This window comes from Ulvibacterium sp., from assembly GCF_965248315.1.
Lineage (GTDB): Bacteria > Bacteroidota > Bacteroidia > Flavobacteriales > Flavobacteriaceae > Ulvibacterium.
The window spans coordinates 636,888-694,558 of sequence record NZ_CBDFIX010000002.1; the positions used below are offsets into that span (position 1 = coordinate 636,888).

Below are 57,671 nucleotides of genomic sequence, written 5' to 3' on the forward strand. Positions count from 1 at the left end.
TGCCAATAACACCGTTGTCCCCACTGTGCGGATTAATCCCTAGGAGCGCAATTTTTGGTCTTCGTATCCCAAAATCCATCTGTAGGGATTTTTCAATCGTACGCACCTTGGTCCTGACCAAGATAGGATTTATGGCCGTAGGGGCATCCTTTACGGCGACGTGATCCGTAAGCAGTCCCACTTTTAATGTATCCGTAACCATAAACATAAGGCTTTCACCCTCCAATTCTTGGGCCAGATAATCTGTGTGCCCAGGAAATTTAAAGTCTTCTGACTGAATGTTATTTTTGTTGATCGGAGCGGTCACCAGGGCATCAATATTTTCCTCTTTTAGGGCTTTTACGGCTGCCTGTAATGATTTTAAGGCATATTTTCCAGCTTCTTGGGTTTCTTTTCCAAACTCGATTTTAGGAATTTCCTTCCAAATGTTCACCACGTTGATCTTGCCCTCAATAATCTTGGAAGCTTCATGGCTACCATGGTATTTAATGGCAATGCCCAAAGCATTTTTCTGAAAGGAAATGGTTTTATTGGAAGCAAAAATTACAGGTGTACAAAAATCCAGCATACGGGAATCTTCAAAAGTCTTAAGAACGACCTCACATCCAATTCCGTTTAGGTCACCTATGGAAATCCCTAGCCGTATTTTTCGATTTTCCTGCATATTTTCTTTGGCTTTATCCCTAAATTTATCGCACAAAATTACTCAATTTAAGCGGAACATGTTTACGGGAATAATCGAAACCTTAGGAGAGATATCACAATTGGAAAAGGATGGGGGCAACCTTCACATTACAATAGCTTCCCGGGTAGCCAAGGAGTTGCAAATAGATCAGAGTATGGCCCATAATGGTGTTTGCCTAACCGTAGTTTCCTTAGGAGAGGACAAATATACAGTTACGGCTATTGACGAAACACTTCAAAAAACCAATCTCGGTGATTTGAAAATCGGTGATTCCGTGAACCTGGAACGTGCTATGATCCTGGGTTCCCGATTGGACGGCCATATTGTTCAGGGGCATGTGGATCAAACTGGGACCTGTACCTCAATCGAGGAAAAGGATGGCAGCTGGCTGTTTTCATTCGAGTATGATGTTTCGCTCAACAATCCAACTATTGAAAAGGGGTCTATAACTATTGATGGGGTAAGTTTAACAGTGGTCGATTCCGGAACAAATACGTTTAGTGTGGCCATTATACCGTACACCTATGAAAACACTCGATTTCATGCCTATAAGGTTGGATCTAAAGTAAACCTAGAATTTGACGTTATCGGAAAGTACGTGACCAAGTTATTGAGTCTGCATTCTAAACCTTAATGAAAATCTTCCTTTGGTATAAAACATAGGCCAAAAGGCAATAAAATGCAACGACCGAAAGACCATAAAGTAAGGAGGACATTTGCATGGACATAAAATCATGGACATAAATGGTTTCAAAGAGCCATCCATGAAATGAAGTATCCCCCACCTTGATCATACCAAAAACCTTGGAGATGAAGCTCGACAAAAAATATACGATAATGGCATTGGCACCGGCATAGCGAAAAACACTTCCGAATTCAATCCCCTTTACATCTGTCAGGTAGTAAATCAATGCCAGCAACATATTGGCCCAGCCAGCCGTAACCAAAACAAAACTACTGGTCCAAAGTGCTTTATTTATAGGGAAGACCAAATCCCATAAATGTCCAAGTATCAGCAACGAACCTCCAATACCGACCATAAGGGTTACTTTTTTGGGCAGTTTTGATGTTAAAAGCAATCCGGTAAAAATACCTAACAATGAGCTGCAAATTGCCGGTATTGTACTTAATAGACCCTCGGGGTCATAATCTTCCTTCCACATATGGCTCCCTAAAACGTTTAAATCCACGTAATTCGCCAAATTATTGGGAGCCCTTTCAAAAGTGGATTCCATCCCACCTACGGGTACAAAACCCATTAACAGCCAATAGCCGATCAAAAGAAAGGCACATATGCCTATAAGGGTTTTCCAGTTAACGTTCAGAAATAAAATCGCAGCAAAAAAGAATACAACACCTATACGCTGTAAAACTCCAGGAAACCGGATTTCGGCAAAATCCTTTATGAAGGGAAAGGTGATGGTAAACGCTCCAAGAAAAAGGCCGAGGCCAATCAACTTTAAGGCACGAATCGTAATCTTTTTGTAACTCTTAGCATTAACGGGCTTGTTTTTATAGGCAAATACAATGGAAGTCCCAACGATAAAAAGGAAAAAGGGAAATACCAGATCCGTAGGTGTATAACCATGCCAATCGGCATGCAGAAAGGGCGCATATACGGCAGACCACGTTCCAGGGGTGTTTACTAAAATCATTAGGACTATGGTAAGTCCCCTAAAAATGTCTACTGAAATAATCCTATCCTTCATGGTAAAAACTATAGTATATTATCTTTCATACGGTTCCATGCTCTTATTAGCAGAATACCGGAAAGTGCCGCTACACCCGTTAAAATCAATGCTAAAGTGGTCTTCCCATAAATCCAATAGCCTGTAGCGAACATGGTAGAGTAGACCAGTACAACTCCCAAAAGCATGGCCGTTATGCCCGAGGGCACACTCCATTTTTCATTTTCCAAGACGACCTCATCGTTATCTTCACGAGCTTCTTTGACAACTTTTGACCATCCAGGGCCTCCTGGCTGTATTTTCTTATAAAAATCCCGCAACACTTGTTTCGATTCTGGTTGGGTCATAAAAGTGGCCGATAACCAAATTACCGAGGTTACCAACATTATAAAAGGTAGTTCCCCCCAATCCGGCAATAGTCCCGATTCAGAGTCAAACAAAATAGGTCTCAATGCAGTTGTTTCCAACAAAATAGCGAGAATCCCGGAAGAGAACATGGCGGAAATTTCACTCCACGAATTAATCCGCCACCAAAACCATCTAAGAATAAAAATTAGCCCGGTACCGGCACCAAACGACAACAAAAGATTAAAAATGCCCATGGCATTTTGCATAGCCAAGGCTAAAAAGGCGCTCAAAATCATCAAAACTACCGTTGACAAACGTCCTACGGCCACCATTTGTTTTTCGGTGGCATTTGGATTTATCTGCTGCTTGTAAAAATCAAAGACCATATAGGATGACCCCCAGTTCAATTGGGTAGAGATGGTACTCATATATGCTGCTATCAGGGAAGCCAATACAACGCCCAGCAATCCGCTGGGTAATTTGGTCAACATGGCCGAATAGGCCAAATCGTGCCCCAATTTATCCGCAGGCACGTTCGGAAAAGCTTCCGAAATACTTGCAACGTCAGGATAAACGACCAATGAGGCTAGAGCTACCAAAATCCAAGGCCATGGACGTAGGGCATAGTGCATAATATTAAAGAAGAAAGTTGCGCCAATGGCATGGTTCTCATTCTTTGCGGCCAACATACGCTGTGCAATATAGCCCCCTCCTCCGGGTTCCCCACCGGGATACCAGGAACTCCACCACTGAACTGCCAATGGAATTACCAAAATGGTAACCACGGCCTTTGTATCGCTTAAATCTGGAAGAATATTAAGCTTATCCTTTACATTTTCACTTTCAATAATTGCCTGTATTCCTCCAACTTCCGGAATGTTTACCAAATAATAGGCAGCTCCTATGGCCCCGGCCATCGCTACAAAAAATAGTAAAAAGTCGGTATAGACTACGCCTTTAAATCCTCCCAAGGCACTGAAAATTACCGTTATCAAACCAGCCCCGATTACAGTTTGCCAAGGTTCAAGTCCCAACATAATTCCCCCAATCTTAATCGCGGCCAATGTTACGGCGGACATCGTAATAACATTAAACAAAATACCCAAATACACGGCACGGAATTTTCTTAAAAAACTTGCTGGTGCACCCCCGTAACGCAACTCGTAAAACTCAAGATCGGTCTTAACATTTGATTTTCTCCATAATTTGGCATAAACGAAAACCGTGAGCATCCCTGTAAGCAAAAAACACCACCAGCCCCAGTTGCCCGATACTCCACTGGTGCGCACCAAATCGGTTACCAGGTTGGGCGTGTCCGTGGAAAAGGTAGTGGCCACCATGGAAAGACCTAACAGCCACCAGGGCATTGTTCTTCCCGACAAAAAGAACTCCGAGGAATTTTTTCCCGACTTTTTGGAAACATAAATCCCAATCCCTAAAACGATTGAGAAGAAAACGACGATAAAACTATAATCCAGGGTGCTGAGTTCCATAGTTTGGTTATTGGTTAATGGCTAAAGATATTATTTTTTAGGATACTTTTGTGGTTTCACTGTTAAACTACCTTAGTGCTACCAACCCTAGTATCAGAAATTCCGATTACATCCTGGACCTTGGCATATATTGCGGCATTTGTTATCGGTGTCTCTAAAAGTGGCATAAAGGGAATCGCCATTATCATCGTAACATTCATGGCCTTGGCTTTTGGTGCCAAGAACTCTACCGGTCTAATTGTCCCCCTCCTAATTGTCGGCGATATTTTTGCCGTAATCTATTATAATAGACATACCCAGTGGAAATACATTGTACGTTTTCTACCTTGGATGATGGCTGGTGTTCTTATAGGTGTCCTAATAGGAAAGGATTTGGATGAAGATACTTTCAAAATCGGGATGGCCTTCATTATTTTAGGAAGTGTCATAATGATGTACTGGTGGGATCGTAGAAAATCCAAAACGGTTCCTGACCATTGGGCATTTGCTGGATTCATGGGTGTTATGGCCGGAATTACCACCATGATCGGAAATTTGGCGGGAGCCTTTGCCAATATCTTTTTCTTGGCCATGCGTTTGCCCAAAAACGAGTTTATAGGGACTGCCGCCTGGCTTTTCCTTATTATCAACGTGTTTAAGCTTCCTTTTCATATTTGGTCTTGGGGAACCATTACCTGGGAATCCGTAGGTATAGATTTAAGATTGGTCCCAGGGATTTTTGTAGGCTTATATGTCGGGGTACGTTTGGTAAAAATTATAAAGGAAAGTTTTTATCGAAAAATGATATTGATCCTGACCGCCCTTGGGGCCGTATTGATTCTATTCCGTTAATCCATATCCATTTTCGGAAAATATAAGTAGCTTTATATCAAATGGATAAAGTGTATGCCTAACCTGATTTCCAAAAGTTCCGTACCTATAACATTAGCATTGTTCTTGTATGTACTAGTGTTCGTTTCCTGCAAAACGGAGAGGACAGAACCCTTAAAAGATGAGGGACTACTTTCTGAAATCGAGGCCTCCTTGGATACTCTTGTTCAGGTCTGGTACCCAAAAACCGTGGACACCGTTAATGGTGGTTTTTGGTCCGATTTCAATTACAAATGGGAAAGGGAAGGTAAGCAAAACAAAATGTTGGTAAGTCAGGCGCGTCATGTCTGGACAGCTTCTACCCTTGCCCTTTTTTATAAAGATAAGAAGTACGAACAAATCGCGGCGCATGGATATCGCTTTCTTAGGGATGCCATGTGGGACGAAACCAATGGTGGGTTCCATACCTTATTACATGTAAAAAATGATTCATTGGAAGTACTTTCCAATACCAAAAGCACCTATGGCAACTCCTTTGCCATCTACGGACTCGCCACGTATTACAAAGCTTCCCGGGACTCAGCTGCGCTAAATCTGGCAAAGAAAACTTTTCTGTGGTTAGAGGAACATGCCCATGACTCTATATACAAAGGCTATTTTGATGTCCTTCAACCCAATGGCTCCTGGTTTTTGGATGTCAATACAAATGATGCCGATTATGACAATTTCATTCGAAAGGATTGGAAAGATCAAAACTCCTCCATTCACCTTTTGGAAAGTTTTACCGCCCTGTACGAGGTATGGCAAAATCCCTTATTAAAAAAACGCCTTGAGGAAATGTTGGGACTGATAAGGGATACCATTACTACCCCAAAGGGTCACCTCAGCCTATACCTGGAACGGGATTGGAAACCAATATCATTACGGGATTCCACGGATAGCTATAGAAAGCAAAATCTGTGGGTGGATCATGTTTCCTTTGGCCATGATGTGGAAACGGCCTTTCTTATGTTGGAGGCTTCCCATATACTCGGTAGAACAAAGGATTCCGCTACCTTAATAAAAGCTAAAAAAATGGTGGATCATGCCCTGGAATGGGGTTGGGACATACAGACTGGAGGATTCTATTACGAGGGTGTTTATTGGGATAAAAAGGGCAGGCATACCATTGAAAAAGAGGCAAAAGTATGGTGGACGCAAGCGGAAGGGCTTAATTCCCTTTTGCTGTTTTCCAAGTTGTTTCCGGATGAGTCGCGGTATCTGGATTTATTTGAAAAACAATGGGACCACATAGTTACTCACATGATTGACCACGAATACGGTGGTTGGTTTCACGAGGGATTGGATACGGATCCGGAAGCCAAATACGATGCAAAGGCCCATAATTGGAAAGTCAACTATCACAACATTCGGGCTTTGGTGAATACCATTCAAATGCTAAAGGATGAATTCCCTTTAACGGATCCCAAGCATTTGTAAAGCATGTTGGTCGGTTTTCTATTTGGTATATTTCTCCATAGTGTACAACTCGGGTTCTCCACCTCGATTTCCACAACCGGAGGCAACATACAAGTTCCCGTCATGTTCCAGCACCCCAGTACCATGTCTTCCTTCTAGCATTGAGGGTAGCGAACGCCAGCTATTATTGCCAATATCAAGTGCCTCCACATGGGCGTGCGCTTTTTCTTGGGTACCGGATTCTCCTCCCAGTACCAAAACCTCATCTCCCTTTAAAATAGCCATATTACCGGCACGCTGAGTAGGTATTTCATGGGGCAAGGTCGTCCAACTATTATCGGCAATGTCATATACATCAACCTTTCCCAAGGTACTTCCAAAAGGCTCATCGGAAGCTCCGGTGTTTCTCCCGGCCAGTACATAAATTTTTCCGTTAGCCTCAACGGACTGAAAGTGATCCCGTGGTCTCGGGGCATCGGCCAGAACCTGCCATTCCCCTGTATCCAAATCATAGCTGTCCATCCAATTCTTATGATCCCCGATATGGCCATTCTTTATTCCACAGGAAACATATAGCTTTCCGTTGAAAATTACATTCCCTGTGGATCCTCTTAAGCGCTCCGAAGGAATTTCGTCCTCCTTGGACCAGCTATCTATTGCGGGGTCGTATATGTAAATATTCGTTACCGGTGTTTCATTGGGCCATCCCCCGGTCAATGCTCCCACTATGTAAATCTTATTTTTATGGACAACGGGTTGAAAATGATGTATCTCTATAGGAGGTGCCGTACCTTTAGACCATGCCTCGGTTTGCACATCGTAAACACTTACAGGCCGTATACCCCGACCACCAAGCAGATAAAACTTGTCTTCAACCTTTACAAAAGCAGCCTCATGTCGTTGTACCGGTTCACTACCATCCTTGGAAGTTACCGCTTGCCATGAGGGTTCCACGACCTGTTTTTGAACCGCCTCCACGTTGGCGTTTTTTGGGGCTTCCTTGCATGTTATAATGACTAGGAGAAAGCAAACAAGAATGAACACGTTTTTCATCTAATATTGAATTAAATCCTTGATACGCCCAAATGTACTAAATCTAAAAAATCATCTTTGGCGATTTCCTTTCGTTGAATTTCGGGTCATTTAAAGAACATGTTTAGAATTACATAAATTCTTGGTAAGCATTTCTTAACCTTAAAAGATTTACATATGGTAAAAATTTATTGAATATTGTCTATAAAAATTTACCATTTGTAAACTCATCCTGAGCTTTTGAAACTTAGCAGAAAAGATAGTCGCGTTTTGTTTTTGGGGGCGTTCGCCTCTTTTGGGGTGTACTTTTGCATGTATGCATTTCGAAAGCCATTTACGGTAGCCACCTACGAAGACTATTTTTTATGGGGAGTGAATTACAAAATTATGCTAATTATTGTACAGGTGTTGGGGTATATGCTTTCCAAGTTTGTCGGTATAAAAGTGATTTCGGGTCTACGGGCAAAAAGCAGGTTTGGGTACCTCATCGGGATGATAGCCGTGGCAGAGTTAAGTCTTGTTTTATTCGGACTAATACCCAATCCCCATAACTCTATTTTTATGTTCATAAACGGCTTATCGCTCGGTATGATATGGGGTGTGGTATTTTCATATCTGGAAGGGAGGAGGTTTACGGAAATTCTTGGAGTAGCACTATGTTCCAGTTTTATAGTTTCCAGCGGTGCGGTAAAGTCGGCCGGGCTTTTGGTTATGCGGTATTTTGGTGTTTCGGAGTTTTGGATGCCCGCAATGACCGGGCTTATATTTATGCTTCCCTTCCTTGGTTTTGCCATACTTCTGGAAAAAGTACCCCAACCCAATGCAGAAGACAGATTGCTGCGAAAGGAAAGAAAGCCTATGAATAGGGAAGACCGTATAAAAACGGTTCGGAATTTTTTTCTCCCTTTGGTCATTTTGGTCTTTTTCTATATCTGCCTCACGGCCTTACGCGATTTTCGCGATAATTTTTCCCGTGAGATTTGGGACTCCGTAGGTCTCCGGGACAATGCTTCGATTTATACCTTGTCCGAAGTTCCGGTAGCCTTATTGGTATTGCTCTTGATAGGCCTTTTTGTTTTCATTAAAAAGAATTACCGCGCCTTTGTTTCCTATCATTACCTACTTATTGGTGGAAGCTTGTTCATTGGCCTTTCTACCTTGCTTTATCAGAACAATATGGTTGGTCCCGTCTTTTGGATGATAAGTGTAGGGTTGGGATTATACGCGTGTTATGTGCCTTTCAACTGCCTTTTTTTTGATAGAATGATCGCTACCTTTCGCATAAACGGAAATGCCGGTTTTCTCATTTACATTGCCGACGCTTTTGGTTATTTGGGAAGTGTGGCGGTCTTGCTCTATAAGAATTTTGGAAGTACCGACGTATCTTGGCTACAATTCTTTGTTCAAGGAACCTATATTGTCGCCGTCATAGGTGTTGTAGTATCGATTTTATCCTTGACCTACTTTAAGAGAAAATACAATAACGGGGTCCATGACCCCCTCCTAAAATCTCCATTGTTGAACTATGAGAAACGTTTATGATTTAATTGTAATAGGCGGAGGTGTGTTGGGTACCTTTCATGCTTACCATGCCATAAAAAAAGGATTGGCAGTGGCCCTCATTGAAAAAGATGCGACTCCCTTAGGGGCTACGGTACGTAATTTTGGCCAGGTAGTCCCTTCCGGAATGAACGGTAAATGGCAAGTTTATGGAAGGGAAAGTCTTAAAATATACAAAGACATTCAATCAAAATTTGATGTTTCGGTCCGGCAAGAGGGCACGGTCTATTTGGCTTCCAACGAGGAAGAGATACAGTTGCTCGAGGAGCTTTCTGAAATAAATAATCATAACGACTATCCCTCCCGGTTATTGACCCAGAAAGAGTGTTTGCGGGACTATCCCGGTCTAAGGGAAAATTATGTAAAAGCAGGACTCTTCTTTCCCGAAGAAGTAATTGTTGAACCACGATTAATGATTAATCGCCTACACGCCTATTTAGTGGGCATCGGTTTGGAACTATACAAGAATACCGAGGCAATCGAATGCCATAGCCTAGTCGATTATGTCAGTGTACATACCGCCAAAGGGGATACTTTTTCGGCCGGTGAGGTAATCATTTGTAATGGCAGCGATTTCAAGACCTTATATCCGTTGCTGTTCAATGAGAGTAATCTGGAGGTCTCAAAATTGCAAATGATGCAGACCAAGTCCCAGGGAATCTATCGTCTAAAAGGTTCCGTTTTGACCGGGCTTTCCATTAGGCGTTATGAGGCATTTGCCGAATGTCCTTCATTCGATGCAATCAAGGCCAAGGAGGATCCCGATTCATTGGAGAAAAAGTGGGGTGTTCATATTCTTTTTAAACAGGCTGTCGATGGCTCTATCATTTTAGGGGATTCCCATGAATATGCCCCTGCAGAACATATGGACGAACTTGGATTCGATATCAAGATGGACATAGACCGTTTTATTTTAACCGAGGCCCAAAAAATAATGGATCTTCCCACCTATGAAATTCAGAATCGTTGGACAGGTCGGTATTCCCAATGCAAAAATTCCGATATTTATCAAAAGACAATAGACAAAAATATCCACATCGTAACCGGAATAGGCGGTAAGGGAATGACCGGCAGTGCAGGGTTCGCTAAGGAAAACATAAATTCAATATTTCATTTTAAGCATGCATAAGATAGAATTGGCCGTTTTTGATATGGCAGGAACAGTAGTAAACGAGGACAATGTAGTATATAAGACACTTCAAAAGGCCATCAACAAAAAGGGATACCTTTTGACTTTGGACTTTGTGCTGGAACATGGAGCGGGGAAAGAAAAACATCAAGCAATAAAGGACATCCTTCGGATGGAGGAGGGTTATGATCAAGATGAGATTGCAAAGGAAATTTTCAAGAATTTCAAAAAAATGTTGGGAAATGCCTATCAGGATTTGAGCGTAACCACATATGAGGGGGTTGAAGATTTAATTGACACCCTTAAAAAGCTAAATATTAAAGTGGCCTTAAATACAGGTTACGATAAGAACACCGCACAGTTACTACTGGACAAAATGAATTGGGCCATGGGGATTCACTATGATATATTGATTACTGCGGACGATGTAAAAAGAGGTAGGCCAGATCCCGATATGATTTTTGAGGCCATGGATATTCTACAAATAAACGACCCTTCCAAAGTCTTAAAAGCAGGGGACTCGATTATTGATATCCAAGAAGGAAAAAATGCCAGATGCGGTATGACCATAGGAGTGACCACAGGCGCACATACTAGGGAACAGTTAAATTCCGCAAAGCCCACCTATGTTCTGGATTCGTTGGTAGAATTGGAAGAGATTCTTACTTCGGAATAAGACCGGATACATACGAATTCATATAAAAAAATAAAGGACCAGCATGGTGGTGGAAATATTTCCGCGATTCACGGGAACATGGGGAATTCGTCCATCAAAGAAAATGGAGTCCCCTTCCCTAAGGCAAATCTCGTCCTCTCCAATAACGTAGTGACATTCCCCGGACAAAACGTATTTAAATTCAAAAGCATCCGTGGTGACCTTTCCTCTTTTGGAATTAGGCTCTATTTGCAACAGGACTGTTTCAAAACCTAAGGAAGACAGTTGTTTTCCAAAAATATAGGTATAGGTAAATCCCAGGGCATCATCTTCTTTTTCAATTATGCTGTTCTCCTCTTTTCTGGAAACGATATACCCGGCACCGTTTGTTTGCGGCATCCCTTTAAAAAATTCGGTCACTTCAGTTTCCAGCGAACTAATGATTTTTAAAAGCACGGGCAAGGAAGGTATGGTGCGTCCGTTTTCAATACGGGAAATCAACCCACTGGTAACACCAGCTTTTTGGGCTATATCACTTATGGTGCTATTACTGTTTTTTCGTATTTCCTTAATTCGTTTCCCAATCCCAATAAGATAGTCCTCCATAGCAAGAAATAATGTTGCAAACATAGTACTTATATCGCTTTTTAACATTGCAAATGTTAAAACAACCCTGTATTCCTACATACATTGGCAATTTAAACCCTTAGATCGATTAACTAACAATTTGAATATTTGTAAATAATATATAAGTAACCATTTCATAATGTTTTTAATCTAATCCTTGCGATTATTTAACTTTAAAAGGAAGTTAGCCTAACTTCACCTCTTGATATTTGTTTCGTAATAATTAACCAAAGTTTACAAATACGAAAAAAATGAAGAGAACACAATTGTTATTGCTACTTGCTTTTTTAGTAAGTTTTGCAGGCTATTCCCAAGTTGATTTTTCAGGAACGGTCTCGGATGAAAACAACGTTCCCCTACCCGGGGCATCGGTTGTAATAAAAGGAAGTAATACCGGTGTAGCAACTGATTTTGATGGTAATTTCAGTATAGAACTGCCGCAAGGAAACGAAATCCTTATCGTGTCCTATATTGGATACATCCCCGCGGAATTTGACGCTTCCGGAAAGGCAACGGCCAATATCGTACTCCAACCCGATTCACAACAATTGGATGAGGTAGTAGTAACGGCCTTGGGAATAAAACGGGAAGCCAAAAAGTTGGCCTATGCCGTACAAAAAGTTTCCGGAGAGGAGCTTGCCGAGGCAAAGGAAACCAACGTGGTTAACTCCCTAGCCGGTAAAATGGCAGGCGTACAGGTAACCGGGGGAAACTCAGGGGTAGGCTCTTCCTCCCAAATTATTATTCGTGGGGAGAGTTCCTTGAATCCCAACCCAAATGCCAATTCACCCCTTTTTGTAGTAGACGGCATTCCTATCAATAACAATGTCAGCAGTGTGGGATCTGAAGGAAACATGGAGGTCGATTTTGGAAACGGCGCTATGGATATCAATCCGGATGATGTGGAGACCATGACCGTATTAAAAGGGCCAAGTGCTACCGCCTTATACGGATCTCGGGGGGGCAACGGTGTTGTTTTAATTACGACCAAATCCGGAAGGGGTACTCGGGGCATAGGTGTTTCCTATACCAATAATACCACATATGAGAGCATTTTGACCCTCCCCAAGTACCAGGATCGCTATGGGCAAGGTTCCAATGGGCAGTTTGCCTTTGGAGATGGAGGCCAGAACCGGTCCATTACTGGAGGCATCAACGACCATGTAGACGAAAGCTGGGGCCCTGCCTTGGATGGTCAATTGATTGCCCAACATGATAGCCCCACTACCAGTGGTTTCCGGGCCGGGGACGTAAACTTACGCCCAAGAAACGATGATGGTACCTTTGCCGATGAGATAATAGCCACACCTTTTGTGGCACATCCGGATAATATCCGTGATTTTTTCAGGACGGGTTTTACATTAAGCAACAACATTGCCCTTACAGGAGGTAATGAAGATGGAAATTTTAGGGTATCTTTTACAGACCTGCAAAATGAAAGTGTTATCCCCAACTCCAATTTCAAAAGGCGAACCTATGCCGTAAACGGGTCCTATAACCTTACGGATTGGTTAAAGGTGACGGCATCCATGAACTACATCAATAGTAAATCGCGTAACCGTCCCAACAACTCCTATGGCACCGAAAACATCATGTATCTTTGGATTTGGTTCGGGCGCCACATCGATATGAATTCGCTTCGTGATTATTGGCAACCGGGCCTGGAAGGGGTACAACAGTTTAATTACAACTACAATTACCATGACAACCCCTACTTCACGGTTTTCGAAAACACAAACGCTTTCAATAAAGATCGTGTAATTACCAATATGCGGGCAGATTTTAAATTGGCCAAGGGACTCGATTTTATGTTTCGTACGGGATTTGATTATTCCAATGAAATCAATATGCGAAAAAGAGCATATTCCACCCAACGCTTCCCAAGGGGACAATACCGAGAGGACTACATTTATGCCTTTGAGCAGAATACAGATTTCTTGTTGTCCTATAATACGGAATTGGGTAAGGACTTTGATTTGGGGCTTTCATTGGGAGGTAATCACCGTTCGACCAAAAATAGATATCAAAGGATTAGTGCCAATTCCCTTTCCATACCAGAGGTATACAATTTTGATTTTGCCGCGGAACCCTTGACCTCCCTGGATACGGATAGCGAATTTGTGGTAAATAGTTTATACTCATTTGCCAACGTAGCATATAAGGACTATTTGTTCCTAGATATTACAGCCCGTAATGATTGGTCTTCTACCTTGCCGGCATCAAACTGGAGCTACTTTTATCCATCAGCAGGTTTAAGCGTAATCTTGTCGGATATGTTTCAATTTCCAAAATCTATAAGCTTCGCCAAACTTAGGGCAGGATGGGCCAGTGTAGGTAACGATACCGATCCCTACAATTTAATCGCCACCTATGGTTCGTCCGATCCCTTCAATGGCTTTTCCAGGGTAAACTCCCCTTCGGAATTGAAGTTGGCAGACCTAAAACCGGAACGTACCAACTCTTTTGAAATAGGGGCAGATCTGCGTTTCTTGGGCAATCGTTTAGGATTGGATATAGCAGCTTATAAATCGGCCACAGAGAACCAAATCATCTCCTTACCGGTCTCCAATACTTCCGGATTCAGTAGAAGGGTCATCAATGCCGGCGAGGTAGAAAATAAGGGGCTTGAAATTACGTTGACCGCCACCCCGGTCCAAACTGAAAACTTTAGTTGGAACACCAATATCAATTATACCATGAACCGAGGTAAAATTGTGGAATTAACGGATGGTCTGGATTTTTATGAAATCAAAAACAACTATCTCATCGTCGGGGCCGAAGTTGGTGAACGTATGGGAGACGTTTACGGAACCGGTTTTGCAAAGGTGACGGATAGAAATAGTCCTTTCTTTGGCCAGTGGATCATTGATGAAGGTTCGGGGCTTCCCATTCGAAGGGCTAATGAACTTAGAAACTTGGGGAACTACAACCCGGATTTTATGATAGGTTTTCAAAATAATTTCCGCTATAAGAACCTCAACCTTAGTGTTCTTTTTGATTGGAGGCAAGGTGGGGTATTCCATTCCCGGACGGTAGCCATCGGCGGTACTACCGGTATGTTGGACTTTACCGTTCCAGGACGCGAAACCGGCATTGTAGCAGAAGGAGTAATCGATAATGGCGATGGAACCTATACCCCAAATACCCAGAGTGTAACGGCTTCTAACTACTATTCCCATGTATACAGTAGAAGTAACGAAGAAAGCTCTATGTTCGATGCCTCTTATGTAAAGCTCAGGGAGGTGCGATTAGGATATAGTCTACCCAAAAAGTTGCTTGATAAATGGCCTATTAAATCGGCCACCATTGCCCTGGTAGGTCGTAATTTGGCCCTTTGGACAGAAAATGACCACGTAGACCCAGAAACCATTTCCTTTTCCGGAGGCACCATTGTACCCGGCGTAGAGGATATGGCTTTGCCTAGCACACGAAGTTTTGGTCTAAACCTCAATCTAGAATTCTAAATACACTAATTAAGAAAACAAAAAGATGAAAACGTCAAAGATATTATTCTCCTTTTTCCTTACAGGTACCTTCTTAATGGGCTGTACCGACGACTTTGAGGAAATCAATACCAATCCCAATGCACCGGAAGCCGTTAGCGCAAACCTTCTTGCTTCCACAGTAACTTCGGAGATAACCCGTAGACTTACCCAAGAGGGTTATTCGGATGGTAATACTATCACCCAATTAATGGCCAAGAACAATTTCCCTGGTTTTGGCCAATTCGACTGGGACGATGAAGGCGTGTGGGATTTCATGTATGGAATATTGCCCGAAGTGAACGATATCCTGGAAATATCCAGGGCAGAGGGCACAAGAAATAGCACCTATGAAGGCATGGCACTTACTCTTAGGGCACTTTGTTTTGCCAACCTGACCGACCTTTACATTAATGTCCCTTATACCGAAGCCCTAACAGGTAAAAGCGAAGGAATCTTTACCCCGATTTACGATGATCAGGAAACCGTTTATAACGGGGTCCTTCTAGATTTGGCCGATGCGGACTCGGCCTTGGCCAATGGGGAAAGCATTATAGGTTCTACCGGGGACGTCATTTACAATGGGGACGCGACCAAATGGAGAAAATTGGCTAACTCGCTTCGACTGCGATACCTATTGCGTATCTCCAAACAGCGGGATGTTTCCTCCGAGATGCAGGCCATTGTAACGGCGGGAAACTACATTTCCTCCAATGCGGACAATGCCGTTTTACAATACAGCGGTACTTCCAACACCGATTCTTGGCCAGAGAGCACTGGACGTATTGGTGGATTTGACGAAAAAAGTCTTTGTACGACCGGTTTGGAATATTTGACCCGCTTCAACGATCCTCGATTGGACATCTGGTTTGATCGTAATAGCGATGGAGATTGGGTGGGTATCCCCATAGGATTGAACCAGGACAATGCCCGTGCTTTTGATGACGCCAACAGTCCCAGCCGATTGGATGTTAACCTATTCTACTTTTCCAGAACCAGTGCCCAAGCCTTTATCATAAAGAACTCGGAAGTTCAATTCATTCTGGCAGAGGCTGCCGAAAGAGGTTTTATTCCCGGTGATGCGGAAACATATTATAATGACGGGATAAGGGCCAGTATGTCTTACTGGGGAGTTGCCGATACGGATATAGAAGGCTATTTGACACAGGATGAAGTGGCATATGACGGTTCTTTGGAGCTATTGATGACCCAAAAAACGCTGGCTTTGTGGAACGTTGATTATCAGGGATGGTTCAATTACAGAAGAACAGGTGTCCCCGAATTGGTAGCAGGACAGGATAATCTTAACCAAGATAGGTATCCCGTGCGCTTTTTATATCCTTCCTCCGAGCAAAACTTAAACGAAGAAAACTATAATAGGGCAGTTGAAGCCATTGGAGGTGATGACATCAATACCAAGGGCTGGTGGGAGACAGGTACTAGATACTAGTATTTTGTGATTAAAGTTAAAAAGGTTGCCCTAACTTTGGTTGGGGCCAACCCACCTATTAGGAGCTTAAACATATTGTCAAAAAACTGAAAATGCCATGAGATCCATTAAACTACTTTCTGTAATACTACCATTTTTTTTCCTAGCTTGTACTTCCAAGCAGGAAATCCCGCAAGGCATTTCGTATGTAGTGGTCATTGGAATAGATGGCCTAAGTCCTGACGGTGTTGAAAAGGCCAGTACTCCCATGCTAGATACTATGGTACAAAATGGGGCATCAACGTTTCATGCAAGAGCTGTACTACCTTCAAGCTCAAGCCCCAATTGGGCAAGTATGATCATGGGTGCGGATACCGAACAGCATGGGGTTACATCAAACGGATGGGAAAAATTTGACCATAGGCTTCCCCCCGTAGTTGCTACCAAAGAGGGTACCTTCCCCACCATCTTTACATTGTTCAAAGATCAGCAACCTAATGCCCATGTGGGGGCCATCTATGATTGGGATGGTTTTGGCCGCTTGTTCGAAAAGAGCGATGTTGATTTTGATATTGATGGAGATCATGAGGACGGCACTACAGAAGACGCAGTAGCCTATTTAAAAAAGCATACCCCAAAATTTACATTTATCCATTTGGACCATGTAGATCACGCCGGGCATAGTATGGGACATGGAAGCCCGGAATATTATCTATCGGTTCAGAAAGCCGATTCCCTAATTACCCAAATCGTAAACGCGACCAAAGCTGCCGGAATGTTCGAAAAAACAATGTTCATTGTTTCTTCAGATCACGGCGGATTAGGTTTTGGACATGGTGGTGAAAGTCCAGCGGAAATGAACATTCCCTTTATACTATATGGGACTGGAATCAAATCCGGATACAAAATCGAAGAAACGGTGTACCAAATCGACAATGCTCCCACGGTAGCATATGCCATGGGGTTAAAAACACCTCAGGCTTGGATTGGAAGAGCGGTAAAGAGTGCTTTCATTGGTAACAAAAAACCCGAATTGGCCTATAAACGAAAAAACCAAATGACCCAACCAAAAATCCTTCCCGATGCAGGTTATTTTGAACCTGCGGGGGGGATTTTTAGAGCGGATTCCGTCGCAGTTGTAATACAAAATCCCAATGGAAAAGGTGAAATCCATTATACCACGGACGCGAGTTTACCTAGTTTGGAAAACGGTATCTTATATCGTGATACATTTTATGTAAAGGAAACAACGCTCATTAAGGCGGCAATTTTTGAAAAAGACCAAATAGCTACGACCGTTGCCGAAGGTAGTTTTAGAATTGTTCCAAAGGATAAAAAGGCCCCTGTAAAGTTTAAGGTATATCATGGTGAAAAACTAGAGATGCTCCCTGATTTTTCCACCGCGATGCAACCTGCCAAAGAAGGATTCATTACGGAATTCTCCCATAAAGAACTTATCCACGATGAGACCAAGGAAGATCAAATAGCCTTGGTTTTGGAGAGTTCCCTGGAAATCGATACCAAAGGCACGTATAGTTTTTTTACCAATAGCGACGACGGCAGCAAACTTTATGTAAATGATATCTTGGTCGTGGACAATGATGGCAACCATGGGGTTCGTGAACGTAGTGGAAGTGTCACATTGGAAAAAGGCCGTCATTTAGTACGGGTGGAATTCTACAACGGAGGAGGAGGTTATCATTTGGATGTCAAGTACAAGGGGGCCCAAGTACCCAAACAAATCATTCCGGCGAACAGACTATTCCCCATATAATTGTATGAGTATTTCGCATAAAAAATATACGTTTTGCATCATTGCCTTTTTTGGAATCTTGATAGGGTTTTCACAAAAACAAACGCTGCCCAAATGGGAGAAGGGTTTTTTGGACATCCATCATATCAATACCGGTCGTGGCGATGCCGCTTTTCTTATATTTCCCGATGGGACCACCCTGCTGGTAGATGCCGGGGATATGTCCGAAATGCATCCTCGCACACTCTCTCCAAGAAATGCAAAGTTGATGCCCAATAGGTCAAGGTCTGCACCGGAATGGATTGTGGACTATATCCAACAATTCCTTCCCGAAGACAATTCCCAGGCACTGGATTATGCCCTAATTACCCATTACCATGATGACCATTTCGGTGAAATGGATGTGCATCGGAAAATGGACGAAACCGGAAAATATGCTTTAACCGGAATTACCGAGGTAGGCAACCTCTTGCCCATAAGGACTCTACTAGATAGGGGAAGCCAATTTCCTATTAATCTAAAGGATCCAAAAGTCCAGGCGAAGCTGGGAGCCAACGATTCCTATAGTATGATAACCACTTTAAGGAATTATTGGAAATTCATTGCCCGTCAAACCGAATTAAATGGCATGGTACATGAGACTCTAGTGACCGGAGAACTTGACCAGATCCATCTCAGAAAATCTATGGAAAGCTATCCCGACTTCCACATTCGGAACATCGCCGTAAACGGTGAGGTTTGGACTGGTGAAGATTCAGGGAGCTTCCCATTATTTTCGGAAGGCAATTATCCCGGTGAGAATTCGCTCAGTACGTGCATCAAAATTTCCTATGGCAAGTTCGATTATTTTACAGGAGGGGATGTTAGTGGCATGGACGGTTTTGGAGGAGCCGATATAAATTCCGTAGAGTCACATATCGCACCGGTTATTGGGCCCGTTGACGTCGCCACCTTGAACCACCACGGCAATCGCGATTCTCAAAATCCTTTTTACGTACGTACCGTACGACCCCGTATCTGGATACAGCAAAATTGGTCATCGGACCATCCTGGGGAGGAAGTATTGCGCAGGATATCATCTACATCCCTATATCCCGGTGAGCGTGATATTTTTTCAACGGTGATGTTGCAACCGAACAAAGATGTTATAGGAGGCCGGTTGGATACCTACAAAAGTCAAAACGGACATATTGTAGTAAGGGTTTATGACAATGGAAGTTCATATAAAGTCTATATCTTGAACGATGCTACCGAAGAACGGGAGGTTCTTTCAAAACACGGGCCCTATGCATCCAGATAATCCGGAAAACATAAATGTCAACAAACGTACCGAAGGTGATATCAATAGTACACCCGCACGTGACGAATGGTTGGAAAACGAAGTGGACGATACCACCAAAGAATTATTGGCCAAAGATGCCCGTTACTTTCTGCACCAAGCCCTTTCCACGCCTTGTTTGGATGTCCTCCAAACCTGTTCGGGTCCCCATATTGAAACTGTTTCCGGCAAAAAATATCTCGACTTTCACGGCAATAATGTGCACCAAATCGGTTTCTCCCATCCAAAACTGATACAACGGTTAACGGAACAATTAAATTCCCTGACCTTTTCCACACGACGCTATACGAACGAGATTGCCATCAACTTTGCTGAAAAATTGGCTTCTTTATTGCCTTCGGACCTAAATCGTGTGCTATTGACCCCCAACGGTAGTTCGTCCATTGGCATTGCGTTGAAACTGGCGCGTGCGGTAACCGGACGACATAAAGTGGTCTCCTTTTGGGATTCCTTTCATGGTGCCTCCCTGGATGCCATTAGCGTGGGTGGCGAATCCGTGTTTCGGGAGCATATGGGTCCCTTAATGCCTGGTGTGGAACGCATACCACCACCTGTCTCCTACCGCGGTATCTTTGAAGGGAACGAATCCAAATGTTTGGAGCATTTGGAATATGTATTTGCCAAAGAGGGGGACATTGGGGCGTTTTTGGCGGAGACCGTTCGCAACACGGATGTCCAGATACCTTCTAAGAAATTCTGGAAAGAAGCACGCAATCTATGTGACAAATATCATGTGGTATTGATTTTGGATGAAATCCCCATAGCACTGGGAAGAACGGGAAAACGCTTTGCTTTTGAACATTATGGTATTGAACCGGATATTTTATGTTTGGGGAAAGGGCTTGGAGGAGGTATTATTCCACAAGCTGCGATTGTGACCCGGGACGAATACAACCGTTTCGGTGCTATTTCCCTGGGGCATTATACCCACGAGAAGAGTCCTTTGGGCGCTATGGCCGGACTGACTACCTTGGAAATTTTGGAGGAAGAAAAGATACTGGAAAAAGTAAGGGAAGATGAGGTTTTTATGTGTAAGGCCATGAACCAATTGCAAAATGAACATCATTGCATAGGTGATGTTCGTGGTTTGGGACTCCTATGGGGCATTGAACTGGTAAAGGATAGAAACACCAAGGAAAAGGCCATTCTTGAAGCAGAAAAAGTAATGTACGAATGTCTTAAAAATGGTTTGAGCTTTAAAGTATCTGCGGGCAACGTACTCCAATTGGCCCCGGCACTCACCATTTCCAAACCCGAATTGGAAAAGGCGATACGAATACTAAATGAAGCGATTTTAAAACTAAACAGCATAACATAATGAGAAAAGTGAATTTAATATGGATTTGCTGCATTTTATGGGGTGGTATCACGGCGCAGGATAAAATCCAATTTTTGGTGCAACCCTATATTCAGGATGCCGAACCGAATTCCATAAAAATCATGTGGGAAACCGATAAAGGCGACGAAAGTATTGTGGAGTGGGGCAGCACACCTAAATTGGGTAAAAAGTCCAAGGGAAAGGCCTTTGATGTCAATTTTGGTCCTTCACGGCTACATGAGGTAGAATTGACCGGGTTAAAGCGTTTTACTACCTATTATTACAGGGTACTGACCCAGAGTTTACGCTCCGATATTTTTCAATTCAAAACCCCTCCCTTTGCCGACGATGACGAATCCTTTAGCATGGTCGCCATGAGCGATATGCAATACGACCATAACTACCCCGATAAGTTCCATGAAATTGTCAATGACGGGCTTTTGGCCTATTTGCAAAATGAACATGGGGGAGCACTTTCGGATAATTTGGCTTTGGTGATGATTCCCGGTGATTTGGTTGAGAACGGAAGCAAATATTACCAGTGGAAGGATCATTTTTTTGATCCCGCACAAAAATTATTTGCCGAGGTGCCCGTGTATCCGGTATTGGGAAATCATGAAAGGAATTCCACTTTCTATTTTAAATATTTTAGCCTGCCCGAAAATGGTACTCCGGCCTATGCAGAACATTGGTGGTACAAGGATTATGGCAACATCCGGATTATAGGCCTTAATTCCAACGACGGGTATGGGGATATTAAAGAGCAGTTCAGTTGGTTGAAGGACCTATTGGAGGACACCGCCAAAAATCCGGATATTGATTTTGTCTTTGCCCAACTGCACCATCCCCACAAATCCGAGCTTTGGATTCCCGGGGAACGGGAGTCCACTGGAAAGGTGGTAAAGCTATTGGAAGAGTTTTCTACCAAGACAGGAAAGCCCAGTCTTCACTTTTTTGGACATACGCACGGATATTCCAGGGGGCAATCCAAAGACCATAAACATCTTTGGATCAATGTAGCCTCAGCTGGCGGAGCTATTGATAATTGGGGTGAATTTGAAGGTAGGGATTATGACGAGTTTAGCGTAACCCAGGACGAATACGGGTTCGTAATGGTAGAGGTCGATGGAAATCCTGAAAATCCGAGGTTTACCATTAAAAGGATAAGCAGGGGGAATGAGGAAAAATTTAGGGCCAACGAGCTTCGTGATAGTATTACCGTATGGAAGAACGAGAAAAAACCAAAACCACCAGAGCCTATCTCGCCCATTGGGAATGAGATAAAAACAATTACCCATGTGGTACTAAAGGCCAATGAATTCACAAGCCAGTTTAAGGGAGCTTTCCATGCCGCATCCCAATGGCAAATGGCCACCACTGAAGATTTTGAAAAACCTATAGTAGACCGCTGGAAACAACATGAGAATTGGTATTATGAGGAGAATAGGCAAAAGGATGATGACCTCACCGATGAAAAAACAGACCGATTGAAACCCAATACCACCTATTATTGGCGGGTACGTTATCGAGATCAAAACTTGAATTGGAGCGACTGGTCCGAAACCGCATCGTTTAAAACCGGACAAAAATGAAAAAACCAAGAGGAAAAATAAAATCCTGGAACAACCATTCAGCTCCCAAACAGCGCCTACCATTCTGAAAATCTTACAGATAAAGGAAAAAACTAAAGCGGGAAATCCTATTCAAATTATGGATAATTAAGAAATGGATTTTTATGATGTTTACTTCATATTATATTAACCCTCAATACAACTTGAACCACGAGTTTTGCAATGTGATTATTTGAGTTAGTCTAGTTTGAGTTAGTTTGTTGAAACCGGTGTGTCTCGCGCGCCGGTTTTTTTGGTAATTACTTGATCATCCTTCCATCCAATAAGTTAATGATCCTTGATCCATAGGCCGCATTCTTTTCGGAATGCGTTACTTGGATAATGGTTACGCCCTCGGAATTCAGTTGCTTAAAAAGCCCCATGATCTCTTCACTTTGTGCGGAATTCAGATTGCCCGTAGGTTCATCGGCCAAGATCAGTTTAGGATTGGCGATCAATGCCCTGGCCACACCTACGAGTTGTTGTTGGCCTCCGCTCAATTGCGTGGGGAAAAGATCCTTTTTTCCAACGATATTAAATCGATCCAACATATCCGCAACCATGGCCTTGCGTTCCGTGCCTTTGAATTTTTTATACAACAAGGGCATTTCCAGATTTTCCTTAACGGTAAGTTCATCCAATAAATGATAGGATTGAAATACAAAACCAATGTATTCCTTATACAGATTGGCCCGATGCTTTTCCTTTAGGGCATGTACCGATTCATGAAGAAATTCGTATTCTCCTTCATCAAAATTATCCAACATCCCAATAACGTTGAGCAGGGTAGATTTTCCAGAACCCGATGGCCCCATGACCGAGATAAATTCCCCTTCCTCCACATTGAGATTAATATCCTTTAGCAAGAAGAGACGTTGACCTCCTGAGTTTACCCATTTAAAGATGTTTCTTAGTTGTAACAGCATAGTATTCGTTTTAATTTATGATTTATTTATTCCTCGCGTAAGGCAAGTATCGGATTGGCCAATGCGGCTTTTATGGATTGAAAACTACAGGTTAATATAGCGATTATTAAGGTTACAAACCCCCCACTTAAAAACATCCAAAATGATAGTTCAATGCGGTACGTAAAACCTTCCAGCCATTGGTTCATAAAATAGTACACCAAAGGTGCGGCAATTAGAAAGGCCAAAGCAACCAATCCTATGTATTCTTTTGTAAAAAGGGAAAGGTTTTCGAATAGGGTTGCACCCAGGACTTTTCGTATACCAATTTCCTTCGCCTTTTTCGATATCATAAAAGACATCAATCCAAAAAGCCCTAAACATCCAATACTTATGGCCAAAATCGAAAAAATCCAAAAACCGGTAAACACCAGATTTTCTACCATGTACTCCTTTTCCATAGAATCCTCCAAAAAATTATAGTCATATACAGAGTTACTAAAAGTCTGTTCCCAGATATTTTTAATCGTTCCCAATGAAAAATGGTTGGCATCCGAGATTTTTATAAAAGCGTTGCTTTGATAGTACGTCCAATTTAATAGGATACATGGCGAAATTTCATATTGCAATGAGTTATTATTAAAGTCTTTCACCACCCCTACAATCGTCGCTTGTCCTTCATTTATTTGGATTCTTTTCCCAATAGCTTCCTCTGCATTCCAGCCAAAGGACTTTAAAAGCGTTTCATTTACAATAAATTCGTCAAATGCCTCTTTATTGCCAAGAAAATTTCGCCCGGCCACCAATTCCATGTCATAAAAATCCAAATAGTGGATATCCGCAATTTTCATTTCAGCAGCCATTACATCCTCCTCAGGTTGTTCGGGAAGTCGATAGTTGGTGCCTAGCTGAAAGCCATCCACGGCCATTGGGGGACCAGAACCGAAAGCTACCTTGTTGACCCCTGTATCCCCTAAAAGCCTTTCCCTATACACTTCCAATTTTTCAAATTCCGGTGTCTCTGTAATGATTACGGCATCGGATGAAAAACCAGGGTCCATCCCCTTAAAATGATTCATTTGCATCGCCAAAACAATGGCGGCGATTATAAAAAGCTGTACTATGGCAAATTGAAAGGTAACCAACGATTTCCTAAGATTAAATCGATTTGTTCCGGAAAACCGTATACTATTCCTCAAAGCTTGTATCGGTTTAAATGCGGAAACTATAAGTGCAGGGTAAACCGCTGCCAATGCCAAGGTGAGGCCACCGATTAAAAGAAGTACGCCCACATGGCTCCAACCCAGTTCAAGTTGCAGGTCGATAACCGATAAATTCCCATTGAGAAAATTCAACAAAATCCGCACTACGAAGACCGAAAGTGCCAGAATGCCAATTATAACGAGACTATTTTCAAAAATAAATTGAAGGATCAGATCAAAACGCCCACCTCCCATTACTTTTCGCATACCTACCTCCTTTGATCGCGAATTGGACTGGGCCGTTAACAGGTTTACAAAGTTGATGATGGCGATAAGAAGAATAAACAATGCCACCATTGAGGCGGTGTTAAGGATATTTGCCGGCATAATATACCCCCCTGGACTATTGCCATATAGAGTTTCATTATGGATTTCCTTTAAAGGTTGAAGCGCATATGAGATTCGCTTATCGTCCTGTGGGTTCAGGTATTTTTTCTTCCAACCCGCAATCTTCTTCTCCAAGGGCCCTTTAATTTTGGCATCCCCTAAAACGACGAAGGTAGTCCCTTGGTAATTACCTGACCAATTGGTAGAAAAGTATTCGTTATTGATCTTAAAGAACTCGTAGGGAATAAGTATGGTATATTGATAGTCGGTATTTCCCAGAGGACTCGCCACAACACCTGTTACCGTTAAGGGGTCCTTACTCTGCAAAAGAATAGTCCGCCCAAGAATCGAACTGTAATTCCCTTTTTCCAGTCCGAAAAACTTTTTGGCGATTTCAGCCGTCAACACTACGGAATTTATCCCCGAAAGCGCGGAATTTGAATCACCGGCCAACCATTTTACATCGAAGGTCTTTGGATAATAGGAATCCACAAATAACACCTGCGATTCTTCAAATCGTTTTACGTTCCCAAAATTATCCTCTACTTGAAACACCCGGCTAACGGGCCCGGAGATTTGGGTAACCTCATCAATTTCAGGAAAATCATTGCGCAACGCTTCCGCTAAGGGATAGGCCGTAGTATTCCAATACGTTTTCTGATCGGGCAGGGTATTGTGTTGGACTACCCGATACGTTTGGTCCGCATTGGCATGATGGCTGTCAAAGGTAGATTCGTATCGTACAAAAATTAGGATTACCATACAGGCACTGATTCCCAGGGTCAATCCCACGATATTGATAAAAGAGCTTAGCTTGTTTTTCACTAAATTTCTCCAGGCAATTTTAAAATAGTTTCTTAGCATAATCTTTTCCTTTTTATTCTTCCCTTAAACCTTTTATGGGATTGTTCATGGCCGCGTTGATCGTTTGGGACAAGACGCTACTTGACCCAAGAATAAACATAATTGCAATTCCGGCAGCTATTATCCACATACTAAAGTTGACGCGGTACGAAAACTCTTCTAGCCATATCGTATTTATAAAATAGGCAATGGGAATTGTAATCAAAATCGCCAGAGAGAACAACCATAGATAACTATTGGATAACCAAAGGGTTATCTGCTTGACCCCAGCGCCGTGTACTTTTCGGATTCCGATTTCCTTTTTCTTTGACTCAGCTGTAAAGGCAGACATTCCCAAAAGGCCCAGTGATGCAATGGTAATGGCCAAAAATGAAATAAATCCTAAAACGTACATCATATCGGCAAAGATGGAATTTGTCGCTTTCAATTGCTCTTCATAGATTTCGTACTTAAAAGAATGCACCTTATTCAACTTCTTCCATTTTTCCTCCATAAATGAAAGCATAGAACCAATATCCGAGGTGGGGCGGTAACGCATGTTCATATAGGCAAATTCGTCGGGAAGGTAGCGCATTAAAAGGGGTTCATCCTGATCTGCCTCCGTCAGCAAATCAAATATGAAGTTTTTGGTAAGGCCAACAACTTGCACTGCACTTTGATCCTCCCCGATTAAAATGGTTTCCCCTACAATACTTTTAGGTTCCTCATGTCCCAATAATTGGGCAAGCGCTTCATTGACGATGACCATAGTTTCATCCTTCTTTGGGACAGAAGCAGGAAAGTTATTGCCCACAATCAATGGCAACTTTAGATTAGGAATGAAATTTTGGTCTATTCCTATGTAACTGGATGATAGATCGGCATCCCGCATTTGTGGAGTTTTAATCTTTGTACTTCCGCTATAGCCTCCCGTTCCTGGAACAAAAGAACTGGCTGATATGGTCTGAACGGCCGGATTTTGCCTAAGCTCATTGGCAAGGGTCTCATATTCGATACCCTGAAGCTTTACATTGACCACATTTTCCTGATCAAAACCATATTCCTTTTCCAGTAGATAATTCAACTGTGCAAAAATCAAAAGTGTGGTGATGATAAAAAATAGGGAGGCACAAAACTGTGCTAGAACCAACCCTTTTCTTAACATAAAACGTTTGCCATTGCCCAGTGATATTCCAGAAAAACTCCGTAATGCCTTAATGGGTGAGAAAGAAGAAAGAAAAGATGCGGGTAGCAATCCGGCCAGAACACCGACCAAAACACTAAATCCAATAAATAGTACAAAGAGCATCAGGTCCGGTGTAAAATCCAGGGTCAAAAACTGATTTATCCAAAGGCCTAAAAAGACAATGCTAAGTGCTTGAAGTATCCCTAAGGCAACCACCAGGGATAAGATTGCAATGATAACAGATTCAGTAATGAACTGCACAAACACCTGATAGCGTGCGGCTCCCATGGTCTTTCGTACACCAACTTCCTTTGAGCGGGTCAGAGACCGCGCAAATGAAAGGTTTACATAATTAAAACATGCCGAAAATAGTACTACCAATCCCAAGAACGACAGGAAATAGATAACCTCGATTGGCATTCGTAGGCTAATGGGGTTTTGTCGAAATGCTCCTGGAGTAATTTGTGAAAGGAGTTCCGACTCAAAGGAAATGTTCACATCATCTAAAGCCACATACTTTTCTTTGGAGATGTCTGCTAAAATAGGGGCTAAATCTTGAGCAGTTCTACCTTCCCTTAATAATACATAGAGGTAGCTGTCAAAATAGTTTCCCCAATCATTAAAAGTAGCTTTGCTCTTACCCAGTTTTACCAAAGAAGGAATGGTAGACATGGAGATTAAAAATTCAAATTGAATATGGGAGGGCAAGGTATTGTCCACAACACCGGTCACCACCAAATCTTCAAGTAAGGTCTCCGTATTCTCCGTGGGAATCAAATCTATGTCCATGGTATTAAGGCCAATATCATTGAGTTTTACCGACTTTCCGATAGGATCTTCCTTTCCAAAAATCTTCTCGGCGGATTCTTTTGTCAACACTATGGAAAAGGGCGCTTCCAATACCGTTGCAGCGTCTCCCTCAATCAAATTAAAACTGAATATCTTGAAAAAGCTATCATCCGCATAACGTCCTGCTAAAGGAATTCTAGTATCGCCATATAGCACATCTCCTCCTACAAAACTGGATTTTACCCGTACGGCATCCTCTACCACATGGGGGTACTCCTCCAATAAAACTGAGGCAAGGGGCAAGGGGGTTGAGGCAAAGGAACCATTGTCTTCCTCACTCAGAACACGAACGATCCGATCACCTTTTTCATGAAAATTGTCAACCCTTTTTTGCCCATATACCAATAGGATTATCAGCAGACAAGTCGCTATACTAACGGAGAGACCAAAAATATTGATCAAGGAAAACATTTTGTGTTTTAAAATGTTCCGTAACGCCACTTTTAAATAGTTTCTTAGCATAGTATTCCTATCTTAATTATTCCGTTCGCAAACTCTTTACGGGGTTTTGCAATGCTGCCTTTACCGTTCTCGTTCCTACGGTTAAAAAGGCAATGACCATGGCCAACATTCCTGCACCTATAAAAAACCATACGTTCAATTCTATTCGAAATGCATACCCTTTGAGCCATTCGTTCATAGACCACCATGCTATGGGGGAAGCTATTAAAAAGGCTATGATTACCAGTTTTAGAAAATCCTTGGTTAACATAAATGTTATGGAGGAAACACTGGCGCCTATCACTTTTCGGATACCGATTTCTTTGGTACGTTGATTGACCACTAGTAACGAAATGGCAAAAAGACCGATACAACTCAACACTATGGCAATGACCGAGCCACTGGTTATTAAGGTCGCCATAACTTTTTCCCTACGGAATGTCCTATCCACATTTTCATCCAAAAAAGAGCCCAGGAATTCAGCATTGGGCTCAATACGCGCCCAAGCTTGCTGTACTGCATCCATAGTTTTTACCATATCTCTAGGAGCGACCTTTACATAGGCATAATAGAGATCCCAATTGCTATTTATGAACATGGTTAGGGGCTCAATCGCCTTGTCCAATCGTTCAAAGTTGTAGTCCTGGACCACCCCTATTACAGGATATTGAATACTATCGTTCATCATCACATAGGCGGTAAGTGGATCGTCCTCGCCCAGTTCCTTCGCCATTGCCTCATTAATGACTACACTCAAACTGTCATTTGCAAAACCTCTTTGAAAATTTCTTCCGGCTACCATTTGAAGGCCCAAAGTCTCTACATAATCGTAATCCACGGTCAAAAAATTGGTCCCTACCATACGGCCTTTGTATTCATATCCATACAAACTTTTTGATGAGCTACCGTCCAGACCATATCCCAAATTATTGTCGGCTGCCGTCACATTCAAGACATCGGGATTACCCCTCAATTCATCACGAAGTAATTGAACGGCTTCGTAACTGTTCTTTTTTCCATCCAAAGGAAAGGAAATCACCTGTTCTTTGTTGAAGCCCAGGTTCTTATTACGCATGAAATCCAATTGACCCCATAGTACCAAAGTACCGCTTATTAATAGAATGGCGATGCTAAACTGAACCACCATCAAAATATCCCGAACCCTATTTTTTCCGGAAGCGTCCAACTTGCCCTTCAAGGATTGTATGGTGCCCAATTTACTCATCAACAAGGCAGGATATCCGCCAACGATGAATGTAATGAGGAGTACAATACCCAAAAAACCTGATATGGCCCATGGCGAGGTAACCATGTCCAATGAAACATCGGTACGGAAAATAGTCTTAAAATCATTGAGCAATACCATACTCGTAACAATCCCTATGCCCGCCGAAGCCATGAATACAAAGAAACTCTCACTACAAAATTGAAAGAAAAGTTGCGGTTTCTGAGCGCCCAGGGTCTTGCGCATTCCAATTTCACGTAAGCGCTGTGCACTCTTGGCAATACTCATATTGATGAAATTGACACAGGCGATGAAGAGAATGAGGAAGGCAATCCCTAAAATGAGGTAGGGTTCCGTTCGACTTACTTTTAAAAATCCATCGGGAAAACTCGCAAAATGGACATCGGTCATGGGAAGCAGCCCAATTTGCCAAAACAATCCATCCGCATTGGCACGTGCGCCATCGCGTTTTGCATTCTCAATCTGTTCCTGGTAGCGAAGTGCAATTAATGGGCGACTACTTTTCTCAAATTGCTCGGGGGAAACGCCATTTTGCAATTGTACATAAATATCGTGATATCTGTTATCCCATGACTCTCGGTTTCCGCTATATTCGTAGTGTTTTTCAAAACGAATGGCCAGGTCAAACTCCAAAGTGCTTTGGGATGGATTATCCGCTACTACACTTGACACCGTAAAAGGTTGTTCCCCGCCACTGATCAGGATGTTTACGGTTTGCCCAATCGCTTCCCCTTCCCCGAATAACTTATCCGCCGTACTTTCTGTAATTACAATTGAAGATTGATTTTCCAATGGATTGTCCATGTTACCCTTCAAGGCAGGGAAAGAGAACATTGCAAAAAAGTCCTTATCGACCCAAACGGCGTCCAAATTCAATTCGGTATCGCCATAAGTGGTCAATGCGTCATCTTGAACATGGCGGGAAATCCTCTCCACGCCCGGTACTTCAGCTTCTAGAGCTTCTGCCAGGGGAGCAGGATGACTTACACTTGCATCTTTTCCCTTGGCGGTTTGTTCCGAAGAATATATTCTGTAAATATTTTCTGCATTCGCATGGAATTTATCATAGGACAAATCAAAAAAGGCGGCCATCGACAACAGAATGGCCACGCCAAAAGCTACGGAAAGCCCCAATACATTTAAAAAAGTGAAGGTCTTATCCTTCATTAAATTCCTCCAACCGATGATTAGATAGTTTTTAAGCATACTGAATAAATTTAATTTTCAATTTTGATTGATACGAGGCCCCTTCTCTTTGGGCTAAAGAACGAGACCTCAAAAAGCTCAGAGAAAAGTACTAGCAATTTCTTATGATATTCATTTTTGATTAGTTCTATTCCTCCCGTAATCCCTCCACGGGGTTTTTATTCGCCGCCCCAATAGCCTGACTACCTACCGTAAGCATCGCAATCCCCAAGGCTACCAATCCGGCTGCCAAAAAATACCAAACATCCAGGGAAATACGATAGGCAAATCCGGATAACCAGTTTTTGACCAATAGGTAAGCCAAAGGCAAGGCAACCAATATGGAGACCAAAACAAGCTTTGCAAATTCACTGGATAACATCACCATAACCTGAGTTGCACTTTGCCCCAATACCTTTCGGATACTGATTTCCTTACGCCGACGCTCCGCGGTAAAAATGGCCAGCCCAAACAGTCCCAAACAGGAAATCAAAATGGCCATCCCAGCAAAGTACTTGGACAGCGTGGCCACGCGTTGTTCGGATTCATAAAGGGCCTTATAGTTGTCATCCAAGAATTCGAACTCAAAGGGAAAGCCGGGATTAAACGTACCATAAAAATTCTGGAGCGCCGCTATCGCCTCCTTTTCCCTGCCGGCCTCTATACGAACCATGGCCTTGTTTACAACATCCGGCATCATAATCAGGAACAAGGGTTCTACCTTATCATGCAAGGATTTAAAGTGAAAATCCTCTATGATACCTATTATCCTTCTTGGTCCGATAACCTTACCTATGGGGTCCTTAATTCCCATAGCCTTTATGGCCGCCTCGTTAAATATGATTCCTGTACTATCCGCACCAAATTCACGACTAAAACCACGGCCCGTTTTCATTTTCATGCCCATGGTCTCGATAAAATCAAAGTCTACGCCTACAATTTGAAACGAGATTTGATCATTGGGATCTTTTCCTTCCCAATTCAGGCCTGTGGACCAGTTATGTCCGATCATACTATGGGTAGTGCCTGCAGCGTTCTTTACTCCTGGCAGTTGTTTGACTTCGGACATAAAGGTTTGCAGTTGATCTTTAACCTTACCTTCCAACTTAAAATACACTACATTGTCCCGTTCATATCCCAAATTTCGGCTTTGGGTAAATTCTATTTGTTGATAGATGACCAATACGGAAACGATCAATATGATGGAGAGCGCAAACTGGACGACCACCAGGCCTTTTCTGGTCCATAACTCTCCCAGAGAACGGTTCAATTTTCCTCTAAGTACTGTAATGGCCTTAAATCCAGAAAGATACAAGGCAGGGTAGCTCCCGGCCAACAGTCCGGCCACTAGGGTTACCCCCACTATTATCAAGCTAAAACCGAGGTCAAAATCAAGGGCCAATTGTTTTCCTATGATCAAATTAAACCGAGGGAGGAAAAGAGCCACCAGTAGTATGGCCAGAGTCAACGCCATAAAGGCCATTAAAACGGATTCCCCCAAAAACTGGGAAACAAATGCGTCCTGCTTTGCACCCACCGCCTTTTTTACGCCAATTTCCTTTAGCCGCTTGGAAGCCCTTGCAGTGGATAGGTTCATGAAATTGATACAGGCAATGACCAGGATAATGCAGGCAATGATCGAGAACAACCGTACGTACTCAATCCTTCCCCCAACTTGTTTTCCATTTTCGTAGGTTCCATGCAGATAGTGTTCCGAATAGGGTACTAGGGTAGCGGTTCTAATGGTATTCTCGTTCCTATTTTTTCGAATCATGCGGACTTTGGCATCAAGGGCCGCCACATCGGCTCCCTCTTTGACCAATACATACACCTGGGGGCCACTGCTGTTCCAGGTATGTAAGGAATTCCATGGAGAAGCTTCCCTTGAGGCCTCGGAAGACAAGGCAAAATCGAACTGTATGGTGGAATTGGAAGGTGTTTCCTCAAAAATACCCGATACCCTAAATTGCCGGTCCTTCTCAAATTCCACCATCTTTCCGACGATATTTTCCGTTGTATTGAACAGGTTCATGGCCAGCTTTTTGGAAAGTACGATCGAATTTGGATCGGACATCGCCTGGGCCCTGTCCCCTTGTAGCCACCCATAGGAAAAAATGGAGAAGTAGTCCTCGCCTACCAGCTGTCCTACCGCCTTAAGGTTTTTTTCGCCTACGGAGAGTGCATGCTTCCCAAACCAATCCGGTTGAATAGTTGCTGTGGCATATGCTACTTCTGGCATTTCCTCTGCCAAAAGCTCGGCCATAGGTCCCGAAGTCTCGACAAAGGTTTGAACGCCATCGCTAAATTCCAAATGTTCAATGACCTGGTAGATGCGGTGGTGATTCTCGTGAAATTTATCCACATTCAATTCGTCCCTCACCCAGAGAGCGATCAACAGTACACAGGCCAACCCCGTGGAAAGTCCGATGATATTAATCAAAAAGGTGCTTTTATGCTTTCCTATATTTCGGAGAAACAGCTTTAGATTGTGTTTTAGCATAATTTGTTATTTTATTGTGAAGCCCAAATAACCACCGGGGTAGTTTCATCATGTACTCAACTTTTGGTTTGCTCCTTCCTACCCCAATGGTCATTGGATCCTTCTTCCCTTCCGTTCAATTTGGACATGCTATGGAACTCGCCCGATGCGCCGTTTGGAAGGAAAGCAAATACTCCTTTAATTCTTGGATACCGATCCCGATCCAGAAATCTGATTAAATACTTTATCGGGATTACCTCGGTATTGGATATTCCCCGAACCGGAAACTCTAGACATCAACGATTCGTTTACCGTCACCTCAACATCGGAGGAACCGGAGAGTTCCAATGTTGCCTCATCCACTTCCAATTCATAGGCCTTTACATTGGAAGAGCCTGAAGACCGTATTGTAAGTTCTTCGCTATTTCCTTTTAAATCAATATTGCTGGAACCTGATGTTGCGATAGTAATATCGGTGGCATCGATAGTTAAATCGATATGCTTTGCACCGGATACTTGAATATCCATATCACGGGTTCTAAGTGTCTTCTTCCCAATAAAATCTCCAGATCCGGATAGGCGGATCTTATCGATTTCATCAACAGAAACTGTTATAAAAACACCTTCGCCACGAGAAGGAATCAGGTGCTTGTTATCTTTTGATCTGATAACCAAAGTACCTCTCTTGACCTCGGTTTCAATATTATCCAGGATATTCTCCTCGCCCTTGAGCGTTAATTGCCCCTCCTTACCATCGATTAATTCAATATCATAAAATCCACTTGCAGAAATACCGTCATAGGTATCTGTGGTTCTTTCAACTGTTACAACATGGCCATTACCCTTAACTTTTTTGCCACGTTGGGCATGGGTAATGGCAATACAAACGATTAATGCGATAAGTGTGGTTCCATTTTTCATTTTCTATGTTTTTCGTTCTTCAATTGATTTAATAGTGTTTAGCACTCATTCTTCACGTAAGGCTTCTACCGGGTTGGTGATAGCTGTTTTAAAACTTTGCCAGCTTACCGTGAGCAATGCAATGGTAAATGTGGTGACCCCTGCCAAGGCGAATATCCACCAGCTAATGTTCGTTTTATAGGCAAAGCCTTCCAGCCACTTCTCCAGACCATACCATGCCAAGGGAACGGCGATTAAAAATGCGAGCACTACCCACTTTAAAAAGTCCCTGTTCAGGAGTGAGAGAATTTGTGTTATGGTCGCACCATTTACCTTACGGATACCGATTTCCTTGGTTCTTTGAGCTATAGCATAAGACGAAAGTGCAAAGAGCCCGATACAGGAAAGGATAATGGCCAAGATGGAAAACCAAGTAATCAGGGTGTTCACCCTTTCGTACTCCTTGTAATATTCATTAAGTTTACTATCGGCAAAAAAATGGCTTAATGTTCCTTGAGGCAGCATTTGCTTCCATTTTTCTTGTAACAGCCTTATTACTTGAAGGCCGGAACCTTTTTTTGCCCTTATCGTTAGGTAGTCCCAGTCCATAAAGTTCTCCCGTTCCGAATAAAAATGGGCCAGGGGTTGATTTTCATGTTGTGACCCCTGATAACTAAAATCATCAATAATCCCTATGATACGGTAGGATTGCCCACTTTCAGAACCCTCGCGCAAAATCTGTCCTTCCGCCTTTTCAAAGCCGAGCGCCTTCATTGCCGTCTTGTTCAGTACAACGGTGTTTCCCAAGGAGGTTGGAGGTTGGTCAAAACCGTGACCACTTAACACCGGAATACCCATAGTCTTAAAATAGTTCTTCCCTACGTAAGCCTTTCTAAGATGTATATTGGGCACTGTGCTTTTGGCCTCGGGGTAAAATGTGTTGTAGTTTTCATCATATTCCCCGGGAACACTTCCTGTAAAACCTACGGATAACACATAGGGGCTGGCATTCAGTTCTTTGGAAATTACCTCCAAGTTTTGGGATGCAACGTCCAAATCCCGGTGTTGCCAATAATCCGTCCGGGCCACGATAACATTTTCATTGTCAAATTTGGGATCCTTTTCGACCATATAATCGATCTGCTTCCGAATCAAAAGTGTGCCTGAAATCAACACAATGGCAATGACAAATTGAACGACTATCGAAGAATATTTTGAAAATATGGGCCTGTTCCCTGAAAAAACCTTTCCCTTTAGACTATCTATCAACTTTCCTTTGGCCCACAGAAGGGACGGTACCACACCCGAAACCAAGCCTACAACAACCCAAATCCCAAGTAAAAGGCTTCCCAAATAAAGGATAGAAACTGATTGAAAACTTAACCCCGCGTCAAACAACGCATTAAACATAGGGAGCAAAAAAGTAATCACAAGTACCACTCCAAAAACCAAGGCAACCAGACCCACAAAAAATGATTCGACCATAATCTGGTACATCAAATGCCTTTTGGCCGCCCCATGTACTTTTTTGATTCCAATTTCCTTAGTGCGGGACAGGGATTGGGTAATTGTGAGGTTGATGAAGTTTACGATAGCTATTCCAAGAATTCCCAAGGCCACCAAAACCAAAATTATGATCAACGCCTTGTTGGACTCTACCTCGGAATGGTAGTCGGCAAAGGGCAAAAGATCAAGGACCGTTTTGTTTTCACCTACGGGAAGAAAATTTTCCCTAACGATGTCCTGCAGCTTGGGTTGAATGCTCTTTGGCGAAATCCCATCCTGAAGAACAAGATAGGTTTCCGAAAAGGTATTGTACCAATCATGTACATCCTTGATCCAGGGTGAGATTTCCTCTCCTGTTTCATAAGAGGTAACTATATCAAATCTTACAGACGAATTCTCCGGAATGTCCACTACACCCCTTACGGTAAGGAACATATCCTCAAAGCCTATCCGTAACTCTTTTCCGACGGCCGGGGCATCTCCAAAATATTTTTTGGCAAAAGGCTTGCTAATAACGGCACTGTATTTTTCATGAAGCACTTGGGATGCCATCCCCTGGGCAAAGGGAAAGGTGAATACCGAAAAAAACCCATCATCCACATAAAGTAGGTTTTCCTGAAATGCCACATCCCCATAACCTAGCCGAAACCAGTCCCAATCAAAAATCCGCGTCCCGTTTTCCACTTCAGGAATATCTTCCAATATTTTGGGCAACAAAGGTCCTTTGGTCTGGATACTTTTCCCTTCACGGACCCTGTAAATATTGGCCAAATTTTCATTGAATTGATTGTATGTGAGATCATTGTAGACAAATAGAGCCAAGACCAGAAATGAAGCTATTCCAATACCCAACCCCGTTGTATTGATCAAAAAAGTGCTTTTGTTCCTTTTAACATTTCGAAGAAATAGTAATACGTTCTGCTTTAGCATGTGTCTTTAATTTAAAGGTCTACATGGTACGTTTGTTTTTCCTGAACACGACCGTTTTTTGAATGTCCAGAACCTAGGCTGCAACTACGTTGCAAACCAAATCGATTTCTGTGCCAAAAACACAACTAGTTAACAGTCAAAACCTTATGCTGAAAAAGGGAAGTTTTTGATTTCTTTAACTGTAAAATATTTGGACAAGGACTGTCCAAATATTTTACGGTCAGGATTTCTTGATTCTTATTGGATTTTCTTGAAGTACTGTTTTTTGGAAAAATATCCTTATTCGTCCTTTAAGGTATCTACAGGATTGGCCACAGCGGCTTGAAAACTTTGCCAACTTACGGTAAGCAATGCAATGGTAAGCGCAGTCAGTCCGGCCAAGGCAAAAATCCACCAACTGATACTCGTTTTATAGGCAAACCCTGCTAACCATTGGTTCATGGTATACCATGAAATAGGTATGGCCATAACAAAGGCCAAACCGACCCATTTTATGAAATCTTTGTTCAGCAGTGATAGAATTTGAGCTATTGTTGCACCATTTACCTTTCGGATACCTATTTCCTTTTTTCTTTGGATACAAGTATAGGACGTCAATCCAAAAAGGCCCATAGACGCAATGAGTATTGCCAGAATGGTAAAGATTTGAAAGGCGGAGCCAAAGGCTCTATCCTCGTTGTATTGTGCTTCATACTTCTGATCCAGAAAGGTGTAATTAAAAGTACTTTGAGGAAATAATTCAATCCACTTGGTCTCAATTTGGGCAATTGCCGCTCTCATGCCCGATGTGGTCGATACATTATCATTAAATCTCACAAGAAGATTGTCCCCATTGGACTCGTACATCAGCATCATGGGCTCAATCCCGGTCTTTAAGCCAAAATGATGGTAATCCTTGATTACCCCAGAAATCATCCAGTCCAATCCTCCGAACTTTACCGTTTTATTTACGGCATCTTCCATATTGGAAATCCCCATATGTCTTACAAACTTTTCATTCAAAACAATTTGTTGGCTCTCACCCATAGCCGTTTTTTTGAAAGGTCCCCCTGCAACAAATTGCAGTTGCATCAATTCAAAATAAGCGGGATCCACACTATAGTTATAGGTTATTCTCTTGTCATCCCGTGTTCCATCCGGAAATGTAATTCCGACACTTGAGTTCAAAGCGTCATATCCTCCTCCAGGATAGGTGCGTGCCCCAGCTGTACTTTTAACAAATGAGAAGTCTTCCAATTCGTTTTTAAAAGTTCTTAGTTTATTCACAAACAGGGAGTCCGGCATGGTATTCAATACTTGCCCGTTAAAGGCGACCACTTGGTTCAGGTCCGCGCCAATGGGTTGGTCTTGTAAAAACTTAATCTGCTGCGTTACCACAATGGTTCCCATAAGCAAAATAATGGTGGCCAAAAACTGGCCTGTAATCAAAGCCTTTCTAATGGTTACACCACTTTTGGAAGTGCGGGCTTTTCCTTTTAGGGCCTTGGTGGGCGTATAGCTACTCAGCATAAAGGCCGGGTAAAGGCCCGATACCAGAGTCCCCAAAAGAATAAATCCAATCATAGGGAGAAATGCTTTGATAGTTGAAAGGTCCAAGGTCAATTCCTTTCCGACGTGACTGTTAAATAGAGGTAGTACAATCAATATGACCACCGTCGCTATCGTTATGGCAATAAAGTTCAACAAAAACGACTCTAAAAGGGATTGCAGTATAATTTGTGGTCTCTGCGCCCCGGCTACTTTTCGGATTCCTGTTTCCTTGGCCCGTTCCAAAGATTTGGCCGTTGAAAGGTTGACGTAATTCAACCAGGAAAGAACGATAATAATCAAGGCAATCGCCATTAAAAACCGTATCCTGCTCGCACTCCCATTGGCCTCCGCCTCATAGGGCTTATCAGAAAAGAGGTGAATGTCCTCTAAAGGTTCTATATTATGTCTTTCATAGGGAAGGGCTTCCACCTTAAAATCCATAATCTTTTGCTTTAACCGATTTGCATCGGCTATGGGATCCAGTTTCAGGTAGGTGAAATACATGTTCTGGTTCCAGGTATAGTCCCAATCGCCCTTGAACGACTCCCAGCTATAAAAAGAAGTAAAAGAGACCAAAAAGTCATTCTTCATATGTGTATTTCTCGGATTGTCCTTTAGGATTCCCGTTACAGTAAAGCTTGGACTTCTTCCATCAAATATCTTTAAGGTCTTACCCACGGGGTCTTCATTACCGAATACCTTTTCGGCCAATGATTTTGTCAGGACTATGGAATAAGGTTGGCTCAGTGCTTTCTTTACATCTCCCTTGCTTAAGTCCCGGTTGAAAATTTCAAAGTATGAGGGGTCTGCCAGGGATCCTGTATTTTTATCAAAAATGGTATTGCCCTGGATGAGCACAATTTCGTTTAAACGTCTGAGCCTCACAAAATCCAATATTTCGGGGAATTCCTCTTTCAATGTAGGGCCACTTACAATATAGGTATTGGCGTCTCCCGGAACGTACTTCCCTCCCTCTAGATAGTCCATATATACGCGCTGCACATTTTCAGAGCCTTCAAATTTGTCATAGCTACGCTCATAATTCACATAGAGCATAATCAAAACGAAGGAGGCAATCCCAAGGGCCAGCCCAAAAATGTTGATAAAGGAATAGAGCTTGTTCTTTAACAGGTAACGCGTCGCAATTTTTAGGAATAGTTTGTACATATTTTATTTTTTTTATTCAGTCCGTAAACTCTTTGCCGGATCGGTCAATGCAGCTCTCACAGACTGAAAGCTCACAGTAAATAATGCAATTGCCAAAGCCACTAACCCGGCAATACCGAAAACCGTCCAGTCGATGTATATGCGGTAAGCGAAATCCTGCAGCCAATTGTCCATCATCCAAAAAGCGATGGGAAAGGCAATAATCATCGCTATCAGCACCAATTTTATAAAGTCTCCGGACAATAATTGGGTAATTCCCAAAATACTTGCACCAAGTACTTTCCGAATACCAATTTCTTTTTTACGTTGCTCCGCCATAAAGGCGGCCAGGGCAAAAAGACCAAGACATGCAACGAAAATGGCAAAGAAGGCAAAACTGTTGAAAATCTGGCCCATCTGTAGTACGTCATTGTGCATTTGGGCAAATCTTTGATCCAAGAACGTATAGCTCAAAACTTGGTTGGGCACATTGCGGTTCCAAATGGCTGTAATCGAAGCTAGGGATTCCGCAATGTTCCCTGGATTAACCTTTACTGCGATGGTTCCAAGATCGCTACCAATGCAAAAAGCTAGAGGGGTAATATCTTCTTTCATGGACTTAAAGTGAAAGTCATCTACGACCCCAATAATGTTCCAATGCTGGTAGTTGTTATCGATCTGTTTCCCCAAGGGTAGCTCAAGCCCCAGATCATGTGCCATTTTTTTGTTGATAATAATCGAGTTGACCGAATCGGAGGCAAATTCCCTTGAAAAATCGCGCCCGTCCACTATTTGCATGCCCATGGTTTTAATATAGTCATAGTCTATACGCCAGGTCTGACTCAAAACACCGACGTTTTCCCTTCCCTCGCCTACCACGGTAAAGGTGGTCTGATTTCGTTTAGAACCTTCAACGGGGAAATAATCGCTTGCGGAAACTTTCTGTACCTGGTTCAATTGCAAGAGCTGTTCCTTAAAGCTATCTGCCTTGCTCCCCAATATGTTGGCACCTTCCAAAATCACGACCTGTTCCTTATCGTACCCCAAGTCCTTTTCTAGGATAAAATTCATCTGCTTGTAGATGATCAGTGTTCCTATAATCAAAACAACCGATGTCGCAAACTGAAAAACAACCAGTCCACTGCGTAATCTGCCACTTTTACCCCTTATGCTTAAACTTCCCTTTAAAACATTCACCGGTCTAAAAGCAGAGAGGTAAAACGCAGGATACAATCCTGAGATAATACCAATAATCAACGCCGAGATAAGTAGAACGGGTATAAACGGTCCTGCGGTCCAAGGCATTTCTATGGTCTTCTCGGTAATGGAATTGAAAAGAGGAAGTAACGCCCATGCGCCCAACACACCAAGAACAAAGGATATTAGGCTAAATAAAACGGATTCCGTAAGAAACTGGGCCACAAGGTTACTCTTGAACGCACCAACGGTCTTGCGCAAACCCACTTCTTTTGCCCTATTAGCAGATCTTGCCGTTGACAAGTTGATAAAATTGATACATGCCAAAAGCAATATGAACCCTGCAATAGCTGCAAATAGATATACAAAGCGGAGATTTCCGTGCGGTAATCCGTCGGCCATTTCGATGTCTGATTTTAGATGAATGTCGCCAATTGGCTGTAATTTATAGGTTATCTTCTTTAAAATTTCTATAAAAGAGGCATCCCTACCCCTTTTTATCTGTGCGGGAATAACATACTTGTTTAGTATGGAACGCATTTTGTCCTGTAAGGCAATTACATCGCTTTTTTCATCCAAAACGACATAGGTAAAATAGTTTTGCGAAGTCCAACTTGCATTGGAGTCATCAATAGGCAACAGAAAATCAAAATGAAGATGTGAATTGCTGGGAAAATCAGGCATCACACCTGTTACGGTATACGGTCTTGAAGCATTATCGTCCAAAATCAAGGTCTGCCCCAAGACTTTTCCATTGGGGAAGTATTTTACTGCCTTTGATTCCGAGATAACCAAGTTTCTCGGCCCTATCAATGCTTCTTCAGGGTTGCCCTGTAGGAGTGGGATTTCCAATATTTCGAATATATTCTGGTCTCCGTACAAAAAACCTTGTTCAAAAACATTCTGGGTTTCCGCATGCGAACGGAAGGCTCTTTTTCCTCCAGAGGAAAGGGCAGAACCATATATTTTGCCGGCTTTTTCAATTTCGGGGAAATCCGCTTCCAGTGTCTGCGCCATGGGTAATGGAAAATGGGTGCTCTTTTTCATTTCCCCATTAATTTCAGCTTGCAAAACCACCCTATACATTTGATCTGATTTGGAGTAGTGCGTATCATAGCCTAATTCGTCCCTTATGAATAGCGCAATTAGTAAGCAGGTGGTAATCCCCAGGGCAAAGCCACCAATTTTTATACTGGTAAAAAACTTCTCTTTTTGAATACTTCGCCAGGCAATTTTTAGATAGTTTTTGAACATGCTTTCTGCTTTCTATTTTTGTTTATTAGACCTGTCAGGTTTAGGCTTGTCCACCCTTTTTGGCGGAAAACCTGCCAGACCTGCATGTGTTTTATTCCGTTCGTAAACTTTTTACTGGATCGGCATTGGCCGATTTTATGGACTGCCAACCTACGGTCAGTAAGGTGATGAGTATGGCAAACCCTCCAGTTATTACAAATACGCTCCAGTGAATTTGGATTTTATAGGCAAACCCTTGTAGCCAAGTACCCATAAAGTAATAGGCAACCGGGGATGCTATCAATACTGCCAACAACACCAGTTTCATTAAATCCTTGGAGACCAAAGTGATAATACTTGTTACACTTGCGCCAAGCACTTTTCGAATACCTATTTCCTTGGTTCGCTGTTTGGCCATAAAGGTGGCTAGGCCAAAAAGACCCAAACATGAAATGAGTACGGAAATGATGGCAAAATAATAGGCCAAGGTTCCGGTTAGAGTTTCACTTTTGTACTCTGTGGCGTATTCCTCATCCACAAAATTATAGTGCAGGGGTAGGTCCGGTAAGGTTTCTGTAAATACCGTTTGCAACGAAGCTAAAGCTTCCTTGGTCCTTCCGGATTTCAATTTTACAAACATATTCCCGGCATTGTCAGGATCCAAAAGAAAGACCGCAGGCTGTATGGGTTCGTATAAAGATCGGTTATGAAAATCTTTGAGTACTCCGATTATCTGCCGGGGTTTACGCCATAGTTGAATGCTTTTTCCTATGGGGTCTTCAATACCCATAATCTCTAAGGCCTTTTCATTAAGAACGATGTTCAAAGTATCGGTGCTCCCCTCACGATAATAACTGCCCTCTTTTAATGGAACATCGAACACATCAATAAAATTATGGGCCGTCCAAAGCAGGGAAAACTCGATATTTCCCTGTTCCAAGGTCTTGCCCGGCCAACTGACACCGCTGGACGACGCCACCATGTTAAGCGGGGAAGGACCGGCCAAGGTCACATCTTCAATGGCATTGGAGGCAAGCAGTTCGTTGCGCAGTACCTCGTACTTAGCGGTCAATATTTTGTCCTGATGGATGGATACCAGTTGTTCTTTTGCAATTCCTAAATCCTTTTGATTGATATACTCAATCTGTAATCTCACGACCAAGGCCGCCACGATAAGAAGGGACGTCAATCCAAACTGCAGCACTACCAAGGCCTTTCTTAGGGATATGGTGTTTTTCTGTTCCTGACCTTTACCCTTTAAAGCGGCAATGGGCCTAAAAGATGAAATAACCAGGGCCGGATAGATTCCGGATAGTAGGGTAGTACATACAAAAACCACGAAAATACCTAGCCAAACGAGCGGTTCAGTAAAATTCAACGCGAGTTGTTTTTCCGCCAGACTATTGACACTGGGTAAAAGCAACAGGGTAAATATATACGCTATTAAAAACGATATTCCCGTAATCAGGGTTGTCTCGGTTAAAAATTGCCCCATGAGGTTGTTCCTTTTTGCACCGATTACCTTGCGTACCCCTATTTCACCTGCTCTTTTGGTGGCATGGGCCGTTGACAGGTTCACAAAATTGATACATGAAATAATCAATAGAAAAATAGCAGCCAAGGTAAATATCCGAACGTACCTTATGCGACCGCCACTTACCTGGGCCTTTTTATCAAACTGATTGTACAGATAGTCGTCGGAAAATTTTTGGATGAAGCAGCCTTCTTTAAGTTCACCTTTTATATTGGCCTGAAACAGCTTGTTCAATTTTGAGGAAACGTCTTGAGGGTCGGCATCGGGTCGCAGCAAAAAGGCCCCTTGAATTCCGTTGTTGCCCCATTCCAACATCCAATCATTGTCGTTTAGGTACTTTTCAAAACTGTAATAAAAGTCGTTTTGAATCGATGAACTTTTGGGAAAGTCCTTAAAGACCGCTTCAACGGTAAAATCCCCATTGTCCAAAATAGTTATGTTGCTTCCTATGGCTTTTTTCGACCATTCCGACCCCCAAAAACGTTTTGCCAAACTTTCTGAAATGGCCAAGGCTTCCGGTTTTTCATCAAGTTGGGTAATATCCCCAAGTAATATCGGATACGAAAAGCTGGAAAAGAAATCCGCATTGGCGAAGGTTCCGGAAGCCCTAAAATCAACATTCTCCAGCCTAAGATTGTCCTCAAAACTACGGGCCAAGGTGATGTATTTTTCAATTTCCGGCAGTTGTTCCTTGGCAGCTCTTAGAAATGGATAGGATATCCCAGCGTACACATCCAAAACGCCTTCCTCCAATGGGATAGTACGTTTTACACGATACAATTGATCGTCCTTTGCATGAAACTTATCCTTACCATACTCATCCTGTACCCAAAGCAACATGAGAAACGATACGGTCAGAGCAATGGCCAGCCCCAACACATTAATGGAGAAGTAGCCTTTATTCCTTATTAGGTTACGCCAAGCGATTTTTAGATAGTTCTTAAACATTTTGCGTGCTTTTATTCTTCTTTTAAATTATCGACCGGATTGGTCAAGACCAATTGCAATGTCTGAGTGCCTACGGAAAACCATACCAATACCAAGAGAAGTGCCAAGGGTAAGACAAAGAAGTACCAGTTTAGGTCAAAACGATAGGCAAATTCCTGTAACCATTGCCCACCCAAATAATAGGAGATGGGAACGGCGATACCAAAACCGATCAATACCGGAATACTAAAGCTTTTTAAGAGCTTCCAAACGAGCAGTACGGCACTGGCACCTAAAACCTTGCGTATGGACATTTCCTTTTTACGTCTCTCGCACCAGAACCGGACATAGGCGATCAATCCTAAAATACCGATACAAATAGAGATGATGGTAAATACATTTATAATAGTTGCAAATTGTCGGTCCTTGTCATATTGGGCCTTAAAATTGTCATCCACGAAATAATGATTGAAGGGAATACCGGGATACAGCGAAGCCCATTTGTTTTCCAACTTTTCCAATGTCCCCTTCACATTGTTCGGTGCAAGCGTCAACGTGATTTTCATAAACTGCTCCGGCCATACTTTTAAGGATAATAAACCTACGTCCTCATGAAGGGATAAATAGTTAAAGTCGTTCACAACCCCGATTACCGTGCCATTGCCACCCCATTGTTCAAAGGAGGCCCCAAGGACATCCTCTGGGTTTTCATATCCAAAGGCCTTTACGGCGGCCTCGTTCAAGATAAGCGCCGAGGTCTCGTCCGCTGGTCCCTTTCTAAAATTCCTACCCGCGACAAGCTGTAGTCCATAGTCCTGCACAAAGTTGTAGTCCACGAGATTTAGATTTATTTCCCCATTACTACTTCGTCCATTTACATCCAATAATTGCGTTGCCACCCCATTCGGCGTCTGGCCGGGGACATGTGAGCTAAAAGTTATCGCCTCCACTCCGGGAATAGCTCCTAGTTCTTGTTTTAGGGACTCATGTGCTGTTCCTATTGTAGAGTTTGGACCATAATCCAGCACGATTTTATGCTCGGTATCCATCCCTAAATCCTGATTTTGGATATAGTTCAACTGATAATAAATAATACATGATCCTATAACTAGGGCACTTGTTATGGCAAACTGAAATATTAATAATGATGTCCTTGTATTTAGGACATTGGTATACTTGCCATCCGGTTTGGGTTTATGGATGGTTGAAATCCTGGCAAACTTTACTGCCGGATAAATTCCTCCCAATAAGGTGAGTTTTAAAGGAATTAAGGGAAGCAATACAATAAAAAAGGGATTCGAAAGAAAGGTAACATCGAAGTGGCCCCCCATAAGGTCTTCAAAAAATGGAAACGTAAAGAGGGTCAGCATTACGGACAATACCGTTGCCAATAGGGTGAGCAGTAGTGATTCTACAAAAAACTGTTTGAAAATATCACGTTTAGAGGCCCCAACGGTCTTTTTAACGGAAACATCCTTGGCTTCTACTGAAAGTTGTGCCGTCGTCAGATTTATAAAATTGGAGACCGCCAATAAGAGTATCATAATTCCTATGGCAAATAAGATGTACACATTGGAACGCTTCCCTTTTGATCCCAGTTCACCCAGTTTTGGCGAACTGAAATGCAATCCGTCTAATGATTCGAGGGAAAGTATGTATTGATCATTGGTAACGCTTCTTTCAAGATACTGTGGAACTGTCCGAAGTATTTCCTCTAAATTGGCATGGCTATGTTTGTCATTTAACAAGAAATATGTATTCATAGGGAACCACTCCCAATTTTCGTTCACATTGGGCCTATCTTTAAGAAAAGTAGCCATCGAAACCAAAAAATCGAACTGTAAATGCGAATTGGAAGGGATATTGCGCATAACACCGGAAACCGTAAATGGCACATCGTCATAGAGCAATACTTCATCTAGGGCGTTTACACTTCCAAAGTACTTCATGGCCGTATTTTCTGTAATAACTATCTTATCCGGGCCGTCCAAGGCAGTTGATGGATTTCCAGCAACCAGGTCAAAATCGAATACTTTAAAAAAGGTGGGGTCCGCATAATAAATGTTCTCGCTCTCGGAAAAGAGTTTGTCACCATGTTTAATCGCATGACTCCCATACTCTTTGTTGATACGGACAAATTCCTTTACCGCAGGGGATTGGGACTTCACATAAGGACCTACCGGAACGGCGCTAAGACCCAGCGAGAGGTTTCCTGTAGGGGACTCAATGGTCGTATTGATCTTGGTGATTTGTGCATAATTCCTGTGAAAAACATCGTAATTCAACTCCTGATACAGATAGATGGCAATATAAAACAGACTTACTATCCCAACGGCGAGGCTAAATAGCTTGGTAGAAGTGCTTTCTTTTTTATTCCATAATTTTCGACGTGCGATTTTGATGAAGTTGAACAACATGATTTCCGTTTTTTGATAATTTTCCTTTTAGGGCATTTGTGTGTATGAAACAGCCCGTTTGTTTCGTAATTGTGGTTATTTCCAATGCTGTTGAAGGCTCATCTTAGACCCCTTTCTCAAGACGTACTATAAAGTAGTGAGACCGAAGCCTTTAACTTTTCCTTCGATCTTCATGCCACATATTTAATATTTTGATATTCAATATATTATATGATAAAATTCGAGAAAAAGGCAATTGGGTGTAAAATATTTGGACAGGAGGTGTACAATATATTTACATGGCTTTGGGCGAAGCCGATCAAAGCAATTGGAATAGTTGGATTAATAACCCCAAAAGAAATAGTCCCGTGACATGGGACTATGTTCGTCATACGATTTGGAAAAGGGATAGGAAACAGATTTGTGCTCTCCCCGAAATACGGGATTTAAGTTCCGACCTGATTATCGGGACCCGTTTGCCAATGCGCAAGATGTTGGAATACCTAAAAATCCCGTCAAATTATCTTCGTAAACCAACAGTTTCTTGGGAGGAAAGGGCCAAAGATGGAGACTGTACAATGAGGTTGAAAGCCACTTCCTTATAACAACTCGGATCTTTTGGACGGGCCACCCGGGCCGTAATGGTTTCTTTGCCAATATCAAGATTGCTCATGCGGCTTGGGAGTGGATTGCCCTTCTCATCAAAATAGGAAATCACCAGACCGTTCTGTCCGCCAAGGATGGTGGACTCTACCAGAGAGGTATCAAAAGTATAGGAGGTTCCCGTATCGGAAGTGGTTTCAAAGGCAAACAGGTCATCCACGGGGTATACTGCAATACTGTCCGCAACGCTCAGGGTTGTTGTGATGCTCACTTCGCGCCATGCTTTCGTTGTAATTTTGGCCGTAATGGTATAGGTGCCTCCTGCTGAAAATTCATGGTTAGGGTAAAGATCAGTTGAGCTATTGTTTGCCTCTGCGGCGGGATCGCCAAAATCCCAAACCACGGTAGCGATCTGATGACTATCGGTAAGATCAAAACTTGCCGAAAGATCGGAGCAGGCGGAAATATAATTGATGCGGTAGTCAGAAATTCTATTTGGCGTGCCGAAAGCTTTTAAATAATAACTGGAAGAAATTCCATGGTGGGAAGTTGCCGTAGTATATTCCAAGGTATTGCAATCCTTGAAGTAGGCCGGATCTGTTTCCCCCTTGGTAGAAGCGGCATAAAGAAAATGCCCTTCCCGGACAGGGGAAGCTACTTCAACAAATACTCTTTCAATAACGGAAGGAATAACGATAGGGGCATCAAAATTAATCCGTAACGTTTGTATGGGTGTTGGCTTTGTAAAAGGTGTAGGTATCTCGGATAGGGAGACATCCTGACTCGACCCTATCAATTTAGTAGCGTCAAAGGAGTTTGGAAAATCCTCATCGATTTCATATACATTAATGCGGAGCATGCCAAATGTGTCTTGCCCATACCATTGTCTAAATGCTATTTCGACCGAATCAAGTATAAATTGATCATTTTCGGTAACACCGAAGTCCTGGAGAACAAAAGCCCTGCCGTATGAAATACCATTTTCACAGGACGAGGAAGACGCTCCTGTTGTTTTCCCAATATTTTGGGTTAACGTGATTTGTGCATGGATTGAAGAAAAAGCAAGCACCAGAATCAGTGCGAATACGAAGCGAGTGTAGTTGTGGGGTTTCATATCGAAATGTATTTGAGTAGTTAGTTCAAGTGTACTCCTGCTGGGTTTCACTTGTAGCCTATGTTATTTCGATATCTAAATTAGGGGCAAAATCTCCGTTCTATATGTATTGTCAAGTGAACGGCGTATTTCATCTTTTAATCGGTCAGGTTACTTTTCTTGGAATAGGCTTTCAAAATAGCTATTTGGCACAGGGGTAGTAAAAAAGAAATCAGTAAGTTCTATCCGCTAAGTATCCCGTTCAGGTTCCGGATTATTTTTGTAGCTATAAACATCCCCTATCTAATTTTCGTTTTGGACCAGTTAGGTTCTCCGCCCATGCCTTGATTAAGCTAGGCAATTGGGCAGATAAGTTTAACCTGAAAGGATTACGATTAATTTATTCCGTTCGCAAACTCTTTACGGGATCGGCATTCGCGGCGGCAATCGTCCGAATACTAATAATTCCCAACGCAACGAGGAGCATAGTGATTCCACCTAGAAAAAAGACCCACCAATTTAGGCCCGTCTTATAAGCAAAGCCCTGTAACCAATAATCCAAGCCCCACCAAGCTAAGGGTGTAGCTATGGCGAAGGCAATACCGACCAAGATCAAAAATTCCCTACAAAGTAATAGATTCAACTGCGCCAGGGAAGCACCCAGTACTTTCCGAATTCCTATTTCCTTGGTTCGGCGCTCCGTGGTGTGAATCACCAGACCCAAAAGGCCTAAACAACTGATTAGGATAGCAAGGCCAGTGGCCCATTTTAATAGGGCCGAGGTTTTGCGTTCCTGTTCATAGAACCTTGAAACGGTGTCATCGATAAATCGAGGGTCAAAATCGTAATCGGGATAAATGGATTTCCAGGCCTTTTCGACTAAGGCGATGTCCTTGGTGAAATCCGATGATTGGTTTCCTCCAATGGAAAAATGGATTGTGTTGAACTGCGAATATTTGCCCCGTTCCCAATCACCGATCAAGGCCATGGGCTTAATGGCGGTTCGTAACGAACGTTGGTAAAAATCTTTCATCACCCCCACTATTGGATATGCCGCCCCTTCCAATATCAAGGATTTGCCAATCGCCTCCATGGGTTCCTTAAAGCCTAAAAGTTTCATATAGGTTTCATTGATGACATACTCCTTAATGGTATCGTTCAACACATCCCTCCCTGCCAGTAAAGGTATTTCATAGAGCCGCCTATAGTCGTTGCTGCCGTAAAGCCATTGTATGCTGGCCTGCATTTCATTTTCCCCGTCTCTATAAACAACTGAGGAGGAAAAAGTGCTTCGAGAAGCTGGTGGATTTCCTGCCAAGACAACGTCCTGTATATGAGGGTCTGTTTTTAGCTTTTCTAAAAGGCGGATTCTTTTGTCGATTGAAGGCTCATTATAAGGCGTTCTCAAATATGCAATGGCCTCGGTTTTAAATCCCATGTCCTTGGTCATCAAATAGTGGATTTGTTTGCCGACCAATACAGTGGCAATGATAAAGACTTGTGCGATCGCGAATTGAAAGACGGTCAGATATTTTCGCAGGGAAGTTTTGTCGTTACCCTGCAAAATTTGATTCTTAAGCACCCGCACAGGCTTAAAGCGCGAGAGTACCAGGGCAGGATAGAATCCGGATAACAAGGTTAACACAAACATTAAAAGGACTGCCGAAACGATCAATACCGGACTTTTAAAAAGCCCAAAGCTCACCCCTTGGGGAATAAAATCGGAAAATACCCGAATCAACCAAGACGAAAAAAACAAGGATACAAGAGCGGCGGTGGCGGTCAATAGAAAAGTCTCTCCCAAAAATTGGAATACCAGTTGCTTTTTAGAACCTCCAAGGGTCTTACGAATCCCGATTTCCTTGGCGCGTTGTGTCGCTTGTGCCGTATTCAGATTAATGAAATTGATACAACCCAAAAGGAGTAGGAACAAAGCAACCAAGGCCAAACTAATCAAGACTGGCTTACTGGCCTGACTTCTAGTATAGTCATATGTTCCATATTTGGGATTAAAATGAATATCGGCCAAAGGTTGTAAATGAAATCTCCTTTTCTGGCTGAACGCGACCATTTCCTTATCGAGATGCTCGGCGGCCAAATGGTCCAGCTGTTTTTGGACGGATACCTCATCCGCTTTTTCGGTTAGTTTTACAAATAGTTGGGATGAACTGTTTGTACTGTCCCAATTTGTGCTCCCTAACCGATTCTTAAGTCCAATGTCCCCTATAGTCTCATACGAAATGAATTCCTCAAAAATGAGGTCGCTGCGATATTTAAAATTTTTGACAATACCACTGACCTTTAAAGGTACGGTGTCATTGTATGTTAATACCTTACCGATAATCTCATTGGGTAATAGGTCCGGGAAATACCTTTTGGCCCTGTTTTCCGTCAAAACTACTTCATTTGGATTTGATAGGATTCCCTTTGCATCTCCGGCCAACCATTTGTATTGGAACAATTGAAAGTAATTGCCGTTCGTATGAATTATATTTTCGGGGTTTTTAAATACTTTCTCGGTTTCGGTATTCTCCACTTGATGCATGGAAATCGTGTATACCGGACTTACGGTTTCTATGCCAGTGTACTTTTCCTTAAGGGCCTGCCCCAATGGTACCGATACGCCCGGATTGTAAAAATTGCCGTCCGGCGAAGTGAACTCAGTGGTAACCCGATAAATCCGGTCACCATCTGGATGGAATTTATCAAAGGTTAAATCGTAATAGATGATTGCCGCGATAACAAAAGCGGCACTTAACCCAATGGAAAGGCCTACAATATTGATCAAGGAAAACACCTTATTTTTCCATAGGTTTCTAAAAGCTATTTTTAAATAGTTTCTAAACATGGCTCTCGTTCTCTTAATAAATCCAATCTTTAGTTTTTAGTATAATCCCCCTTTTCCCTTCGACTGCCTGCCCGACAGCGTCGTTCAGGCGGGCGCTCAGGGTGATAAGGGATTTATTCCGTCCGCAGACTTTTTATGGGATTGGCGTTCGCCGCTTTTAGGGCCTGAAAACTAACGGTCAATAGTGCAATACAAATGGCAATGCAACCAGCAATCAAAAACACCCATCCATCGATTTCAATGCGGTAAGCAAACCCTTCCAGCCACTTTTGCATCATCCACCAGGCGAATGGTCCGGAGATAAGCAGAGCTATAAATACCAGCCCTATAAAATCCTTTGATAACAATTTGACGATTCCAGCAACACTACTTCCCAAGACCTTGCGTACTCCGATTTCCTTTCGTCGCTGCTCAGCCGTATAGGACGACAATCCAAAAAGACCCAAACAGGAAATGATGATAGCAAGAAGAGCGAACGATCGTGAAAGATTGCCTACAAGTTGTTCACTAGTGAATATAGCATTAAAGGTGTCTTCCACAAATTCATATTCAAAGGGAAAGGCCGGGTTCTGTCTTTTCATTACTTCTTCCATTGCTGCAAGGGCCTTGGCCATAGGAACACCGGACTTGATTCTCACGTACATATTCCCGGTATATTCAGGATTGTTATAGAACATGACCGGATCGCTCGACCCGTACATATCCCCATATAAATAATCCTTTACTACCCCAATCACGGTGTATTCGGTATCGTTCCTGCGTATTCGCTTGCCAATGGCACTTCCCGTGCCCATTAGTTTTGAAAAGGATTGGGTAATCAAGACGTTTTCACTATCCGTTCCAACATCGTTGGTAAAACCACGACCTTCCAAAATTTCTATTCCCGCGGTATCGAAAAAGTGAGCACTTATATATCTTTGGGAAATAAGTACGTCCTCGGTATCCTTGCCGCCCTCCCATTGAAGGCCGGAGCTGTTATTACCACCAAAAAGTATGTTACTATTCATCAAGGCTACGTTTTCAACAGCACCGGTGGATATCATTTCCTGTCTAATAGGTCCAAAATTCATTAGTACATCCCCATTTACCGGAAGTTGAACAAGATTCTCCTGTTCATACCCCATTTCCCTACTTTTTACGTGTCGTACTTGTTGGTATACCACGATGGTGCCAATAATAAATACTATGGAAGCTGTAAACTGGGCAACGACCAGTCCTTTACGTAGCAAGGGAGCGCTTCCTTCCCGGGCTTTCACTCCTTTCATGGTTTCAACAGGCTTAAAAGAGGATAGATAAAATGCCGGGTACCAGCCCGAAATGAGGCCACAAATAAAGGTAATGCCCAAAAGCGGAAGTAAATGGGCTACATCAAACAGCCGAAGTTGAAGTTGTTTTCCAATGAGTGTGTTGAACTCGGGCAGCAGGATCCAAATGAACAGGATGCTGGCCAGGGCCGCCAAGGATGTGGTAATCAGTGCTTCGGCCATAAATTGGACCATTAGCTTCCTCCTACCAGAACCCAACACTTTGCGAACCCCTACCTCTTTGGCTCTTTTTTCACTTCTTGCCGTGGAAAGGTTCATAAAATTGATACAGGCAATCAATAAAATAATCAGGGCGATAAAGGAAAACAACCGGACATAGACAATTTGACCACCTACTTTTTTCCCATTCTCAAAATTAGATCTTAAACGCCAATCCTTCATGGGATGGAGAAAGGCATATCTGTCCTCTTCCCCTATTTTTGAGGGAATGAATTCGCGTACTTTGGCATCCACCTTTTCAAAATCGGCTTTCGGCGAAAGCTCTATAAAAGTATCGGCAAAACCGTTCCGGTACTCCTTCATCCACTCCTTGCCCAGCGCATACCTTTCAAAAGGAGCCGCCCATTGAAAACCAAAGGACACGTTATTGGGCAAATTTTCGTAAACCCCTGTAATACGATAATTTGTGTCTTTGTTTACCCGGATCACTCTGCCCAGGGCAGTAGTATTCCGTCCATAAAGTTGCTCGGCCGTTTCCTTGGAAATCACAATGGCATCAAAATCATCGAAGGCGGTGGCGGCATCCCCCTCAATAAAGGAAAGGCTGAACATATCCAAAAAATCGGAATCCACAAATCTACCGAACCTGTTAATGCCCTTTTCACCAACCGTGAACAAAAGATTTTCCCCAGTTGTCCTAGCACTACCTACTATTCCGGGAATCTCATCTTTCATTGCCTGTGCCAAAGGTCCAGGGGTGGATTGATAAAATGTACGCCACTGACCTTCAAACCGATTGTTTGTGGGCACGTAGTACACAAGTTCCTGTTTTGGGAAAACACTATCGAAGTTTATTTCGTCCTCCACCCAAAGCAATATCAAGCCGGCACAGGTGATTCCAATGGCCAAACCAAAAATATTCAATGCACTATACCCTCTGTTTTTCCAAAGGTTGCGCCAAGCAATTTTTAGATAATTTCTATACATACTCCTTGTTTTTATTTCCTAGGTCCCCCAATTGTACTTTACCTTTATTCCCAAATGACAAACCTGCGGTCTTACGTCTTAAATCTATAATCTTACGTCCCTATTTATTCCGTTCGTAAACTTTTCACGGGATTGGCATTTGCCGCTTTTATGGCCTGAAAACTAACGGTCAACAAGGTAACCAGCAATGCCCCCAAAATGGCCAGACCAAATACCTCCCATGAAATGTCTCTCCGATACTCATAGCCCTCTAACCATCGCCCCATAAAATGATAGGCAATAGGGATGGCAATGAGGCAGGAAACCAGTACTAATGCCACAAAATCCTTGGAGAGCATTTGCCATAAGTTGTATACGGAGGCCCCGAGAACTTTCCGTACCCCGATTTCCTTGGTGCGTTGTTCCGCAGTAAAGGATGCCAGACCAAAAAGTCCCAGACAACTAATGAAAATGGCCAAAAGGGTAAAAACCCCGGCCAAATTTCCCAATCGCTGTTCGGATTCGAATTTGCGACCGTATTCCTCGTCCACAAATTTGTAATCAAAGTTTGCTGAGGAAACTACTTCAGCAAAGACAGAGGCAATCTGCGCAATGGCAGATTGCGCACCTACATTAGGCTTTAGCTTTATGTGGATAAAATTGGTGCTTGTATAATCCAGGAAAAACACGGCCTGTTTTACGGGGTTATAGGGAGAATCCGTAATCATATTCTTGGTAACACCTATGATTTTTAAAGGTTGGCCCTGTCGGGAAATAAAGGTCCCTACCGGATTTTCCAGGCCCATATACTCCACAGCACGTTCATTGATGACTATGGCGGTTGAATCCGAGGCATATTCCCTCGAAAAATCCCGACCTTCCAAAAACTCCCATCCTATAGTTTCTCCGTAATCATGGGTTACCTGAAAAACATTAAAACTTGTATCCCTATCCGGATTCTTGCCTTGCCAATCAAACCCGCCCCAGCTTGTATACGATGCTGAAAGTGGGGAAGAACATTGCGACATTTCCTCTACTGCTCCCGTATTTTTTAGTTCGGTACGGAGTAAATTGTATTTTCCGCTATAATCGGGATTGTTCATGTCCACAGTAAGCAAGTTGCTACTATTGTATCCAATTGGCCTATCCTGTGTAAATTTAATTTGACCGAAGACAACAAGAGTACCGATGGCAAGTACAAGGGATACCGAAAGTTGAAATACCACCAAAACCTTTCGCGGTGCGAAGGTATACGAGCCTGCTTTAAATGTTCCCCTGAATGCTTTTAAGGGTGTAAATGAGGATAAATACAACGCGGGATAACTTCCGGCCAATAGACCTGTTAAGAATGTAAAGCCCAGGATTATGCACCAAAACCAAGGATTTCCCCATGGAATACCCATGTTCTTATCCGCAATTTCATTAAACCAAGGAAGAAAAATGAAGACCAATAGCAACGCCCCTAAAAGGGCCATTCCGGAGACCAAAAGGGATTCTCCCAAAAATTGATGTATCAACTGCTTTCTCCCAGATCCTACCGCTTTCCTGACCCCAATTTCCTTAGCTCTTTTTTGGGATCGCGCCGTACTGAGGTTCATAAAATTAATACAAGCCAAGAAGAGGACAAATACAGCTATCCCGATAAAAAGCCAAACAAAGGTAATACGACCCCCAGTGGCCTTCCCCTGTTCAAACTCAGAGTAAAGGTGCCATTTGTTCATCGCATGCATGAACAATTTGGGATGATATTTCTCCAATCGGGCAAATTCCTTAGGGGCATAATCGATAAAGAAGTTGTTAAGGGCTTCATCCACCGATTCAAAATGGGATTCGGGTTTCAGTTCCACATACAGATTATAGGAATAGTTGTCCCAGGTGTCCCTTGAGCTTGCGATACCTGGATCCTGGGCTTCAAATAAAGCCCAGTTCGCAAAGAACTGTACGTTTTCAAAACTGGTGTTTTTAGGCAAGTCCTTATAGATCCCGGTCACTACGGCATCCATACTATTATTTATTTTTAAAGGCTTCCCCATAGGGTCTTCCTCCCCAAAAAGGGTCAAAGCCGCGGATTGGGACAATACCAATGCATTGGTTTTTTCCAGACTGGCATAGGTTCCCTGAACCATAGTAAGGGAAAGCATTTCCAAGGCCCCATCTTCTATAAATTCCCCAGTTTGGGTAAATGTTTTCTCATTGGTACCCAGTGAGTAATCAAGCACCCAAAAAGCCCTTAGGATATGCTTAAAGTGGTCCTGGTAATTTTCTTTTAGAACGGTTCCTGTCACATGCATCATGGCATTGCTTACTTGAATCTCTCCTGTATCCTGATTTTCAGCACGTTCATAAATCTGAGCAATCCGATTGTTGTTTGTATGGTAGTTGTTAAAGGTAAATTCGTCCATCACCCATAGCCCTATCATCATAACCACAGCCATGCCCAAGGCCAGGCCACCAATATTTATGGCCGAATAGCCTTTGTTTCGCAAGAGATTTCGCCAGGCAACCTTTATATGATGTTTTAGCATAATCCCTCCTATTTATTTGAAAATTTCGTTGCCTTCATTGATGTCCTTTACAAGCCCGTCTATATAGGACAGAAACATTTGATTCGTGGTTTTTTCTTTCGCCGATTCGCAAAATTTCAAAGCCTTCTTTTTATCGCCTAAATGATAGTGTCCACTCACCATCCCCAAATGGGTATAAACATCCTCTGGGTTTTGGTCATAGTTACTTTTGAAGATTTTTAGAGCTTCCCCATGCTGTTCCATTTTATTCAAGCCAATGCCATATGAAAACAAATCCTGGGCCGTGCCCATAGGAAGGGCTTTCTGCATAATGGAATCGGCTTCTTTCTGCCGATCGAGTTTTCCAAGTAACCCGGCATAGGTAGACAGTGTCTTAAAATTGGATTCCCCAAAGTAAGAATTGATGGAGCGATCCGCCCAACTAAGAGCTTCCTCTAAATTGATGTTGTTTACCAAACAATAATTGGCCGCCATGTGCAAGTTCTGCCAATACCGGTAGAAAATACCGGAGTCTACCTCCCTTCGAAAGGCTTCTACCTGAATTTTATTCAAGTCTACGGAGACTTTAAAGGGAATCTTTACCTTTTCCCATTGCAAGGAGACCATGGCACTATTTTTGGTCTGATCAGTAAACTCGTATTTTAGCCATTCCACACTTTCGTCCAACTTTTGTACCGGAACCTCAACCCTTAGGGCATCGTCCTTTTCCTTATAATAAAAACTACCCCAGGCTGTATTGAATTTTGAAAAGACCAGGGTGGCTTTTTCCTCGCCCATGGCGATAAAAAATCCATATTTTCCTTTTGGCAAGGGTTGCTCCTCTATAAATACATCCGAGGAAAATTCAATGGTGGTGTTTTCATTCGCCCCTGCACGCCAAGGCGCAGCTTTACTGGTACCATAACCTAGATCCGCAAATCCGTAATGGACCAGATTACCCCAGATTTTGCCCTCCCTACCCTTTACCCCGGGCCGGGAATACATGATTTTTATCTCGGTAATCCCAACAAACTCAGAAACGGATGCTTTCTTGTTCCCATCGGCGGGAAAGGTTATTTGGGCCTTGAGTCCCATCGCGCAAAAGACCAATAAAAAGGTGGCTAGTTGTTTTGTTTTCATCTTCTACTATTTTGTGTTTTCAAATTGTTTGGTTTCAATGTATACACTATCTATTCGGTACGCAAACTTTTAACGGGGTTGGTATTTGCAGCTTTGATCGCTTGAAAACTTATGGTGACCATCGCGATGGATAGGGCCAAAATACCGGATACGGCAAAGGCCCACCAGGTAATGGTTATTCGGTATGCGAAATCTTCCAGCCATTTACTCATAAAATACCACGAAATAGGCACGGCAATCACAATGGAAACCATAACCAATTTCAGGAAGTCCTTGGACAGCAATGAGGTAATACTGCCAATTGAAGCCCCTAAAACCTTGCGGATGCCTATTTCCTTCACCCTATTTTCGGCCATATAACTTGCTAATCCGAACAGCCCTAAACAGGAAATGAATATTGTCAATGTGGTAAACAGCGACGCCAGCGTTTCTGTACGCTTTTGACTTGCAAACTTCCGTCCGTATTCATCTTCCACAAATGTGTAATTAAAGGGATACTCGGGATTGTGTTTGTTAAAAATAGCTTCGGCCTGTTCCAAGTTCTGGGCAATTGAACGATTTGAATTGAGCCTAATATCAATAAAATTTCTTCCCC

General features: G+C 42.7%; 34 protein-coding genes (2 of these 34 cut by a window edge). 12 read left to right on the top strand and 22 right to left on the bottom strand.

The window, feature by feature from the left end; genetic code table 11:
* On the bottom strand, positions 1-664 hold the 5' portion of the coding sequence (pdxA, locus tag ACP2AF_RS04400; protein ID WP_425235029.1) for a 4-hydroxythreonine-4-phosphate dehydrogenase PdxA. 383 nt of this gene lie to the left of the window's left edge; the window shows 664 of its 1,047 coding nt (coding positions 1-664); the start codon lies at positions 662-664; the stop codon falls past the left edge of the window.
* 58 nt (positions 665-722) lie between these two features.
* Between pdxA and ACP2AF_RS04405 the strand changes: the two genes are divergently transcribed.
* Positions 723-1,319 (top strand): riboflavin synthase, encoded by a 597-nt coding sequence (locus tag ACP2AF_RS04405; RefSeq protein WP_425235030.1) that lies wholly within the window; start codon positions 723-725, stop codon positions 1,317-1,319.
* On the opposite strand, the gene ACP2AF_RS04410 is transcribed toward ACP2AF_RS04405, so the two are convergent.
* Positions 1,309-2,394: an acyltransferase family protein gene (locus ACP2AF_RS04410; protein ID WP_425235031.1), complete on the bottom strand. Its 1,086-nt coding sequence runs from the start codon at positions 2,392-2,394 to the stop codon at positions 1,309-1,311. The genes ACP2AF_RS04405 and ACP2AF_RS04410 overlap by 11 nt on opposite strands.
* An 8-nt stretch (positions 2,395-2,402) precedes the next feature.
* Positions 2,403-4,214 (bottom strand): sodium:solute symporter family protein, encoded by a 1,812-nt coding sequence (locus ACP2AF_RS04415; RefSeq protein WP_425235032.1) that lies wholly within the window; start codon positions 4,212-4,214, stop codon positions 2,403-2,405.
* A 75-nt stretch (positions 4,215-4,289) separates the two neighbouring features.
* On the opposite strand from ACP2AF_RS04415, the gene ACP2AF_RS04420 reads away from it, so the two are divergent.
* Together ACP2AF_RS04420 and ACP2AF_RS04425 are read left to right on the top strand one after the other, a co-directional pair.
* On the top strand, positions 4,290-5,045 hold the full coding sequence (locus ACP2AF_RS04420; protein ID WP_425235033.1) for a sulfite exporter TauE/SafE family protein: 756 nt from the start codon (positions 4,290-4,292) through the stop codon (positions 5,043-5,045).
* A gap of 54 nt (positions 5,046-5,099) precedes the next feature.
* Positions 5,100-6,503 (top strand): AGE family epimerase/isomerase, encoded by a 1,404-nt coding sequence (locus ACP2AF_RS04425; protein WP_425235034.1) that lies wholly within the window; start codon positions 5,100-5,102, stop codon positions 6,501-6,503.
* An 18-nt stretch (positions 6,504-6,521) separates the two neighbouring features.
* Here ACP2AF_RS04425 and ACP2AF_RS04430 read toward each other — a convergent pair whose 3' ends face one another.
* Entirely contained in the window at positions 6,522-7,535 is a 1,014-nt protein-coding gene (locus tag ACP2AF_RS04430; RefSeq protein WP_425235035.1) for a Kelch repeat-containing protein, read from the bottom strand.
* A gap of 219 nt (positions 7,536-7,754) precedes the next feature.
* Here ACP2AF_RS04430 and ACP2AF_RS04435 point away from each other — a divergent pair, with 219 nt between their 5' ends.
* From ACP2AF_RS04435 to ACP2AF_RS04445, 3 genes are read left to right on the top strand one after another with little or no spacing between them, the layout of a single operon-like run.
* Positions 7,755-9,056 (top strand): DUF5690 family protein, encoded by a 1,302-nt coding sequence (locus ACP2AF_RS04435; RefSeq protein WP_425235036.1) that lies wholly within the window; start codon positions 7,755-7,757, stop codon positions 9,054-9,056.
* Complete coding sequence (locus tag ACP2AF_RS04440; RefSeq protein WP_425235037.1) at positions 9,040-10,203, top strand: TIGR03364 family FAD-dependent oxidoreductase; 1,164 nt, start codon at positions 9,040-9,042, stop codon at positions 10,201-10,203. Before ACP2AF_RS04435 ends, ACP2AF_RS04440 begins: the two co-directional genes overlap by 17 nt.
* Entirely contained in the window at positions 10,196-10,879 is a 684-nt protein-coding gene (locus tag ACP2AF_RS04445; protein ID WP_425235038.1) for a phosphonatase-like hydrolase, read from the top strand. The genes ACP2AF_RS04440 and ACP2AF_RS04445 overlap by 8 nt, the downstream gene beginning before the upstream one ends.
* Before the next feature lie 18 nt (positions 10,880-10,897).
* On the opposite strand, the gene ACP2AF_RS04450 is transcribed toward ACP2AF_RS04445, so the two are convergent.
* Positions 10,898-11,464, bottom strand: coding sequence for a helix-turn-helix domain-containing protein (locus ACP2AF_RS04450; protein ID WP_425238005.1), 567 nt, complete (start codon positions 11,462-11,464; stop codon positions 10,898-10,900).
* 272 nt (positions 11,465-11,736) lie between these two features.
* Here ACP2AF_RS04450 and ACP2AF_RS04455 point away from each other — a divergent pair, with 272 nt between their 5' ends.
* The 6 genes from ACP2AF_RS04455 (at position 11,737) to ACP2AF_RS04480 (ending at position 22,398) form a co-directional block, all read left to right on the top strand.
* On the top strand, positions 11,737-14,949 hold the full coding sequence (locus ACP2AF_RS04455) for a SusC/RagA family TonB-linked outer membrane protein (protein ID WP_425235039.1): 3,213 nt from the start codon (positions 11,737-11,739) through the stop codon (positions 14,947-14,949).
* 25 nt (positions 14,950-14,974) lie between these two features.
* A complete protein-coding gene (locus ACP2AF_RS04460; protein WP_425235040.1) occupies positions 14,975-16,417 on the top strand; it encodes a SusD/RagB family nutrient-binding outer membrane lipoprotein in 1,443 nt (480 codons plus the stop codon).
* A gap of 97 nt (positions 16,418-16,514) precedes the next feature.
* Positions 16,515-18,170: an alkaline phosphatase family protein gene (locus ACP2AF_RS04465; RefSeq protein ID WP_425235041.1), complete on the top strand. Its 1,656-nt coding sequence runs from the start codon at positions 16,515-16,517 to the stop codon at positions 18,168-18,170.
* A 4-nt stretch (positions 18,171-18,174) separates the two neighbouring features.
* The gene (locus tag ACP2AF_RS04470) at positions 18,175-19,449 is read left to right on the top strand and encodes a ComEC/Rec2 family competence protein (RefSeq protein ID WP_425235042.1); all 1,275 of its coding nucleotides are present in this window, start codon (positions 18,175-18,177) and stop codon (positions 19,447-19,449) included.
* Positions 19,436-20,806: a (R)-1-hydroxy-2-aminoethylphosphonate ammonia-lyase gene (gene pbfA / locus ACP2AF_RS04475; RefSeq protein ID WP_425235043.1), complete on the top strand. Its 1,371-nt coding sequence runs from the start codon at positions 19,436-19,438 to the stop codon at positions 20,804-20,806. The genes ACP2AF_RS04470 and pbfA overlap by 14 nt, the downstream gene beginning before the upstream one ends.
* Positions 20,806-22,398: a fibronectin type III domain-containing protein gene (locus tag ACP2AF_RS04480; protein WP_425235044.1), complete on the top strand. Its 1,593-nt coding sequence runs from the start codon at positions 20,806-20,808 to the stop codon at positions 22,396-22,398. Before pbfA ends, ACP2AF_RS04480 begins: the two co-directional genes overlap by 1 nt.
* A gap of 278 nt (positions 22,399-22,676) precedes the next feature.
* Here the strand turns inward: ACP2AF_RS04480 and ACP2AF_RS04485 are convergent, their stop codons facing one another.
* From ACP2AF_RS04485 to ACP2AF_RS04565, 17 genes are all read right to left on the bottom strand, one after another.
* Complete coding sequence (locus ACP2AF_RS04485; RefSeq protein WP_425235045.1) at positions 22,677-23,342, bottom strand: ABC transporter ATP-binding protein; 666 nt, start codon at positions 23,340-23,342, stop codon at positions 22,677-22,679.
* A gap of 26 nt (positions 23,343-23,368) precedes the next feature.
* Entirely contained in the window at positions 23,369-25,774 is a 2,406-nt protein-coding gene (locus ACP2AF_RS04490; protein WP_425235046.1) for an ABC transporter permease, read from the bottom strand.
* A 13-nt stretch (positions 25,775-25,787) separates the two neighbouring features.
* Positions 25,788-28,250: an ABC transporter permease gene (locus ACP2AF_RS04495; protein ID WP_425235047.1), complete on the bottom strand. Its 2,463-nt coding sequence runs from the start codon at positions 28,248-28,250 to the stop codon at positions 25,788-25,790.
* Positions 28,251-28,266: 16 nt separating this feature from the next.
* Positions 28,267-30,681: an ABC transporter permease gene (locus ACP2AF_RS04500; protein ID WP_425235048.1), complete on the bottom strand. Its 2,415-nt coding sequence runs from the start codon at positions 30,679-30,681 to the stop codon at positions 28,267-28,269.
* A gap of 127 nt (positions 30,682-30,808) precedes the next feature.
* The gene (locus ACP2AF_RS04505) at positions 30,809-33,160 is read right to left on the bottom strand and encodes an ABC transporter permease (RefSeq protein ID WP_425235049.1); all 2,352 of its coding nucleotides are present in this window, start codon (positions 33,158-33,160) and stop codon (positions 30,809-30,811) included.
* Between the two features lie 177 nt (positions 33,161-33,337).
* Positions 33,338-34,060 (bottom strand): head GIN domain-containing protein, encoded by a 723-nt coding sequence (locus ACP2AF_RS04510; RefSeq protein WP_425235050.1) that lies wholly within the window; start codon positions 34,058-34,060, stop codon positions 33,338-33,340.
* 45 nt (positions 34,061-34,105) lie between these two features.
* Complete coding sequence (locus tag ACP2AF_RS04515; protein ID WP_425235051.1) at positions 34,106-36,475, bottom strand: ABC transporter permease; 2,370 nt, start codon at positions 36,473-36,475, stop codon at positions 34,106-34,108.
* Between the two features lie 279 nt (positions 36,476-36,754).
* Positions 36,755-39,172 (bottom strand): ABC transporter permease, encoded by a 2,418-nt coding sequence (locus ACP2AF_RS04520; protein ID WP_425235052.1) that lies wholly within the window; start codon positions 39,170-39,172, stop codon positions 36,755-36,757.
* 12 nt (positions 39,173-39,184) lie between these two features.
* A complete protein-coding gene (locus tag ACP2AF_RS04525; protein WP_425235053.1) occupies positions 39,185-41,602 on the bottom strand; it encodes an ABC transporter permease in 2,418 nt (805 codons plus the stop codon).
* 91 nt (positions 41,603-41,693) lie between these two features.
* On the bottom strand, positions 41,694-44,063 hold the full coding sequence (locus tag ACP2AF_RS04530; RefSeq protein WP_425235054.1) for an ABC transporter permease: 2,370 nt from the start codon (positions 44,061-44,063) through the stop codon (positions 41,694-41,696).
* Positions 44,064-44,074: 11 nt separating this feature from the next.
* Entirely contained in the window at positions 44,075-46,459 is a 2,385-nt protein-coding gene (locus ACP2AF_RS04535) for an ABC transporter permease (protein ID WP_425235055.1), read from the bottom strand.
* Positions 46,460-46,958: 499 nt separating this feature from the next.
* Positions 46,959-48,155, bottom strand: a complete 1,197-nt coding sequence (locus ACP2AF_RS04540) for a hypothetical protein (RefSeq protein ID WP_425235056.1) — start codon at positions 48,153-48,155, stop codon at positions 46,959-46,961.
* A gap of 379 nt (positions 48,156-48,534) precedes the next feature.
* On the bottom strand, positions 48,535-50,982 hold the full coding sequence (locus ACP2AF_RS04545; RefSeq protein WP_425235057.1) for an FtsX-like permease family protein: 2,448 nt from the start codon (positions 50,980-50,982) through the stop codon (positions 48,535-48,537).
* A 113-nt stretch (positions 50,983-51,095) separates the two neighbouring features.
* Positions 51,096-53,453, bottom strand: coding sequence for an ABC transporter permease (locus tag ACP2AF_RS04550; protein WP_425235058.1), 2,358 nt, complete (start codon positions 53,451-53,453; stop codon positions 51,096-51,098).
* 104 nt (positions 53,454-53,557) lie between these two features.
* The gene (locus ACP2AF_RS04555) at positions 53,558-55,957 is read right to left on the bottom strand and encodes an ABC transporter permease (protein WP_425235059.1); all 2,400 of its coding nucleotides are present in this window, start codon (positions 55,955-55,957) and stop codon (positions 53,558-53,560) included.
* Between the two features lie 12 nt (positions 55,958-55,969).
* A complete protein-coding gene (locus ACP2AF_RS04560; protein ID WP_425235060.1) occupies positions 55,970-57,076 on the bottom strand; it encodes a DUF2911 domain-containing protein in 1,107 nt (368 codons plus the stop codon).
* Positions 57,077-57,126: 50 nt separating this feature from the next.
* A protein-coding gene (locus ACP2AF_RS04565; protein ID WP_425235061.1) for an ABC transporter permease crosses the window boundary here: on the bottom strand, positions 57,127-57,671 show its end. Its footprint extends 1,813 nt past the window's final position; the window shows 545 of its 2,358 coding nt (coding positions 1,814-2,358); its start codon lies off the right edge, out of view; the stop codon is at positions 57,127-57,129.

What these genes read in the sequence shown, in the direction of transcription:
- ACP2AF_RS04480 (WP_425235044.1), top strand. Translation starts at nt 20,806, where the DNA reads ATGAGAAAAGTGAATTTAATATGGATTTGCTGCATTTTATGGGGTGGT.
- ACP2AF_RS04560 (WP_425235060.1), bottom strand. Translation starts at nt 57,076, where the DNA reads ATGAAAACAAAACAACTAGCCACCTTTTTATTGGTCTTTTGCGCGATG.
- ACP2AF_RS04455 (WP_425235039.1), top strand. Translation starts at nt 11,737, where the DNA reads ATGAAGAGAACACAATTGTTATTGCTACTTGCTTTTTTAGTAAGTTTT.
- ACP2AF_RS04445 (WP_425235038.1), top strand. Translation starts at nt 10,196, where the DNA reads ATGCATAAGATAGAATTGGCCGTTTTTGATATGGCAGGAACAGTAGTA.
- ACP2AF_RS04540 (WP_425235056.1), bottom strand. Translation starts at nt 48,155, where the DNA reads ATGAAACCCCACAACTACACTCGCTTCGTATTCGCACTGATTCTGGTG.
- ACP2AF_RS04425 (WP_425235034.1), top strand. Translation starts at nt 5,100, where the DNA reads ATGCCTAACCTGATTTCCAAAAGTTCCGTACCTATAACATTAGCATTG.
- ACP2AF_RS04500 (WP_425235048.1), bottom strand. Translation starts at nt 30,681, where the DNA reads ATGCTTAAAAACTATCTAATCATCGGTTGGAGGAATTTAATGAAGGAT.
- ACP2AF_RS04405 (WP_425235030.1), top strand. Translation starts at nt 723, where the DNA reads ATGTTTACGGGAATAATCGAAACCTTAGGAGAGATATCACAATTGGAA.
- ACP2AF_RS04535 (WP_425235055.1), bottom strand. Translation starts at nt 46,459, where the DNA reads ATGTTGTTCAACTTCATCAAAATCGCACGTCGAAAATTATGGAATAAA.
- ACP2AF_RS04525 (WP_425235053.1), bottom strand. Translation starts at nt 41,602, where the DNA reads ATGTTCAAAAACTATCTAAAAATTGCCTGGCGAAGTATTCAAAAAGAG.
- ACP2AF_RS04410 (WP_425235031.1), bottom strand. Translation starts at nt 2,394, where the DNA reads ATGAAGGATAGGATTATTTCAGTAGACATTTTTAGGGGACTTACCATA.
- ACP2AF_RS04555 (WP_425235059.1), bottom strand. Translation starts at nt 55,957, where the DNA reads ATGCTAAAACATCATATAAAGGTTGCCTGGCGAAATCTCTTGCGAAAC.
- ACP2AF_RS04515 (WP_425235051.1), bottom strand. Translation starts at nt 36,475, where the DNA reads ATGCTAAAGCAGAACGTATTACTATTTCTTCGAAATGTTAAAAGGAAC.
- ACP2AF_RS04460 (WP_425235040.1), top strand. Translation starts at nt 14,975, where the DNA reads ATGAAAACGTCAAAGATATTATTCTCCTTTTTCCTTACAGGTACCTTC.
- ACP2AF_RS04495 (WP_425235047.1), bottom strand. Translation starts at nt 28,250, where the DNA reads ATGCTAAGAAACTATTTAAAAGTGGCGTTACGGAACATTTTAAAACAC.
- ACP2AF_RS04440 (WP_425235037.1), top strand. Translation starts at nt 9,040, where the DNA reads ATGAGAAACGTTTATGATTTAATTGTAATAGGCGGAGGTGTGTTGGGT.
- ACP2AF_RS04490 (WP_425235046.1), bottom strand. Translation starts at nt 25,774, where the DNA reads ATGCTAAGAAACTATTTTAAAATTGCCTGGAGAAATTTAGTGAAAAAC.
- ACP2AF_RS04545 (WP_425235057.1), bottom strand. Translation starts at nt 50,982, where the DNA reads ATGTTTAGAAACTATTTAAAAATAGCTTTTAGAAACCTATGGAAAAAT.
- pbfA (WP_425235043.1), top strand. Translation starts at nt 19,436, where the DNA reads ATGCATCCAGATAATCCGGAAAACATAAATGTCAACAAACGTACCGAA.
- ACP2AF_RS04550 (WP_425235058.1), bottom strand. Translation starts at nt 53,453, where the DNA reads ATGTATAGAAATTATCTAAAAATTGCTTGGCGCAACCTTTGGAAAAAC.
- ACP2AF_RS04465 (WP_425235041.1), top strand. Translation starts at nt 16,515, where the DNA reads ATGAGATCCATTAAACTACTTTCTGTAATACTACCATTTTTTTTCCTA.
- ACP2AF_RS04450 (WP_425238005.1), bottom strand. Translation starts at nt 11,464, where the DNA reads ATGGAGGACTATCTTATTGGGATTGGGAAACGAATTAAGGAAATACGA.
- ACP2AF_RS04505 (WP_425235049.1), bottom strand. Translation starts at nt 33,160, where the DNA reads ATGCTAAAACACAATCTAAAGCTGTTTCTCCGAAATATAGGAAAGCAT.
- ACP2AF_RS04485 (WP_425235045.1), bottom strand. Translation starts at nt 23,342, where the DNA reads ATGCTGTTACAACTAAGAAACATCTTTAAATGGGTAAACTCAGGAGGT.
- ACP2AF_RS04530 (WP_425235054.1), bottom strand. Translation starts at nt 44,063, where the DNA reads ATGTTTAAGAACTATCTAAAAATCGCTTGGCGTAACCTAATAAGGAAT.
- ACP2AF_RS04510 (WP_425235050.1), bottom strand. Translation starts at nt 34,060, where the DNA reads ATGAAAAATGGAACCACACTTATCGCATTAATCGTTTGTATTGCCATT.
- ACP2AF_RS04415 (WP_425235032.1), bottom strand. Translation starts at nt 4,214, where the DNA reads ATGGAACTCAGCACCCTGGATTATAGTTTTATCGTCGTTTTCTTCTCA.
- ACP2AF_RS04430 (WP_425235035.1), bottom strand. Translation starts at nt 7,535, where the DNA reads ATGAAAAACGTGTTCATTCTTGTTTGCTTTCTCCTAGTCATTATAACA.
- ACP2AF_RS04470 (WP_425235042.1), top strand. Translation starts at nt 18,175, where the DNA reads ATGAGTATTTCGCATAAAAAATATACGTTTTGCATCATTGCCTTTTTT.
- ACP2AF_RS04520 (WP_425235052.1), bottom strand. Translation starts at nt 39,172, where the DNA reads ATGTACAAACTATTCCTAAAAATTGCGACGCGTTACCTGTTAAAGAAC.